General features: G+C 69.5%; 39 protein-coding genes, 1 tRNA gene and 1 pseudogene (1 of these 41 running past the window's edge). 19 read left to right on the top strand and 22 right to left on the bottom strand.

Features of this window, described 5'->3' with window-relative positions; genetic code table 11:
- Positions 1 to 537: 537 nt before the first annotated feature.
- The 4 genes from AB0H88_RS34945 (at position 538) to AB0H88_RS34930 (ending at position 2,587) form a co-directional block, all read left to right on the top strand.
- Positions 538 to 939, top strand: coding sequence for a hypothetical protein (locus AB0H88_RS34945; RefSeq protein ID WP_357652096.1), 402 nt, complete (start codon positions 538 to 540; stop codon positions 937 to 939).
- Positions 940 to 1,259: 320 nt separating this feature from the next.
- Positions 1,260 to 2,087 (top strand): putative protein N(5)-glutamine methyltransferase, encoded by an 828-nt coding sequence (locus AB0H88_RS34940; protein ID WP_357652115.1) that lies wholly within the window; start codon positions 1,260 to 1,262, stop codon positions 2,085 to 2,087.
- A 147-nt stretch (positions 2,088 to 2,234) separates the two neighbouring features.
- Positions 2,235 to 2,360, top strand: a complete 126-nt coding sequence (locus AB0H88_RS34935; RefSeq protein ID WP_357652094.1) for a hypothetical protein — start codon at positions 2,235 to 2,237, stop codon at positions 2,358 to 2,360.
- Between the two features lie 5 nt (positions 2,361 to 2,365).
- Positions 2,366 to 2,587, top strand: a complete 222-nt coding sequence (locus AB0H88_RS34930) for a hypothetical protein (RefSeq protein WP_357652092.1) — start codon at positions 2,366 to 2,368, stop codon at positions 2,585 to 2,587.
- Positions 2,588 to 2,590: 3 nt separating this feature from the next.
- Here the strand turns inward: AB0H88_RS34930 and AB0H88_RS34925 are convergent, their stop codons facing one another.
- The 4 genes from AB0H88_RS34925 to AB0H88_RS34910 all read right to left on the bottom strand — a co-directional run bounded on the left by AB0H88_RS34925 (position 2,591) and on the right by AB0H88_RS34910 (position 6,768).
- Positions 2,591 to 3,259: a response regulator gene (locus AB0H88_RS34925; RefSeq protein WP_357652113.1), complete on the bottom strand. Its 669-nt coding sequence runs from the start codon at positions 3,257 to 3,259 to the stop codon at positions 2,591 to 2,593.
- A 14-nt stretch (positions 3,260 to 3,273) separates the two neighbouring features.
- Positions 3,274 to 5,766: a DUF4118 domain-containing protein gene (locus AB0H88_RS34920; protein WP_357652090.1), complete on the bottom strand. Its 2,493-nt coding sequence runs from the start codon at positions 5,764 to 5,766 to the stop codon at positions 3,274 to 3,276.
- Positions 5,767 to 5,879: 113 nt separating this feature from the next.
- A complete protein-coding gene (locus tag AB0H88_RS34915; RefSeq protein ID WP_357652088.1) occupies positions 5,880 to 6,527 on the bottom strand; it encodes a class I SAM-dependent methyltransferase in 648 nt (215 codons plus the stop codon).
- A 40-nt stretch (positions 6,528 to 6,567) separates the two neighbouring features.
- Entirely contained in the window at positions 6,568 to 6,768 is a 201-nt protein-coding gene (locus tag AB0H88_RS34910) for a hypothetical protein (protein WP_357652086.1), read from the bottom strand.
- 252 nt (positions 6,769 to 7,020) lie between these two features.
- Between AB0H88_RS34910 and AB0H88_RS34905 the strand changes: the two genes are divergently transcribed.
- Both AB0H88_RS34905 and AB0H88_RS34900 read left to right on the top strand, forming a co-directional pair.
- Entirely contained in the window at positions 7,021 to 7,596 is a 576-nt protein-coding gene (locus AB0H88_RS34905) for an XRE family transcriptional regulator (RefSeq protein ID WP_357652085.1), read from the top strand.
- Positions 7,597 to 7,689: 93 nt separating this feature from the next.
- The gene (locus tag AB0H88_RS34900; RefSeq protein ID WP_357652083.1) at positions 7,690 to 9,147 is read left to right on the top strand and encodes an FAD-binding oxidoreductase; all 1,458 of its coding nucleotides are present in this window, start codon (positions 7,690 to 7,692) and stop codon (positions 9,145 to 9,147) included.
- A 214-nt stretch (positions 9,148 to 9,361) separates the two neighbouring features.
- Here the strand turns inward: AB0H88_RS34900 and AB0H88_RS34895 are convergent.
- The 5 genes from AB0H88_RS34895 to AB0H88_RS34875 form a co-directional block, all read right to left on the bottom strand.
- Positions 9,362 to 9,438, bottom strand: a tRNA-Met gene (locus AB0H88_RS34895).
- A 54-nt stretch (positions 9,439 to 9,492) separates the two neighbouring features.
- The gene (locus tag AB0H88_RS34890; protein ID WP_357652081.1) at positions 9,493 to 12,453 is read right to left on the bottom strand and encodes a UPF0182 family protein; all 2,961 of its coding nucleotides are present in this window, start codon (positions 12,451 to 12,453) and stop codon (positions 9,493 to 9,495) included.
- A 132-nt stretch (positions 12,454 to 12,585) separates the two neighbouring features.
- Positions 12,586 to 13,632, bottom strand: a complete 1,047-nt coding sequence (locus AB0H88_RS34885; protein WP_357652079.1) for a PDZ domain-containing protein — start codon at positions 13,630 to 13,632, stop codon at positions 12,586 to 12,588.
- Positions 13,633 to 13,642: 10 nt separating this feature from the next.
- Positions 13,643 to 14,068 carry a molybdenum cofactor biosynthesis protein MoaE gene (locus AB0H88_RS34880; RefSeq protein ID WP_357652077.1) on the bottom strand — a complete coding sequence of 142 codons (426 nt, stop codon included), beginning with the start codon at positions 14,066 to 14,068 and terminating at the stop codon, positions 13,643 to 13,645.
- A 17-nt stretch (positions 14,069 to 14,085) separates the two neighbouring features.
- Positions 14,086 to 15,159: an NAD-dependent epimerase/dehydratase family protein gene (locus AB0H88_RS34875; protein ID WP_357652111.1), complete on the bottom strand. Its 1,074-nt coding sequence runs from the start codon at positions 15,157 to 15,159 to the stop codon at positions 14,086 to 14,088.
- 79 nt (positions 15,160 to 15,238) lie between these two features.
- Here AB0H88_RS34875 and AB0H88_RS34870 point away from each other — a divergent pair, with 79 nt between their 5' ends.
- The 3 genes from AB0H88_RS34870 to AB0H88_RS34860 are packed head-to-tail and all read left to right on the top strand — an operon-like array spanning position 15,239 to position 18,074.
- Positions 15,239 to 16,492, top strand: a complete 1,254-nt coding sequence (locus AB0H88_RS34870) for a zinc-dependent metalloprotease (RefSeq protein WP_357652075.1) — start codon at positions 15,239 to 15,241, stop codon at positions 16,490 to 16,492.
- The gene (locus AB0H88_RS34865) at positions 16,489 to 17,049 is read left to right on the top strand and encodes an NUDIX domain-containing protein (RefSeq protein WP_357652073.1); all 561 of its coding nucleotides are present in this window, start codon (positions 16,489 to 16,491) and stop codon (positions 17,047 to 17,049) included. Before AB0H88_RS34870 ends, AB0H88_RS34865 begins: the two co-directional genes overlap by 4 nt.
- Before the next feature lie 35 nt (positions 17,050 to 17,084).
- Positions 17,085 to 18,074 carry an endonuclease/exonuclease/phosphatase family protein gene (locus tag AB0H88_RS34860; RefSeq protein WP_357652071.1) on the top strand — a complete coding sequence of 330 codons (990 nt, stop codon included), beginning with the start codon at positions 17,085 to 17,087 and terminating at the stop codon, positions 18,072 to 18,074.
- 86 nt (positions 18,075 to 18,160) lie between these two features.
- Here the strand turns inward: AB0H88_RS34860 and AB0H88_RS34855 are convergent, their stop codons facing one another.
- The 3 genes from AB0H88_RS34855 to AB0H88_RS34845 all read right to left on the bottom strand — a co-directional run bounded on the left by AB0H88_RS34855 (position 18,161) and on the right by AB0H88_RS34845 (position 20,123).
- Positions 18,161 to 18,745: a DUF2064 domain-containing protein gene (locus AB0H88_RS34855; RefSeq protein WP_357652069.1), complete on the bottom strand. Its 585-nt coding sequence runs from the start codon at positions 18,743 to 18,745 to the stop codon at positions 18,161 to 18,163.
- Positions 18,742 to 19,257, bottom strand: coding sequence for a M48 family metallopeptidase (locus AB0H88_RS34850; RefSeq protein ID WP_357652067.1), 516 nt, complete (start codon positions 19,255 to 19,257; stop codon positions 18,742 to 18,744). Before AB0H88_RS34850 ends, AB0H88_RS34855 begins: the two co-directional genes overlap by 4 nt.
- Positions 19,258 to 19,325: 68 nt before the next feature.
- Entirely contained in the window at positions 19,326 to 20,123 is a 798-nt protein-coding gene (locus tag AB0H88_RS34845; RefSeq protein WP_357652065.1) for an enoyl-CoA hydratase-related protein, read from the bottom strand.
- Positions 20,124 to 20,305: 182 nt separating this feature from the next.
- On the opposite strand from AB0H88_RS34845, the gene AB0H88_RS34840 reads away from it, so the two are divergent.
- From AB0H88_RS34840 to AB0H88_RS34830, 3 genes are all read left to right on the top strand, one after another.
- Entirely contained in the window at positions 20,306 to 21,802 is a 1,497-nt protein-coding gene (locus AB0H88_RS34840) for a ThiF family adenylyltransferase (RefSeq protein WP_357652063.1), read from the top strand.
- Between the two features lie 46 nt (positions 21,803 to 21,848).
- Entirely contained in the window at positions 21,849 to 23,198 is a 1,350-nt protein-coding gene (locus tag AB0H88_RS34835) for an AarF/UbiB family protein (protein ID WP_357652061.1), read from the top strand.
- 153 nt (positions 23,199 to 23,351) lie between these two features.
- On the top strand, positions 23,352 to 23,657 hold the full coding sequence (locus AB0H88_RS34830) for a hypothetical protein (RefSeq protein WP_357652059.1): 306 nt from the start codon (positions 23,352 to 23,354) through the stop codon (positions 23,655 to 23,657).
- A gap of 250 nt (positions 23,658 to 23,907) precedes the next feature.
- Here the strand turns inward: AB0H88_RS34830 and AB0H88_RS34825 are convergent, their stop codons facing one another.
- The 5 genes from AB0H88_RS34825 to AB0H88_RS34805 form a co-directional block, all read right to left on the bottom strand.
- Positions 23,908 to 24,102, bottom strand: a complete 195-nt coding sequence (locus tag AB0H88_RS34825) for a hypothetical protein (RefSeq protein ID WP_357652057.1) — start codon at positions 24,100 to 24,102, stop codon at positions 23,908 to 23,910.
- 43 nt (positions 24,103 to 24,145) lie between these two features.
- Positions 24,146 to 24,415: a WhiB family transcriptional regulator gene (locus AB0H88_RS34820; RefSeq protein WP_357652055.1), complete on the bottom strand. Its 270-nt coding sequence runs from the start codon at positions 24,413 to 24,415 to the stop codon at positions 24,146 to 24,148.
- Between the two features lie 125 nt (positions 24,416 to 24,540).
- Positions 24,541 to 24,804 (bottom strand): hypothetical protein, encoded by a 264-nt coding sequence (locus AB0H88_RS34815; protein ID WP_357652053.1) that lies wholly within the window; start codon positions 24,802 to 24,804, stop codon positions 24,541 to 24,543.
- 96 nt (positions 24,805 to 24,900) lie between these two features.
- Positions 24,901 to 25,785 carry an acyl-CoA thioesterase II gene (locus AB0H88_RS34810; RefSeq protein WP_357652051.1) on the bottom strand — a complete coding sequence of 295 codons (885 nt, stop codon included), beginning with the start codon at positions 25,783 to 25,785 and terminating at the stop codon, positions 24,901 to 24,903.
- A 329-nt stretch (positions 25,786 to 26,114) separates the two neighbouring features.
- Positions 26,115 to 28,178, bottom strand: coding sequence for an ATP-dependent DNA helicase UvrD2 (locus tag AB0H88_RS34805; protein WP_357652110.1), 2,064 nt, complete (start codon positions 28,176 to 28,178; stop codon positions 26,115 to 26,117).
- Positions 28,179 to 28,330: 152 nt separating this feature from the next.
- On the opposite strand from AB0H88_RS34805, the gene AB0H88_RS34800 reads away from it, so the two are divergent.
- Both AB0H88_RS34800 and AB0H88_RS34795 read left to right on the top strand, forming a co-directional pair.
- Positions 28,331 to 29,233, top strand: a complete 903-nt coding sequence (locus tag AB0H88_RS34800; protein WP_357652049.1) for an alpha/beta hydrolase — start codon at positions 28,331 to 28,333, stop codon at positions 29,231 to 29,233.
- Positions 29,234 to 29,298: 65 nt separating this feature from the next.
- Positions 29,299 to 29,547: a glutaredoxin domain-containing protein gene (locus AB0H88_RS34795; RefSeq protein WP_357652047.1), complete on the top strand. Its 249-nt coding sequence runs from the start codon at positions 29,299 to 29,301 to the stop codon at positions 29,545 to 29,547.
- Between the two features lie 152 nt (positions 29,548 to 29,699).
- On the opposite strand, the gene nudC is transcribed toward AB0H88_RS34795, so the two are convergent.
- A complete protein-coding gene (gene nudC / locus AB0H88_RS34790) occupies positions 29,700 to 30,674 on the bottom strand; it encodes an NAD(+) diphosphatase (RefSeq protein ID WP_357652045.1) in 975 nt (324 codons plus the stop codon).
- Between the two features lie 135 nt (positions 30,675 to 30,809).
- On the opposite strand from nudC, the gene AB0H88_RS34785 reads away from it, so the two are divergent.
- The 5 genes and pseudogenes from AB0H88_RS34785 to AB0H88_RS34765 form a co-directional block, all read left to right on the top strand.
- Positions 30,810 to 31,949 (top strand): ATP-grasp domain-containing protein, encoded by a 1,140-nt coding sequence (locus tag AB0H88_RS34785; RefSeq protein WP_357652043.1) that lies wholly within the window; start codon positions 30,810 to 30,812, stop codon positions 31,947 to 31,949.
- Positions 31,950 to 31,975: 26 nt separating this feature from the next.
- A complete protein-coding gene (locus AB0H88_RS34780) occupies positions 31,976 to 33,508 on the top strand; it encodes an IucA/IucC family protein (RefSeq protein WP_357652041.1) in 1,533 nt (510 codons plus the stop codon).
- The gene (locus tag AB0H88_RS34775) at positions 33,509 to 35,185 is read left to right on the top strand and encodes an IucA/IucC family protein (protein ID WP_357652039.1); all 1,677 of its coding nucleotides are present in this window, start codon (positions 33,509 to 33,511) and stop codon (positions 35,183 to 35,185) included.
- Complete coding sequence (locus AB0H88_RS34770; protein ID WP_357652037.1) at positions 35,182 to 36,291, top strand: type III PLP-dependent enzyme; 1,110 nt, start codon at positions 35,182 to 35,184, stop codon at positions 36,289 to 36,291. The genes AB0H88_RS34775 and AB0H88_RS34770 overlap by 4 nt, the downstream gene beginning before the upstream one ends.
- A gap of 107 nt (positions 36,292 to 36,398) precedes the next feature.
- A pseudogene (locus tag AB0H88_RS34765) lies at positions 36,399 to 36,636 on the top strand (FAD-dependent oxidoreductase); the annotation flags it as partial.
- Here AB0H88_RS34765 and AB0H88_RS34760 read toward each other — a convergent pair.
- The 4 genes from AB0H88_RS34760 to AB0H88_RS34745 all read right to left on the bottom strand — a co-directional run.
- Positions 36,593 to 37,447: a class I SAM-dependent methyltransferase gene (locus tag AB0H88_RS34760; RefSeq protein WP_357652035.1), complete on the bottom strand. Its 855-nt coding sequence runs from the start codon at positions 37,445 to 37,447 to the stop codon at positions 36,593 to 36,595. The pseudogene AB0H88_RS34765 and the gene AB0H88_RS34760 overlap by 44 nt on opposite strands.
- Positions 37,444 to 37,962, bottom strand: coding sequence for a hypothetical protein (locus AB0H88_RS34755; RefSeq protein ID WP_357652033.1), 519 nt, complete (start codon positions 37,960 to 37,962; stop codon positions 37,444 to 37,446). Before AB0H88_RS34755 ends, AB0H88_RS34760 begins: the two co-directional genes overlap by 4 nt.
- A 34-nt stretch (positions 37,963 to 37,996) precedes the next feature.
- Entirely contained in the window at positions 37,997 to 40,822 is a 2,826-nt protein-coding gene (locus tag AB0H88_RS34750; RefSeq protein WP_357652031.1) for a BTAD domain-containing putative transcriptional regulator, read from the bottom strand.
- Between the two features lie 215 nt (positions 40,823 to 41,037).
- Positions 41,038 to 42,219, bottom strand: partial view of an ATP-dependent DNA helicase gene (locus AB0H88_RS34745; RefSeq protein ID WP_357652029.1) — the 3' end only. It continues 2,073 nt past the right edge of the window; the window shows 1,182 of its 3,255 coding nt (coding positions 2,074-3,255); its start codon lies beyond the right edge, outside the window — the gene reads right to left on this strand; the stop codon is at positions 41,038 to 41,040.

Below are 42,219 nucleotides of genomic sequence, written 5' to 3'. Positions count from 1 at the left end.
CGCAGACATGACGGGGTTGTGCATCATGCACTGGCTTTTAACACACTGTTGAGTTCTCAAGAAACGGACGCGTACTCCCCAACCTGCGAGAGGCGTTCATTTCGTTTTCCGTTTTCGTTGTGTCTTTATCTTTTCAGCCGCCCGGCCCGGTGTCAAATTGACCCGACCCGCTCCGACCTGCTGAAATAAGACCGCCCCGTTTCCGGGACAACCCCTCTAACTTACCAGACCATCCGGACAGATGCGAATCAACCGGACGAACCAGGAAGAAGTGGGATGTGCCGGGCGCTGTCCGGGTTCCATGAACCCCTTGGCCGCCCTGCCTGAGCAACTCTAGCAGCCGTCCACGCCTGCTTCGTGCCGTACAGGTAATCGTGAGGTCCTTCCCTGCCCTCAAGATGCTCAAACCCGTCGAGTCGCCGACCAGGTCCGCGGCGGGCGGGTGACATGGCGGAGGCAAGCCGAAAGCAAGTCATCCGCAATCGCCGGTGTGTACGAAGTATGTACGAGCAATCTGCGCCCTCGGAGGTGTCCGGAATGACCCGCTCGGAGTTCGATGACATCCGCGCCTTCCTTGCCGACGATGCGACTCATGCTGGAGACCTCCTCCGAGTCGCCCGGACACTGATCGACGACCTTGAGCACGCGCGCATGCGCGAGGCCGTCCTGCGGACGTACTACTTGCGCCTGCTCACCGCCGCTCGGGCCACGGTGGCCGCCGAGGCGGTGGACGCGCCCGACCCGCTGGCCTTCATCAAGCACGAGCTCGCCGAACGCGGTCAGCTACCCGAGGACGGGGAGGCCGTGCAGCGCATCCTGTCGGACGCGGCCGCGGCGTCCGCCTTGCTGGCCTGTCTGGAGCAGCAGCCGGCCCAGGTCCGGCCGAGGGGAATGCGACTGCGCCGCTGTGTCGGCACCGCTCGCACGTTCCCCCGCTGAGCCCCAAAGCCGCTGAGCCGGTTCGCGGAACCCCCACGAACCCTGACGGACCCGGCCGACATGACGGACCCCACAGGCCGACAGACCTGACGGACCCCGGCAGACCTGGCAAAGCTCAAACGGCTCTCAGAACCCAGACGAAGAGGCCGCTCGCGTGCCGAACAGGACGTCAGGTAATGTTGCCGTCCCCAGCGATGGACCCGATCGAGGAGGTGAGACCCATTAACGCTGCAGCAGGCTGGGTGCTCCCCCTCGTGATCGTGCGGTCCACCTGACATAGGTGACCGAGGGAGCGCTCATTGGCTTTCCGAAAGGCGCTCATGTCGGTTTTTCCGTCACCTGTCCCCCCATCCGCCATCGTCACCAGGCTCCGCGCCGCCGGCTGTGTCTTCGCCGAGGACGAGGCGGAGTTGCTCATCTCGACGGCGAGGACGCCGGACGAGCTCACCACCATGGTCGACCAGCGGGTCGCCGGGCTTCCTCTTGAGCATGTTCTCGGCTGGGCGGAGTTCTGCGGGCTGCGGATCGCGGTGGATCCCGAGGTGTTCGTGCCGCGCCGCCGTACCGAATTCCTCATCGACCAGGCCGCGGCCGCCGCGCTGAGCGGTCCCTCCCCCACCGTCATCCTCGATCTGTGCTGTGGGACGGGCGCGATGGGCGCCGCACTGGCCGCGGCCCTCAACAAGAAGGCGGCCCTCAACAGAGAAGGGGTCGAGTTGCACGCCGCGGACCTGCACCCCGCCGCCGTACGGTGCGCGCGCCGCAACCTGGTCCCCATCGGCGGTCAGGTGTACGAGGGGGACCTCTACGAGCCGTTGCCGGCCACGCTGCGGAGTCGCGTCGACATCCTGATCGCCAGCCCTCCCTATGTGCCCACCGAGGCGATCCGATTGCTGCCATCGGAGGCCCGCGTCCACGAGCCGCTGGTGGCGCTCGACGGTGGCGCCGACGGGCTCGACGTCGTGCGGCGGATGATCGCGGAGGCGCCCTCGTGGCTGGCGCCGGGCGGTCATCTGCTGATCGAGACGAGCGAACGCCAGGCGTCGCGGACGGCCGAGGACATGGCCGCCGCCGGGCTGACCCCGCGTGTGGCCCGCTCCGAGGACCGGTACGCCACCGTCGTCATCGGCACCAGACCCACCGAATAGTCGGCACCGCGCGTGCTGCCCAGGTGACCAGAAGACGACCGCTCGCATACCCAGCCTTGGCCGATCGGCTGCAAGACTGCGCATATGTGGCAGCGATGGTTCAACTGGGCAGCAATCGCTCTAGTAGGCGGTTTCAGCCTCATATGGATGGGTGTCGTCATTTACGTTGAAGACACCCAGACCCTCTGGATGCGCCTCGTCCAGCTGATCTTCGGTGCCGCCCTGGCCGCTTGGGCCGTACGCAAGACAACTCTGATGATCACCAAGGCGTGAGTCTCATGAGCGATCAACTCTATGACATCAGTCATGACATGGGGGATGACGTACAGCTTTCCGCCACCGCCATGTACCTGGACAGGCTCCCGCAACGGCACAGGATCCTCGAGATCGATGACGAGGCCGCGCGGAGCATCTCCAGATGGGTGAACGAGGAGGACGGCCGTGAGTCCGACGCCTTCGCCGATCCGCTGGAGGACTCCTTCTTCTTCGAGCCGGAGTAGCGGTTACGGCTGGAAGCGATATCCCATTCCGGGCTCTGTCAGCAGGTGTACGGGATGCCCCGGGTCGCGTTCCAGCTTGCGGCGCAGCTGCGCCATGTACTGCCGCAGATAGTGGGTCTCCTTCACGTACGAACTCCCCCACACCTCGTTCAGCAACTGCCGCTGGCTGATCAACTTGCCGGGATTGCGGGCCAGCAGCTCCAGGAAGTGCCATTCCGTGGGCGTGAGCCGTACCCCGCCCGAGACCGTCTTCGTGGCGAGATCGATCACGTGCTCCCCCACCCGCACCGTCGCGGGCTCGTCGGCGGCGGCTCCGGTGCGGCGCGTCACCGCGCGGATCCGGGCGAGCAGCTCGTCGATCCCGAACGGCTTGGTCACGTAGTCGTCGGCCCCCGCGTCGAGGGCGTCCACCTTGTCGGGGCTGCCCGTCCGGCCCGAGAGCACGATGATCGGCACGCTCGTCCAGCCACGCAGCCCCTGGATGACGTCCACCCCGTCGAGGTCCGGCAGTCCCAGGTCCAGAATGACCAGGTCGGGATGCCAGTCGGCGGCCTGGCGCAGCGCGGCGGTGCCGTCGGGCGCGACGGCCACCTCGTAGTGCCTGGCAACCAGGTTGATGCGCAACGCCCGCAGGATCTGCGGTTCGTCGTCCACCACGAGCACGCGGGTCAAGGAGCCCTTCCCAGTCAAGACGCCCTCCGTAGCGAGACGATCATGGTCAAGCCTCCTCCGGGCGTCTCCTCCGGGGTGAGCGTGCCGCCCATGGCCTCCGTCAGTCCCCTGGACAGCGCCAACCCGAGCCCCAGCCCCACGCCCTGCCGATCGCCCAGCCGCTGGAACGGCAGGAACACCCGCTCCTGCGCCTCCGGCGGAATCCCGGGTCCCCGGTCGACGACGCGGATCTCGACATGCTCGCCGTACGCACTCGCGGAGATCACCACCTGGCCGCCGGCCGGGCTGAAGCGGACGGCGTTGGACATCAGGTTGACCAGTACCCGCTCCAGCAGCGCCGCGTCGGCCATGAACTCCGGCACCTCGCCGGTGAACCCGTCGTGGACGCGCTCGCGCAGCGGTCCGAGCTCGGCGATCGCCTGCGGGACGACGTCCTCGACGGCCAGCGGTTCCAGCGTGACGCCGAGCACGCCCGCCTGCAGGCGGCTCATGTCGAGGAGGTTCGACACCAGCCTGTCCAGCTTGATGAGCGATTCGCCCGCGGTGGCCAGCAGTTCTTCGCGGTCCTCGGGGGTCCAGTCGACCTCTGTGCCGCGCAGGCCGTCGACCGCGGCCCTGGCCGCCGCGAGCGGGTTGCGCAGGTCGTGGCTGACGGCCGCGAGCAGGGCGGTGCGCATTCTGTCGGCCTCGGCCAGCGGCCTGGCCCGGTCGGCCTCCGCACGCAGGCGTTCCTGCCGCAGCGCCACCGCCGACTCCGCCGCGAATGCCTCGAGCACCTGCCGGTCGGCCGCGTCGAGCAGCCTTCCCCGTACGGCGAGCACCAGGTCGTCGTCGATGGGCACGTCCGTGTCGGCATGCCCCGGCGAGGTGGACGGAGGTCCCCCGGCCGTGGCCACGACGTGCCATGAGTCGCCGTCGCGCTCCAGCAGCGTGACGGACTCCAGGCCGTACACCTCCTTGAGTCTGGCCAGCAAAGACGGCAGCGCCGCGTCGCCGCGCAGGACGTGGCCGGCGAGTGTGGACAGCACCTCGGCGTCGGCGCGCGAGCGGGCGGCCTCCCTGCTGCGGCGGGCCGCCTGGTCGACGACCGTGCTGACCATCGCGGCGACCAGCACGAAGATGGACAGCGCGAACAGGTTCTCCGGCGCGGAGATCGTCAGTGTGTGGAGTGGCGGCGTGAAGAACCAGTTCAGCAGCGCGAAACCGAGCACCGCCGCCGTCAGCGCCGGCCACCTGCCTCCCACCAGCGCGACGGCGACCACCAGCAGCAGGAAGAACAGGATCTCGCTCGGCAGCGTGAGCCGCTCGGCGAATGCCAGCATGACGGCTGTGAGCAGCGGAACCGCGAGCAGTGCCAGCGCCCAGCCGGCGATCCGCCGGTCCCGGTTCAGCGCGGCCGGCGAGCGGGCGGGACCGCGTACGCCCCGAACCGCCTCGTGGGGCACCAGATGGACGTCGATCGAGCCGGACAAGGCGGTCGCCGTGACGCCCACGCCGCGGGACAGGATCTGCGCGAACCGGCCCCGCCTGGACGCGCCGAGCACGAGCTGCGTCGCGTTCGCGCCGCGGGCGAACTCCAGCAGCGCGCGCGGGACGTCGTCGCCCACGACCTGGTGGTAGGTGCCGCCGAGGCTCTCGACGAGCGCGCGACGGCGTACGAGCGCCGCCGGCTCGCCGTCGGACGCCGGACCGTCGGGCCTGGTCACGTGTACGGCCAGCAGGTCGACGCTCTTGGACCTGGCGGCGATCCTGGCGGCCCGCCTGATCAGCGTGTCGCCCTCGGGGTCCCCGGTGAGCGCGACGACGACCCGCTCGCGGGCCTCCCAGGTGCCCGCTATGCCATGGTCCGCCCGGTAGCGGATGAGCTGGTCGTCCACCTTGCCGGCGACCCAGAGCAGGGCCAGCTCGCGCAGCGCGGTGAGGTTGCCGACGCGGAAGTAGTTGGACAGGGCCGCGTCGACCTTGTCGGGGGCGTAAACGTTGCCGTGGGCCATCCGGCGGCGCAGCGCCTCGGGGGACATGTCGACGAGCTCGATCCGTTCGGCCCGGCGTACCACCTCGTCGGGGACGGTCTCGCGTTGCGGGACACCGGTGATCTGGCGGACCACGTCGTTGAGCGAATCGAGGTGCTGGATGTTGACGGTGGAGACGACGTCGATGCCCGCGTCGAGGATCTCGTCGACGTCCTGCCAGCGTTTGGCGTTCTTCGATCCCGGGACGTTGGTGTGGGCCAGCTCGTCGATCAGCGCGGCCTTCGGCGCGCGTGCGATGACGGCGGCCACGTCGAGTTCGGTGAAGGTGGCGCCTCGGTGGACGAGCGTTTTACGGGGGATCGCCTCCAGCCCGTCGAGCTGGGCGGCCGTGCGGGCGCGGTCGTGGGTCTCGACGAAGCCGACGACCACGTCGCGGCCGCGTTCCCTGGCGCGGGCGGCCTCGGCGAGCATCGCGAACGTCTTGCCTACGCCGGGGGCCGCGCCGAGGTAGATGCGCAGCCGCCCGCGTGTCATGCCTCGCTCCCCGGTGGTAAGTCTGTGACCTCCAGGCTACGACCAGGGACACGACGGGTTTACGGGGCAGTGGCACGTCCCCACGTGCTCCCCCACCTGAGCGCTGACCGCCTTCAGCGAGCGGACGCCCTGATGGCCAGGATGCTGGGGATGGGCTGCTCGCCCGGTTCGTAGACCCGCTCGATGGCGAGCCCGGCGTCGATGAAGGCGTTGATCAGGTCCGGCAGCGGCACCTGGCTCATCCCGACCCGGTCCCTGATCCCGCCTTGGCGCCACCACGGCCCGCGCTGGTGCCAGCCTTTGAGGTGGTACGTGGGATGGATGATCAGCGCGCCGTCCTCGCGGTTCTCGATGTGCGGGCCGTTGAAGCACGGGTGCACCCCATAGAAGAGCAGCAGCCCACCAGGGCGGAGCACTCGGGCCGCCTCCCTCAGCAGTCCGGGGAAGTCGCCGATGTCCGTGGACACCCAGAACGCGGCGACGGTGCCGAACACCCCTGAGGCGAACGGCAGCGCCGTCCCGTCAGCCTGGAGCAGTGGCCCGGGATCCCGGCGGCGAGCAAGGCGCAACTGGTCGCCGGACCGGTCGAGCCCCACGACGGTCCTGCCGGTGGATCGGATCGCGTCGAGGTAGCGCCCGGTGCCACAGCCCAGGTCCAGGCACGTCTCGTCGCCTGGGCCCAGGAGTTCGGCCACGTCCGCGAGGTTCGGGACGATGAGCTCGTCGTACCACTCGGACAGACCGTCATAGCGTACCGTCATGATCCATTAATACCTCGGAATATGCCTGCACGGCGGGTTATCAGCCGCGCGACTGCCGCAGCTGGCGTATTCCGATGAAAGCGATAACAAGGCCGATGATGAGGACGATGGGGCCGATGATGGCCCAGAGAGTAACGCCGCTCATCACGCTGCCACCGACGACGCCCAGCCCTTGAAGCGTCCACAGGGCTCCGACCAGGGCCAGGAGAACGCCGAGGACGAGGAAGATCCATGCTTTCACTGCATTTCTCGTTTCTCTCGTGGAGGGGGAAGACAGCGAAACTATCGGGTTTATACCGGTCATTATGCTGGGCGAAGATCCACGCCGCGAGCGGCCGCGACAAGGACGTACAGACCCCCATGTTGATCTCATGCCGCCCGGGCCGGTGACCTATTCGTTATCTAACGCCCCCTTGTTGGGTCTTCGCACACTATGTACGGTCCCTTCATCGCCACTGAACAACTTGTTCAGTCCAGTCGATCAAGGGGTTCGATGACGGAGTCGGAGACCGAATACCTGGGTGTACGCATCCGGGCCTACCGGAACATGCGCCAGATGACCGTTCGTGGACTCGCCGCCGAGGCCAAGGCGAGCGCCAGCTTCATCAGCCAGTTGGAGCGGGGGCAGACCAGCGCGAGCATCGGGATGCTGCGGCGAATCGCCGGGGCTCTCGGGCTCACGGTGGCCGACCTGTTCAACGAGCAGGACGAGGTCGGACACCGGGTGTTGCGCCGCGCCGAACGTCCTGAGCTCCCCACGAAACCCGGCACCCGCAAGTACCTGATCTCCCAACGCCCCCTGCAGAACCTGGAGGTGTACGCCGGGGAACTCGACCCGGGCGCGTCCACCGGGGACGAGCCGTACACCCACGGCGACTCCCAGGAGATCTTCCTCATCGTGCGCGGCCAGGTGACCCTCTGGCTCGGCCCGGCCGACTCGGCCACCCCGCACGTCCTGGCGGCCGGCGACAGTGTGGAGTACCGCACGTCGGTGCCCCACCGCGTGGTCAATGACGGCGACGAGACAGCCGAGGTCCTCTGGACGATCAGCCCGCCCACACCCGCTTGATCAACCCCGTCGCGGTGACGAGGTCACACTCACCTGGCGCGTGTCCGACTCCGTGCTCCTGGCCGACGAAAGTGATGTGGAGGCAGTGCTCACGTGAAAGGCATCCCGCTGACCGAGGACTTCGCCAACGGCGGCGTCTCGTTCTGGTACCGGCAGATCGGCGTCCCGGACCGCCGGGCGGCGCTGTCCGGGTCCCGCTCGTACGACGTGGTGATCGTCGGTGGTGGCTACACCGGCCTGTGGACCGCGTACTACCTCAAGAAGGCCCAGCCCGACCTGCGGATCGCCATCCTGGAACGGGAGTTCGCCGGGTTCGGCGCCTCCGGACGCAACGGCGGCTGGCTGTCGGCCGAGTTCGCCGGCTCGCGCGAGCGGTACGCCAAGGCCCGGGGCCGCCAAGCGATGATCGACCTGCAGCACGCCATGTTCCGGTCGGTCGACGAGGTCATCGAGGTGACCCGCGAGGAGGGCATCGAGGCCGACATCCACAAGGGCGGCCTGGTGCACGTCGCGACCAACCCCGCCCAGCGGCGCCGCCTGCGCGAGGAGCTGTCCTCGTTGCGCACCTGGGGGTACGGGGAGGACGACCTCAGGGTGATGTCCCGGGACGAGCAGCAGGAACGGCTGCGGGTGGCGGGGACCCTGGAGGCCACGTACTCGCCGCACTGCGCCCGCATCCAGCCCGCCAAGCTGGCCGTCGGACTCGCTTCGACGGTCGCCGCGCTGGGCGTGGACATCTTCGAGAACACCACGGTGACCGAGATCCGCCCCCGCCAGGGCGGTATGGCCTCGGGCTCGGGTTCAGGGGGCACAGGTTCAGGCGGTATGGCGGCGGCGGTCACCTCGCACGGCGTCGTCTCGGCCGAGTGCGTCATCCGCGCCACCGAGGGCTTCACCGCCAGCCTCGCCGGGCAGCGCCGGCAGTGGCTGCCGATGAACAGCTCCATGATCGTCACCGAGCCGCTGCCCGGCGAGGTGTGGAAGCACATCGGCTGGTCGGGCAACGAGCTGCTCGGCGACGAGGCGCACGCCTACATCTACGCCCAGCGCACCGCGGACGACCGGATCGCGATCGGCGGGCGCGGCGTGCCGTACCGGTACGGATCGCGCACCGATTCCCAGGGCGCCACCCAAGCGCAGACGGTGGCGCTGCTCTGGCGGATGCTGGTCAAGCTGTTCCCCGCCGCGGCCGACGCCCGCGTCCAGCACTCGTGGTGCGGAGTGCTCGGCGTGCCGCGCGACTGGTGTTCCACGGTGCACCTCGACCACACGACCGGTCTCGGCTGGGCGGGCGGTTACGTGGGCAGCGGCGTCACCACCACGAACCTGGCCGGCCGTACGCTGCGCGACCTGGTGCTGCGCCGCGACACCGAGCTGACGGCACTGCCCTGGGTGGGCCGCCAGGTCAGGCAGTGGGAGCCGGAGCCGCTGCGGTGGACCGGGGTGCAGCTCATCTACGCGCTCTTCAGGGCCGCGGACCGGCACGAGAACGACCACGGCACCACGACCTCGGCCTACGCCCGCATCGCCAACCTCATCTCAGGCCGCTGACCTTGGCCGGAGGCGCTGCCCCTCAGTCACCCTCCGGCCCTCGGGTTGTCTCGTCGCGCTGCGCGGGGCCACAGCGGCAGGCGAGAACATCGCCCCGCATGGCATGGGCTCGCGCCAGGCAGGCCGCGAAATTGAACAAAAGCCGGGCTACCCACCCCTGACCCCTAGACATAAAAAATGCCTTCCGGGAGGATCTCCCGGAAGGCATTTCTCTTGGTAGCGGGGGCAGGATTTGAACCTGCGACCTCTGGGTTATGAGCCCAGCGAGCTACCGAACTGCTCCACCCCGCGTCGGTGTGTGTCTAAAGACTATAGGTGGCACGGGGTGGAAGCAAATCGAGGAGCCTACGTACCGCCTGTCGGCGTGGGTGTCGCGGTGGGCGACGGAGTGGCGGTGGCCGACGGTGACACCGTGGGTGACGCCGACGGAGAAGTCGTAGGTGAGGGCGTCGGCGTGGTGGCGGTGGACGGCAGCGCGCCCAGCCCCTCCAGCACCTTCAGCGCCTCTTCCAGCCGCTTCTGCGCCTTGCCGTACTCGTCCCAGTTGGGTGGGCTGGCCTGCAGGGCCTTCTGGGCGTCGTTGTAGGCGCTCTGCGCGGTGTCGATCGCCGACTTCAGAGCAGTGGTGTTCTGGTTGGGTTTGGCCTGCTCGTTGTTGGGCGTCGTCTGCTGCTGCTCGCCGCCGAAGACCTGTTTCAGGGCCTCATCAAGGGTGCGGCCGACACCGATCTTGCTGCCGAACGACACCAGTACGCGCTGCAGTATCGGATACGGCTCCTGCCCCCCACCGGCGGCGACCTGGATGTACACCGGCTCGATGTACACCAGCCCCCCGGCGTAGGGCAGAGTCAGCAGATTTCCGTATCTGACTGACGAGGCACCCACGCCCAACAGGTTGAGTTCGCCGGCGAATCGGCTCTGGAAGGCGTTCTGCGCCTGTCCGGGGCCCGGAATCGGGGTGTTGGATGGCATGCGCAGGATGCGCAGCTTGCCGTAGTCGGGGCCGGCCACCGAGTCGACCGCCATGAAGGCCGCCAGGTTGGGCCCCGATTTAGGGACGAACGTCGTCGTCAGCGAGAACGTCGGCGCCGGGTTCTGGTCGGGCATCGTGGTCGTCACGTAGTAGGGCGGCTGCTTGGTGTTCGTGTCGCCCTGCGACGGGTCACTCGGGACGTTCCAGAAGTCCTGGCCGCTGTAGAAGGCGGCGGGGGTGGTGATGTGATAGCGCGACAGAATGTAGCGCTGCACCTTGAAGAGGTCTTCCGGGTAGCGGACGTGCGCCTGGAGGTCGGCGCTCATCTTCGCGGCCGGCTGGATGATGCCGGGGAAGGCCTTGCTCCAGGTCTTGAGCACCGGGTCCTTGTCGTCCCAGGCGTACAGCGTGACCGTGCCGTCGTAGGCGTCGACGGTGGCCTTGACCGAGTTGCGGATGTAGTTGACCTTGTCCTGCGGCTGCTGGGCGACCACGCGGCGGTCGGTGTTGCGGTCGCGGGTCATGTCGCCCAGGCTCTCGCTCTGCGCGTACGGGTATTCGTTGGAGGTCGTGTAACCGTCGATGATCCAGGTGATCCGACCGTCGACGATCGACGGGTAGGGATTGCCGTCGAGGGTCAGGAACGGCGCGACCTTCTCGACCCGGTCGCGCGGGTTGCGCACGTAAAGGATCTTGGAGTTGTCGTTGACGTCACCCGAGAGCAGGATGTTCTTCTCGCCGTACTTGGCCGCGTAGACCAGCCGGTTGAAGAACGAGCCGACCGGGACGCCACTCTTGCCGGTGTAGGTGGTGTTCTTCTGCTCGGTGCCGCCCGTCTCCGGGTAGTCGAGCTCCTGCGGGTTGTTCGGGTTTCCGCCCGCGATGACGTATTCGTTGGAGGCCGGGCTCTCACCGAAGTAGACCCGCGGCTCCTTCAGCTTGGTCGTGTTGGCCAGCGGGCCGACGACCGGCATGTCCTTGGCGTCATAGTCGGGTAGGCCGCCTTCGGTGACCTCGTTGCCGGGCGCCGCCACGATGCCGTAGCCATGGGTGTAGATGAGGGCGTTGTTGATCCAGTTGTTCTGGCCCTCGGGCGCCCCGAGCAGCTCGCGTACGCCGACGACGTGGTCGACCTGCTTGCCGGTGGCATCGGGGTAGCGGTCCACGTCGAGCTGGGCGGAGAAGCCGTAGAAACCGCGGATGCGCTGGGTCTGCTCATACGTCGCGGAGACCAGCGCGGGGTCGAGCAGCCGGACGCCGGACACAGAGGCGTCGCCGCCGGTCTGGACCTTGGTCGGGTCGGCCTCCGCCGTGTAGGGCAGGATCTCCGTCTTGTCGACGTTGTACGACGCCCGTGTGGCGTCGATGTTGCGCTGGATGTAAGCCGACTCCTTGAGCTGCTGGTTGGGCTTGACCTGGAACTGCTCGACCAGCGCCGGGTAGACGCCGCCGATCAGGATGGCCGAGAGCACGAGCAGGCCGAAGGAGACGCCGGGCAGCATGCCGCCGGGCCGAATGACACCCGCGAAGAACAGAGCGGCGCAGATCAGCGCGATGATGGCCAGGATGGTCTTGGCCGGGAGCACCGCGTTGACGTCCGTGTAGGAGGCGCCGTGGACGAAGCCGCGGTCGGAGAAGACGAGCCCGAAGCGGTCGATCCAGTAGGCGACGGCCTTGAGCAGCACGAACACGCCGAGCAGCACCGACAGGTGGGCACGCGCCGCGCGGGAGGCGTGCACGCCGGGTGACTGCAGCCGGAAGCCGCCATAGAGGTAGTGCGTGATCCCCGCCAGGATGATCGAGATGATCACGGCGGTGAACAGGAAGTTGAGGATCATCCGAATGAACGGATAGTCGAACATGAAGAACGAGACGTCCATCCCGAACAGGGGGTCCTTCGTGCCGAAGGGCACCCCGTTGATGAACTGCAGCCAGGTCTTCCATTCCCCGGCGAATGACGAGCCCGCGAAGAGCGCGAGCAGGCCCATGCCGACGATGAAGATCAGCTTGCGGTGGGGGTCGAGCGCCATCCGATAACGGTCGGCCCCGCTGCCACCACCGAACATGGCCGGGCCGAACATCGGCCGCATCCGGAAGGCCAGCAGCATGTTGCCGCCGGCGATGCCGACCATGACCACCGCTCCGACCAGGAACAGCACGATCTCGGTCAGCACCACGCCGGAGAAGACCGAGGTGTAGTCGACTCCAGGGTCTACCGTGTCGAACCACAAATAATCGGTATAAATACCGGAAAACAGGAAAAATAGCGCCACAATCGCCACGAGCGCGATCGCAACTGGAAGAAGCAGTCGCGGTCGGCGGGGCAAACGCATTGCCCTGCCGCCGGCTCCTGGGGTCCGGAAGCTCAAGGCCAACCCCTCGTCGTGATGAACAAACGGTCCGTGTCTGGCAACCTACACCGCTGTGCCAGCCGTACGACTAACGGATGGCATTCGCCAGAAGTTTCATCCAGCAGCGCAAGCGGGCACATCGCCTTTGCCGGTGCGCAGCGCCTCAAGCGCGCCGACCGCGGCGTGCAGCGTCTCGGCCTTCACCAGGCGCAGCCCGTCGGGGACGGCCTTCATGGCCTCGGCGCAGTTGTCCGGCGGGGTGAGGAACACCGTCGCGCCGGACTTGCGGGCGCCGACCATCTTCTGGGCGATGCCGCCGATGGGTCCGACCTCGCCCGACGCCTGGATGGTGCCGGTGCCGGCGATGTCCTTGCCGCCGGTGATCTCGCCGGGGGTCAGCTTGTCGAGGATGCCGAGCGAGAACATCAGCCCGGCGCTCGGCCCGCCGACGTCACCCACGTTGATGTCGACCTTGAACGGGAACTTGTAGCTCTCCTGCATGATCACGCCCACGACGGCCTGACCATCCTTTTCCGCCACGGTAGGCACGCTGACCTGGCTCTTGTCCTTGCCCCTGGTGACCGTGAAGGCCACGGCTTCGCCCGGCTTGTGCGCCTTCACGGCGTCGCTGACGGTCTTGACGTTCGCCACCGGCTTGCCGTCGACCTCGCTGATCTCGTCGCCCGGCTTCAGCTTGCCGTCGGCCGGCTTGCCCTTCTGCGTGGACGCGACCGAGACCTTCATGCCAAAGGGGATCTTGAGCTCGGTCAGCGCGGCCGCGGTGGCGAAGTCCTGGGAGTTGGTCATCTCGACCGTGTTCTCCTCCTCGACCTCTTTGGGCGAGCGGGACTTGGGGAAGATGGTCTCCTCGGGGACGACCGCGACCGTCGGATCCACCCAGCCGCGCAACGCGGTCAGCAGATCGATCCTGCTGCTCGGCCCACCCTGATAAGCCACCGTGACCAGGCGCAGCGCGCCCTTCGTGGGGAAGGTCTGATGCCCGCTGATCGTGATCACGGGCTTCTTGTCGACCTCGCCGATGGTGTTCTCGGTCGGCCCGGGACTCAGTACGACGTACGGCACGGGCAGGAAAGCCCCTGCGACACCGAGCGCTAGCACGAGGAAACCCGCAACCAGCAGGGTCAAGGCGCGTCGCGACATGAAGACGAGCTTATTGGCAGGCGCCGACCCACTCGGCCGACCCGTCGGCGAAGATCTGGTGTTTCCAGATCGGTACCTGGGACTTGAGGTCGTCGATCAGCCTGCGTGACGCCTCGAAAGCCGCGCCCCGGTGCGGGCAGGCGACCGCGACGATCACCGCGATGTCGCCGAGCTTCAGATCGCCGACCCGGTGCACGGCGGCCAGAGCGGTGACCGGGAAGTCGGCGGCCACCTTCTCCGCCACCTGCCGCAGCGAGCCGAGGGCCGAGGGGTGCGCCGAGTAGGAGAGCCCGGTCACGGGCTTGCCGTGGTCCTGCTCGCGTACGGTGCCGACGAAGAGCGTGGTGCCCCCTGCCGCATGGTCCCCCACAGCGGCCAGCACCTCGTCCACCGAGAGCGAGGTCTCGCGAATCCCGAGCAACCGGATGACGTCCACGAACAGAGCCTACATAGTCACTGGCGGCGCTTCTTGCGCACTTGGCGGACGATGGCGGCGGTGCCGATGACCGCCACCGTGGCGCCCGCGGCGGTGAGCGTGGCCTCCTTGACCGGCAGCCGCCTGCCGACCACGGTGGTCCTGTTCTCGCGCAGCTCCAGGAGCTGCGCGAACACGGTCTCATTGGTCCAGGAGGGCTTCCAGCCGGCCTCACGCAGCGCCGTGCAGTCGACGACCCACGGGTAGACGACGTAGTGCAGGTCCGTCGCGGGGGCCGGGGTGATGCCCAGCCGGTGCAGACGCTGCGCTGTCCCGAAGGTGAGGCCGGCCGGCAGCTCGAAGCGCCGCAATCCGGACATCTCCTCGACCTGCTCCTGCTCCAGCCAGCCGTCGCAGCCGACCGCGGCCACGCCGGTCACCACGCCGCGCGCGGCCAGCTCCAGCGCCGTGATCAGGTCGTCGACGTGGCAGAACTGCCAGCGCGGTGAACAGCCCTTGATGGTGAGCAGCCTCGGCGACTCGAAGTGGCGGGTGATGACCGTGTCGATGCCGGGGCCGACCACGGCCGCGGGCCTCAGCACGGTCACCTCCAGGCCGGGATGGCTCCGCGACGACCTGCGTACGAGCGCCTCGATCTCCAGATAGTCGCCCACGACCCCCGTGTCGGGCTCGGCCGCGACCGGGGACTCCTCGGGCAGGGGCACGTCGTTCTCGGGCGCGGCGCCGTACACCATCGCGCTCGTGACCAGCACGACGCGCCGGACGCGCGCGGCGGCGCTGGCGGTGAGCACCGTCTGCGCAGCTCGCAGATTGTACGCGCGCCGCTCCGCTGGATCGGAGTCGACGGCGTAGTCACCGGCCAGGTGGACCAGGACGTCGATGTCGGAGATGCGGTTCGCCAAGAGCGGATCTCGTACGTCGATCACTCTCCACGTGGCTTCCTGGACGTCCCCGCGCTCCTCGTCAATGGCCACCACCCTGCGGAAATCCGCGGTGGATACGAGCTTTGCGAGTAGCTCGCGGCCGATGCCAGAGGCGGCACCGGTGACGGCGACGACGGGGTGGCGCGGGCGTTTCGAGGTAGGCACCAGGTCCTCACTTTGCACTGATCCGCCGTAGGACGACTAACGTGGCGGATGTGGACTCCTCCATCCTGCACGAGGTAGAGCGGTGACTGACCTGCCAGGTCGCGAAAACGACCCCAACGAGAACCCGTTCGCCATGTTCGGCAACCCTGAGCAGATGGCTCAGGCGATGCGCCAGTTCGCCGACATGCTGTCGGCGCCCCAGGGCTCCGGCCCTGTCAACTGGGACATGGCCAAGAACATCGCCCGCCACGCCGTGGTCGCCGAGAGCGATCCGAGCGTCATGGAAGGCGAGCGCCGCCAGATCGTGGAGGCGCTGCGCCTGGCCGATCTGTGGCTCAACGAGGCGACGACGCTGCCCAGCGGCGTGTCCAACCCGCAGGCCTGGAGCCGGTCCGAGTGGATCGAGAACACCGTCCCCGTGTGGCGCACGCTCTGTGAGCCGATCGCCGCGCGCATGGTCGAGACCATGGGCGGTGCGCTCGGCGGCGCGGGCCTGCCTCCGGAGGCCCAGCAGATGGCCGGGCCGCTGATGGGCATGCTCAAGCAGATGGGCGGCATGATGGTCGGCCAGCAGATCGGCCAGGCCCTCGGCTCGCTCGCCCGCGAGGTGATCGGCACCACCGACATCGGCCTGCCGCTGTCGGACACGGCCGCGCTGCTGCCCGGCGGCATCTCGTCGTTCAGCCAGGGACTCGACAATCCCGCCGACGAGATCCGGCTCTATCTGGCGCTGCGCGAGGCCGCGCACCACCGGTTGTTCCAGCACGTACCGTGGCTGCGGGCCAACCTGCTCGGCGCCGTCGAGGAATACGCCAGGGGCATCACGGTCGACACCTCGGCGCTCGAAGAGCAGATCCGCGGGCTCGACATCAACAACCCTGAGGCCATCCAGGAGGCATTGAGCGGCGGCGCGCTGCTCAAGCCCGAGGAGACCGAGCGGCAGAAGGCCGCACTGGCCCGCCTGGAGACGATGCTCGCCCTGGTCGAGGGCTGGGTGGCGACCGTGGTGGACGACGCCGCGGAGGGCAAGCTGCCCTCGGCCGTCGCGCTGGCCGAGACCGTACGCCGGCGCCGCGCGACAGGCGGTCCGGCCGAGCTGACCTTCGGCACGCTCGTCGGGCTGGAGCTGCGGCCCAGGCGGTTGCGCGAGGCGGCGGCGCTGTGGCGGGCGCTGAAGGAGGCGCGCGGCCTCGACGGGCGCGACGCGCTGTGGGGTCACCCCGACCTGCTGCCGCACGCCGAAGACCTCGACGACCCCGAGGCGTTCGTCCGCGGCGAGGCCGCCTGGGACATCTCCAAGCTGGAGGCCAAGCCCGACGAGGACGACCAGAGTTGAGCCTGCGCCAGGACGCGGTGGCCGTGCTATCCGGCTGGACCGCGCCGACGCCCGGCGAGGAGTCGCTGCGCGCCGAGTTCCTCGATCACCTGCGCACGCACGACGACGCGATGCTGCGCGAGTGTGTGCCGGGTCATCTCACGGCGACGACCGCGGTGCTGTCGCACGACGGCGCGCGGGTGCTGCTGACGCTGCACCCGAAGGCGGGCATGTGGCTGCCGATGGGCGGACATTGTGAGATCTCCGACACCTCCCTCGCGGGCGTCGCGTTGCGCGAGGCGGTGGAGGAGTCGGGCATTCCCGGCCTGGAGTTGTTGCCCGGGCCGCTGGCCCTCGACAAACACCAGGTCTGGTGCCATCCCCCGCACAGCTGGCATCTCGACGTGGAGTACGCGGCCGTGGCCCCGGCGGACGCCGAGGCGGTGATCAGCGAGGAGTCTCTCGACCTGCGTTGGTTCCCGATCAACGAGATCCCGGAGCTCTCCGACGAGGCGACGCGTCGGTTGGCCGCACGTGGCCGCGTGGCGCTGACGGTGGACTCACGCGCTCTTGGTTAGAGTCCGCCTGGGCCGTCCCGTCCCAAGGGGGTTATGTGCACACCGAGAGTGAAGTCGGCGGCACGATCGTCACACCCGCCCGCAAACGGCGCAGGTTCACCGGCACCACGCTGACCTGGCTGGCCGTGACACCGTTCGCGGCCTGGGCGCTGACCAGAGTGGCGGGACTCGAACGCGGCTCGCTGGCCACCCAGCTCATGACCGCCACGCCGTACGCCGCCGCGGGCTCGATCGTCCCGCTGCTGATCGCCGCGATCAGCCGCAAACGCGCCGCGACCGCGGTGGCGCTGCTCACGACGACCGCTTTCGGCTTCGCGGTCCTGCCGAGGGCCCTGGGTACGGCCGACACCACGGCGGGCCGGCCGTTCCGGGTGCTCACCATCAACATGCTGTTCGGCAGGGCCGACCCGCAGACGGTCCTCGACCTGGTGCGCCGGTACGAGCCTGACGTGCTGAGCACCCAGGAGCTCACGCCCGAGGGTGTCGAGGCGCTCGACACGGCCGGGCTGTCCGGGTTGATGCCCTACCGAGTACTGCAGGATGCGTGGTCCGCGAGCGGCAGCGGCCTCTACTCCAGGCATCCGCTCAAGCCGATCTACAACCTGGTGCCGCCGGTCGGGCACAACATGCCCGCGGCGATGGTCGCGCTGCCCGGCGGCAAGCCGGTGGAGTTCGTGGACGTACATCCCTTTCCGCCACTCGGCCCCCAGGCGACGAAATGGATCGAGGCGCTGGACGGGCTCCCCGCGGCGTCGGGTGACACCGTGCGAGTCCTGGCGGGAGACTTCAACGCCACGCTCGACCACACGCCCATGCGGCGGCTGCTGTCTCGCGGCTACAAGGATGCCGCCGCCCAGGTCGGGGCGGGGCTGATCCCCACCTGGCCGGCCAACAAGCGGGTGCCGCCGATCATCACGATCGACCATGTGCTGGTGGACCAGCGGGTGGGCGTGAAGGAGGTCAGCGTGCACACCGTGCCGCGCACCGATCATCGGGCGGTGTTCGCGGAGCTCAGCGTGCCTTGAGTTCGCGAAGCTCAGCGTGCCTTGAGTTCGCGAAGCTCAGCGTGCCTTGAGTTCGCGAAGCTCAGCGTGCCTTGAGTTCGCGAAGCTCAGCGTGCCTTGAGCAGTGCCCTGAGGTTGTCCCAGCCCTCCAGGCCGGGGTCGAGCCGGGTGAGGGCTTCGGGGGTGCGCAGGCGGTGCCAGCCGGGGCCGGTGGCCACCATGCGGCGGCCGGGCGCCTGGGCGCGCAGGGTCGCCACCGGGTCGGGGTCGTCGAGGTCGGCGTCGGCCCATTCGGGCATGGGCAGGCCGCAGGCCAGCGCCACGGCTCCGCCGTCCTCGGCCGGACAGAGCGTGATCTGGGCGCGGCCGAGCTCGCGGAAGAGCTTGCCGACCAGCAGGGGCGGCAGGTCGGGCGCGTCGGCGCCGATCACCACCGCCTGGTCACCGTCGAACCGGCTCATGATGGCCTTGAGCGGCTCGTCCTCGTCGATCGTGAGCACTTCGGTGCCGGGCCAGACGATCGCGTCGAGGCCCGGGACGCTGGTGACCAGGACGGGCGTGACGAGTTGAAGGCCGGCGACCATCTCGTAGGTGTCCTCGGCCATGGCCTCCAGGAACTCGCCGGGATCCATGCCCTCGGGGGCGGCCTGCGCCATGCTCTGCCGTACGAGGACCGCGGCTATGCGCGTCAACACTCCTCCGGTGCCGTGGGGGCGGCGGCGGAGAATCCTTCGAGGAACCCGCGCGCCCGCTCCGCCTTGGGATATTGTTCGACCAGCGCCCAGAACCTGGCGCCGTGGCTGGGGACGAGCAGATGGACGAGCTCGTGGATGATCACGTAGTTGATGACCCACTCAGGGAGACCCTTGAGGCGGGTCGAGATCCGGATCGTGCCGTTCTCCGGGGTGCATGATCCCCATCGATGCTGCTGATTGTCCACCCAGCGCACGCTGGCCGGCATGGCCCTGCCGTGGAGATACTTCGCCGACAGCTCTTTGGCCCGCTCCAGGAGAGCCTCGTCGGTCGGTCTTCGCCGGTTCTCCTTGGCCGCAAGCCGATCGAGCATCCGGCTCACCCATTCATCAGCGTCTTCGCCGCTCAGCCAGGCGGGCAGGAGCACGATCGTCTTGTCGCCGTCGCGGTAGGCGGAGACCGTACGCCGGCGACGAGAACTGCGACGGACCTCGACTGTCTCGGGGGGCACATATGCACGTTAGCCGAGACTGGCGAAATTCCACAGAGGGGCAGAGGTTGTTTCTGCTGGTCAGATGATTAAGACCCGGTGAATTTGGGCATGCGCCTTTCCCGATGCGCGGTCAGTCCCTCGATCATGTCGGCAGATGCCATGGTCACCGGCTGGGCGAGGGACTCCCAGCGCAGAGCGGCCTCCAGGTGTGGATGGTCCTGGTTCAGAGCGACCTTGGTGAGTCTGGTGGCAATCGGGGCGTTCTGCGCGATGGTCTGGGCGATGGCCTCTACTTCCGACATAAGGTCATTTTTCGGGAAAGATTGATTTATAAGACCTTTAGTAGCGGCTTCCGGTCCCATGACCGTGCGGCCGGTCAGCAGCATCTCCCTGCCGAGGGCGCCCGCCCTCCTCGGCAGCAGGTACGTGGCCGCCATCCCGGGATGCAGACCGAGCTTCGTGAACGGGACCAGCAGCTTGGCGTCGTCGGCGGCGTACACGAGATCACAGGCCAGCGCCACGCACAGGCCCGCCCCCACCGCCGGGCCGTTGACGGCGGCGATGGTCGGCACCTCCAGCTCGGTGATGGCCAGCCACGTGCGGTAGAAGGCGAGCATCCGGTCGCGCAGCCTCGGCACCGTCTCCACCCCGCGTTCGCCCAGCCAGGACAGGTCGCCACCGGAGGAGAACGCGGTGCCGGCCCCCGTGACGATCACGCAGCGGACGCCGGGGTCGACGGCCAGCGCGGCCATGGTCTCGCACCACTCGTCGGTCATGCCGTCCGTCATGGCGTTGCGCCTGTCGGGGCGGTTGAGGGTGATCAGTACGGTTCCGTCGTCCCTGCGGTCCACCAGGAGCTCGTTCGTGGGGTTTGTGGGGTTCATGGGCTGAGCGTAACGGGGGGGGAGTCGCCCACAGGAGGTGCAACGTCAGGCGCTCCTTGGTGCGGAGGTTATCCACAGGTGGATCAACTGTTCGGCGCTCAGGACCCTGATGACGGAGAGTTATCCACAGGCGGTTCGTTAGGCGCTCGGGATCTTGGTTCGAGGTGGCAGTCTTGCCCGCCATGAGGCCACGTGTGAAGCCCGCCCTCCGGCGGATCGTCCGCGACGAGCAGACCTTGCAGCTGGGGGCACATCCGCTGCGGGCCGTCCTGGTGACGGGTTCGGTCCATCAGTGGGTGTCCGGGCTCGACGGCACCCGCGACCTGGGCCAGGCGCTGCGTGACGGCGCCGCCGCGGGTCTGGCCGAGGCGGACTGCCGAGCGATGCTGGATCAGCTCGCCGCGCAGGGAGTGCTGGAGGACGCGGCGGTCCCGCCCGTTCGCCTGTCTCTCGGTGAGCGTGATCGCCTGGCACCCGATCTCGATGCCCTCGACCTGGCCGGTGGCTCTTTCTCGCGGCGGCGGCGGGCGCGGGTGCGGGTCTATGGGGCCGGACGGGTGGGGGCGCAGGTGGTGGCGCTGCTGGCGGCGTGCGGGGTAGGGGCGATCCGCGTCTTCGACGAAGGGCAGACCCGGCCTCGCGACCTCACGCCGGGTGGGCTGACCTGGTCGGAGCTGGGCATGAGCCGCCAGGATGGCGCGGTGGCGGTCGCCCGCCGCCTCACCTCCGGCGGCCCGCTGCCTCCGGACTCGGCGCTTCCGGGTCCGGCGGCCCTGGGCCCGATGGCTCCAGGTCCGGCTGCCCGAGGTCTGCCGGCCCGAGGCCCCGCGGCTCCAGGCCCGACTGCCCGAGGGACAGCGGCTCCAGGCCCGACGTCCCGAGGCTCGATCGCCCGAGGTCCGGCGGCTGCGGGCGATGTGGCCGAGCGACAGGCGGGCAGGCCGGGTGGGACGGGTAGGACAGGTAGGGCGGGTGGGACCAGCGGAACCTCTGGCATCGCTGGCGATGGGACCGACGGGACCAATGGAATCGCTGGGAGCGATGGGACCGTTGAAATCGGTGGGACCGGTAAGACCGGTGGGACCGGTGGGAGAAGTCGGCAGCGTTCCCGTGCGGCGGCTCGGCCGGCGGACGGCTCCGCGCTCCCCGGCACGCCCTCGATGCCGTCGACCGACGCGCGGGCCGGCGGCCCTCATCTGGGTGATGGCTCCGACCTTCCCGATCTGGTGATCCTGGCCTCGGTCACCCCGCTGGACGGCGTACTGGTCAACGAGTTGACCGCCCTGTCCATCCCCCACCTGCTCGTGTCCGCCTTCGAGGGCCACGGCTCCGTGGGGCCACTCGTCCTGCCCGGCGAGACCGCCTGCCTGCACTGCCTCGATCTGGCGCGCCGCGACGCCGACCCCGCGTGGCCCATCGTCACCGCGCGGCTGGGCGGCTACCCACCCGGCGAGATCGCCTGCGACGCGACCCTGGCCACGCTGGTGGCGGCCGCCGCGACGGGCCACGCGCTCGCTTACATCGATGGTCGCGACCCCGTTGTGACCAACGGCACATTGGACGTCATGCCTGATTGGCAGTGGAAAACCAGGTCATGGACCCGGCATCCGCAATGTCGTTGTATGCGAAACCATCCTTATCGCCCAGAATGGTCATGTCAGTCGCAAGCGATGGGCTGACGCAGTACGGGGAACCTCGAAGGGGGGAAGCGGTGTCTCAGCCACGATGCCGCGCTTCAGTGTGAGCGATCTGCCGCGCCGCGCCGTAACGCGTTCCGCCAAGCTGGCCACTCTTCCACTCGGCTACGCCGGCCGTGCCGCACTGGGGCTCGGCAAACGGATCGGCGGCAAGCCAGCCGAGATCGTCGCCCAGGAGATCCAGCAGCGCACCGCCGAGCAGATCTTCAAGGTCCTTGGCGAGCTCAAGGGCGGGGCGATGAAGGTCGGGCAGGCGCTGTCCATCTTCGAGGCGGCCCTGCCTCAGGAGATCGTCGGGCCCTATCGCGCCACCCTCACCAAGCTGCAGGAATCGGCCCCGCCGTTGCCCGTGGCCACGGTTCACAAGGTGCTCACCGAGCAGCTCGGTGACGGCTGGCGAGACTACTTCGAGTCGTTCGACGACCGGCCGACCGCCGCCGCCTCGATCGGCCAGGTGCATCGGGCGGTCTGGCATGACGGCCGCGACGTGGCGGTGAAGATCCAGTATCCGGGTGCGGGCAAGGCCCTGCTCGGCGACTTCACCCAGCTGTCACGGCTCGGCAAGCTCTTCGGCGTGCTGATGCCCGGCCTCGACATCAAGGCGGTGCTGGCCGAGCTGCGCGAGCGCATCGCCGAGGAGCTCGACTACCTGCGCGAGGCCGAGGCCCAGCACGCCTTCGCCCTCGCCTTCATGGACGACCCCGACTTCCACGTTCCCGACGTGGTCGCGGCCAACGAGATGGTGCTGGTCACGGAGTGGATGGACGGCACTCCCCTGTCTCACGTCATCGCCGACGGCACCAAGGAGCAGCGTGACCACGCGGGGCTGCTCTTCGTCCGCTTCCTGTTCTGCTCACCCGCCCGGGTCGGCATGCTGCACGCCGACCCGCACCCCGGTAACTTCCGCATACTCGACAACGGCAAGCTGGGCGTCCTCGACTTCGGCGCCGTCAACCGCCTGCCCGACGGCTATCCCAGGTCCTTCGGCCAGCTGACCCGCATCTTCAACCAGGGCGACATGGACAGCGTGGTCGCGGGCCTGCGCGCCGAAGGCTTCATCCGCCCTGAGATCGAGGTGGACGGCGACGCCCTGCGCTCCTTCCTCTCCCCCTACGTCGAGCCGACGGCGGTCGAGGAGTTCACCTTCAGTCGCGAATGGTTCCAGGCCCAGGCGGCCAGCGTCACCGACTTCCGCCCCACCAACGTGGTCCGCCAGCTCAACCTGCCGGTCTCCTACGTGCTCATCCACCGGGTGCACGCGGCGGGCGTCGGCGTCCTCTGCCAGCTGGGCACCACGGCCCGCTTTCGAGACGAGGTGATCCGCTGGGTCCCAGGCTTCGCCGACGACCCCGACGACGAGGCGCTGCCGATCAGCTGAGCCCGGATGTGACCGCTCGCCGTACATGACGGCGAGCGGTTCGTCACACGTAGCCGGTCGAGCCGTCGGGTCGGATGGGCAGGACGCGCTCCCAGCGGACGTACTCGTCGTACCGGGGCCAGCGCGTTCCCGAGGTGGATCGCCTGGCGTGGCTTGAAGATCCGAGCGTGCGCGTCGAAGGCGTACTCCCACTCGGGCGGGCTGATCGAGCGGATCTCGGCGAAGTGGTCCGCCGCTTCCCGGCAGACATTCCCCCAGCGTCCGGCGCGCAGGTCGCGGCGGTACGGGCTGAGTACGCGGCCGGACGGTTTGAAGGCGGTGAAACCGTACTGCTCGTTCAGCGATAACGTGCTGCCGCTCCCGCTCTACCTGATCGGCCTGTCGGCGGCGGCCGCGGGCATCGCCTGGATGTCAGGCCGCCTCTCGAAGCCGAGCCAAGCTAATTGGCCTGCCCTGTGAGGTTGGCGGCCTGGTCCGGCAGCCGACCCGTCGCGGACGATCCGGCCTCGAACATGAAGAGCGGCCGGGCGCTGGATGCGCCCGGCCGCTCACTCGATCCGTGTGGATCAACCGCCTGGAACAACTGGGTAGATCAACTGGCTAGATCAACTGCTTGGAAAAACCGTGAGTAACAACTGCGTGGAATAGCCGCTGGCTCAACTAAGAGGCCGCAACGGGAGATCCTGCGCCGGCGGCAGGATCTCCCGTGTCAGACCCCCTGGCCAAGAGCCCGGCTGAGGCGCTCGTTCGCTCGCTCGACATCGCGGCGTGCGCGCTGCACACGACGGATGCGCGCGGCGAGACGCTGCTCCTCAGCCTCGCGGTGGAGGGTTTGTATTCGGTCGTTTACCAGTTCATGGTAGAGATACGGCACCTTGAGGCTCCTTGTGGAGAACGAGTTCATCTGTCTGTCTGCTTTCTGCTCGAAGGGGACGGGGAATCGTTGGTCAGGCAGCGACCGGGTGCTTCCGCGGACGACCGCGGGGCCGCTTGCGGGGAACGACGGTTCCCCGGAGGATCAGTTCGCCGCCCCAGACGCCCCACGGCTCCTCGCGCTCGAGCGCGCGAGCCAGGCAGGCCCTCTGGATCGGGCAGCCGCCGCAGAGCGCCTTCGCGAACTCCACGTCCTCCGGCGACTCTGCGAACCACAGGTCAGGGTCGGTACGACAGGGGATCTTGGCTTCGTCGATCAGGTCCATGATCGTCTTCGCCCCCATCACGTTCTCCTTCTGGTCGATCTTTTTGATCTTGGTCGGGCACCTCGTGGGTGGTGGGGGTTCGCGGACAAACAAAAAGGCCGCGGATCCGTCTGCGGATCCGCGGCCTGGAGGCTTGTTGCCGGTCAGGTTATGACCGGCACATCCCTCCAGGGATGCGGACCACGCAGTCCACCCTTGGTGATCTGCTGGGTCGGCAATTCACTGGCTGCCACGTACACGAGAGCGCTCGGCGCGACCGCGGCACAGCGGGCATGTGCGAACACGGCGGGCTTCTGGCGACGGGCAGACTTGTCCTGCCGCAGCTTGGCCGGCCCATCGACGAGCCTCACCAGGTCACGGCATGCGAAGGCGAGCCACTGCGTGGCCGACATGTTGATGCTGATCACTGGGACTCACCTCCACTCTGGGATCGTCGGGCAGGACCGCCCGACTCGCTTGACCATGACCCTAAACCGGGAACCCGAGACCCGGCAACATATTTTCTACCTGCGATTTTGTGACTTTGTCACGCGGATCATGGCCTCCTGCACGACGGAGACGACGAGGTCACCGGACGCAGTGAACATCTCACCCCGTGCAAGCCCCCTCGCTCCCCCGGACCAGGGGGACTCATGTGCGTAGAGCAACCAGTCGTCCGCCCTGAACGGCCGGTGGAACCACATCGCGTGGTCCAGCGAGGCCCCCATGACATCGGACGCGCCCCACGCCATGCCGTGCGCGAGCAGGATCGTGTCGACCAGCGTGAAGTCGGAGGCGTAGGCGGCCAGCACCACGTGCAGCAGCGGATCGTCGGGGAGATCCGCGTCGTAGCGGAACCACACGTTGGTCTCGGCGCTGCGCAACTCGGGGTTGCGGTGTGCCTCCCACGTCAAGGGCGAGGCATAACGCGCGTCGACCGGCCGCGGCCGAGACAGCCACTCCTTGTAATCGGAGTTGTCGCCGACGATCTCCGCCATCCGCTCCTGAAAGGTCGGAAGCGTCGCAGGATCGGGTACGACCGGCATCACGGACGCCTGATGCTCGACGCCCTCCTCGAAGATGTGGAACGACGCGGACATGGTGAAAATAGCCTTGCCATGCTGGACCGCTTGGACCCTGCGCGTGGTGAACGACCGCCCGTCACGCAACCGCTCGACGTTGTAGACGATCGGGATGGACGGGTCGCCGGGGCGGATGAAGTAGGCGTGCAGCGAGTGCACGTTCCGGTCGGACGGCACGGTACGGCCGGCGGCGACGAGCGCCTGCGCGGCCACCTGCCCACCGAAGACACGCTGAATACGCTCCTCCGGGCTACGCCCGCGGAAGATGTCGAGCTCGATCTGCTCCAGGTCGAGCAGGTCGAGCAATTCCTTCAACGCCTCATTCACAAATCCCCCTACCAACCACCATTGGCCCTAAGTTTGGCGTGCCCTCACACCTCGCACCAACCCGGCACCCCTTTCCCAGGGGAAGAGACCCGCGGCTTCCCAAGTGGAGAGAGCCTCCGGGCAGCGAATCCGCCTGCGCGAACGGGCAGAGGGCTGGCACGCGACACGAAGCGGCCCAGCGGAGGACCCACGGACACGGCCAAGCGACGCGACGTAACGGCGGGCCGCCGGGGAAGCTGGTAACCGTATCCCTGGAAGGTCCTCAGCCACGCACGGCGGTTGGTGCCTTCCCGTGCCAGCCGTACAAAAAGCCGTATAGAACAGGACGCTCACGCGCGGCACAGCGCGAGCACGGCATCTCCGTAGCGGTCGAGTTTGACGCGGCCGATGCCCGTGATGGAGAGAAGGTCCTGCTCGGTGACTGGCGCGCGTTCGGCGATGGCCTGCAGTGTCACGTCGGTGAACACCACGTACGGCGGCAGCTTGGCCTCCTTGGCGGTCGCGGCGCGCCACGCCTTGAGCCGCTCCAGCAGCGCTTCGTCGTAATCGGCCGGGCAGGTGGCGCACCGCCCCAGCTTCTGCTCCGTGGCCGCCACCAGCGTCTTGGCGCACACCCGGCAGCTGACGGTGACGGCGACCGACCGACGCTCACGTGAAACCGAACCGGAAGCGAGGCCGGAGCCAACGCCGACACCGACGCCGGCGGCGCGCGCGGGTCGGCCGGTGAGGCCGTCGAGGAAGCGGGACGGGCGGCGCCCCTTGCGTCCGCCGGGCGCACGTGCCAGGGCCCAGGAGATCGACAGGTGCTCGCGCGCACGCGTCACCCCCACATAGAGCAGGCGCCGCTCCTCCTCTATCTGCTCCGGCGTCTCCGCGTAGACGATGGGCAGCATCCCGTCCGTGACGCCGACCAGGAAGACCGCGTCCCACTCCAGTCCCTTGGCGGCGTGCAGGGAGGCCAGGGTGACGCCCTCCACGGGCGGGGCGTGCTGTTCGGAGGCGCGCCGCTCCAGCTCCGCGACGTAGCCGGCGAGGTCGGCGCCCTCGGCGGCCATGTCCTCGGCGAGGTCGGCCAGCGCCTTGAGTGACTCCCACTTCTCGCGTGCCTTGCCGCCGCCCGGCGCCACGGGCGTCAGGCCGACGCCCGCCAGGATGTGGTGGACCTCCGTGGCCAGCGGCTCCTCGGAGGCGGATCTGGCGGCGCCGCGCATCAGTACGACGGCGTGCCGTACTTCCGGGCGTTCGAAGAAGCGCTCGGCGCCGCGCAGGACGTAGGGGATCTCGGCCTTGGACAGGGCCTCCTCGTACGCCGCCGACTGGGAGTTGACGCGGAACAGAACGGCGATCTCGCGGGACTGGACCCCCTGGTCGAGCAGCTTCCTGATCGCCCTGGCGACTCCGGCGGCCTCGGCGGGCTCGTCGTCGTAGTCGGCGAAGACCGGCCGGGGGCCGTCGGGCCGCTGGGCGAGGAGTTCGAGGCGGTGCGGGGAGCGGCCCTTGGCGATGACCAGGTTGGCCAGGTTCACCACCTGGGGGGTGGAACGGTAGTCGCGGACCAGCTTGATCACGGCGGCCTTCGGGTGCTCGACGGCGAAGCCCGTGAGGTAGCGCGGCGAGGCCCCGGTGAAGGAGTAGATGGTCTGGTTGGGATCGCCGACCACGCACAGGTCGTCGCGACCGCCGAGCCAGGTGTCGAGCAGGAGCTTCTGCAGAGGGTTGACGTCCTGGTATTCGTCGACGACGAAATAGCGGTATTGCTGGCGGATCTGCGTCGCGACCTCCTGGTGCTCGGTCATCACCGCGGCGGTCAGCTCCAGGATGGTCTCGAAGTCGACCAGGTGCCGCTCGCGCCTGATCCGCTCGTACCCCTCATAGAGCCGGGCCACCTCTTCGGCGGGCACCGGAGGCGTCCTGGAGGACTTGGCGGCGGCCGCGGCGTAGTCTTCGGGGCCGACCTGGGTGACCTTGGCCCACTCGACCTCCGCCGCGATGTCCCGCAGCTCGGACCGATCCGGACTTTTCCGGATCTGGCGGCAGGCTTCGATCAGGATCGGCAGCTTGGATTCGATCACCGAGGGCGCTTCGCCGCCGATGACCCGTGGCCAGAAGTAGGTGAGCTGCCGCAACGCCGCGGCATGGAACGTCCGCGCCTGCACCCCCGGCGCCCCCAGCGCCCGCAGCCGCTGCCGGAGCTCTCCCGCCGCCCGTGTGGTGAACGTCACTGCCAGCACACTGGGCGCGTCGACGACCCCGCTGCGTACGGCATGGGCGATTCTGTGGGTGATCGCCCTGGTCTTGCCCGTGCCCGCACCTGCCAGAACGCACACGGGACCACGCACGGCCTCGGCCACCTCGCGCTGCTCCGGGTCGAGGCCGGACAGGACGTCGTCCACATTGGTCACCTGTCAATCCTCCCAGCCAGTGGCGGTGAAGGGCTCCATTCTGGCAACATGCCGCCCGTCATCCGAATCGTGCCAAGATGCAAAGAACCGGTCTCTTCCCCCACAATGGGGCCCGACCATCTGCATGGGGGAAAGGGCAGGCCGTGCGAACTGCGGTGCTCGTGAGCGTTCTCGCGCTCGCTGCCGTCACGTTGACACCGGTGTCGGCGCAGGCGACGAAGGACCCGACACCGAGCCCCGTGTCGACCACATCTCCCGACCCGTACGGGCTCAGCGGTTTATCCACCGAGACCGTCTCGTACGGCACGCGGCGCCACCAGGACCTGGACGTCTGGTGGACCTCGGACGGCAACAAGCGACCCGGCGTCTTCCTGATTCACGGCGGCTGGTGGTCCAGCGGCGACAAGAAACAGATGACCGAGATCGCCCGTAGTTACGCTGATCTCGGCTACACGGTCTTCAACATCAACTACCGGCTCTCCGGCGAGGCGGCGTGGCCCGCCCAGCGGATCGACGCGCTGGCCTCGATCGCCCTGGCGCGCAAGCACGCCGAGCGCTGGGCGTTCGACCCGAACAACTACGTCGTGGTGGGCTTCTCGGCGGGCGGGCACATCGCCGCGGCGGTCGGCACGTACGGCGACGGGCAGCGAGGGCTCAAGGGCGTGGTCGGGCTCTCGCCGATCATCTCGCCGCTGCGCGCGTACTCCGACGGCGCGACCTCCACGGACCCGTACAAGCGCAAGCTGCGCGCCTCGGCGATCAAACTGGCCGGTGGCTGCCTGCCCAGGGGCAAGTGCTCGCGCGTCTGGGCCAGCATGGAGGTGGCCTGGCACGCCAGCCACAACGACGCGCCGGTGCTGACCGTGCACTCGACGGACGAGTTCGTGCCGCCGGCGCAGAGCCAGCTGCTCAAGGAGATGCTGGGCCAGGTCGGGGTGCCTGTGACCATCTTCACCGCGCCCGGCGTCGCGCACAGCGCGCCCCTCTACCGCGAGATGGGCGTGGCCGAGCGGGTGCAGGAGTGGATCGCCGATCGCATCGGCTAGGGATTACCGGAGGCGTCCAGGTTGTTGCACCGACCGCCTGCATTACGCCTCGAAGGGATGTCCACATGGCGCTCACGGTCTACAGCACGACCTGGTGCGGTCCCTGCAAGCGACTCAAGTCGCAGCTCGCCCGTGAGGGGATCAGTTTCGACGAGATCGACATCGAGCGGAACCCCGATGCCGCCGAGTTCGTGATGAGCGTCAACAACGGCAACCAAGTGGTGCCCACCGTGGTGATCGAGACGCCCGCGGGACGGGTGGTCCGCACCAACCCGTCGGCCCGCGAGGTGAAGGCGCTTCTCGAAGCGGCCTGAGGTTTTAGCTAACGAGCTCGGGCCCCAGCGAGAAGCTGGAGCCCGAGAAGAGTGGCCTAGCATGGCTACGAGGGCCTGGGCGGTTGGTGCGCCCAGGCCTCCTAGTTCTGGTGACTGTCGAGCTTGTGCTTTTCAAGTTCACGCTAAGTGACTTACCAGTCCCCCGAAAGCGGTCCCCCGTACCAGGTCTCGATGAGGCGGCGGGCGATCGAGACCGGTGGAGGCAGGCGGATCTCGCCTGACTGCAGCGACTCCACCAGTTCCTCGCGGGAGAACCAGCGGGCCTCGGCGATCTCCTCGGCGTCGGGGGTGAGGGTCGTGGTGGTGGCGTCGGCGAAGAAGCCGAGCATCAGGCTGCGCGGGAACGGCCACGGCTGGCTGCCGAGATAGCGGGGGTCGACGACGGTGACGCCCACCTCCTCAGCCACCTCGCGGATCACGGCGTGCTCCAGCGACTCCCCCGGCTCCACGAACCCGGCCAGGATCGACAGCCGCCCCTCCGGCCACTGCGGGCCGCGGGCCAGCAGACAGCGGTCGTCCTCGTCGCGGACGAGCATGATCACCGCCGGGTCCACGCGCGGGAAGTGCTGGCTGGAGTCACGCGGGCAGACCCGGATGTGGCCGCCCGCCTGCACGTCGGTACGGCTGCCGCAGCGCGGGCAGAACTCGTGCGTCGAGTGCCAGGCCTCCAGCGCCACCGCGTAGACCAGCATCCCCGCGTCGCGGTCGCCCAGCAGGCCGCCCACCTGGCGCAGGCCCGCGACGACCAGTTCGCCCTCGGCCGTGTCGCGCAGGCTCATCGGCATCGTGACGCGGCCGTTGACGTCGCCGGCCCGCGAGCCGGGCAGCGGTGCGGCGACCGCGAAGTAGGCGGTCCCGTCCTCGACTCCCAGCAGGTAGCGCTCGCCCTGCGGCGCCTCCGATGTGGAGTAGAGGACCGCGTGCACCTCGTCGCCGGCCCGCTTGACCAGCGTCCGGCCGTCGTCGATCACCAGCACCTTGGTCGCCGGATCCGCCCAGGCGCGCTGCAGCCAACCGGCGTTCGCCCGCAGCGCGGACGACCTGTCGATGGTGCCGCGCGCTAGGAGCAGCGGTCCGATGAGTTGCTCTTCCGCCCTCGTGTGCACGGGCCCCACCCTTCCCAAATCCCATGTCATCCTATGACCGCCAGCGAATGTGGGTCTTGTATCCGGGATGATCTCCCAGCGGCTAGGATCAGCGAATTAGGTTAGGCTTACCTGATTCTCCGGGGGTATCTCGCGTTGCGGCTCTACCTGACCGCGCTCAAACCCACCGATTCGGTGACCGATGGGCTCCTGCCCGCCGCTGAGGCTCTGGGCTGTCGTGTGACTATTCTCACCGACCAGCCGGAGCGGCATCCTGGTGCCGTCGCATGTGACGTACGGGACCCGCAGGCGGTGATCGACGCGATCGAGCAGCTCGGCCGGCCGGACGCGATCTTCTCCAACTCCGACCATCTGCAGGCGGAGACCGCGCTGGCGGCGGCCTATTTCGGGCTGCCCGGCAAGGACTGGCGGGCCTGCCTGGCGGCCAAGAACAAGTTCCTGATGCGCCGCCGGCTCGCCGAGGCGGGGGTCGAGCGGGTCTCGTCCGTACGGCTGGCGCCCGGCGACCCCGTGCCCGACGACCTGCCGTACCCGCTGGTCGTCAAGCCGCGCGAAGGGGTCGCGAGCGAGGACGTGCTGCTGGTCGAGCGGGACCTGGCCGCAGCGGTGGCGACGGTCAGGAAGCGGCGGCCCGGCGAGGCGCTGGTCGTGGAGGAGTATCTGGAGGGGCCGCTGCACACCCTGGAGACCCTCGGGGATGCCGAGGGGGTGCGGGTGCTCGGCGGTTTCCGTACGACGCTCGGGCCGTTGCCGCACTTCATCGAGGAGCGGCTGGACTGGACGCCGCCCGATGGAGCACGTGAGCACGTTCTGGGCGCGCTGGCGGCGCTCGGGGTGGGGTTCGGCGCCTGCCACACCGAATACATCATCACCCCGGCCGGGCCGCGCATCGTCGAGGTGAACTATCGGGTGATCGGCGACCACTGCGACTTCCTGCTGGCCGACGTGCTCGGGGTGCCGGTGTTCGAGTGGATCCTGCGGGTGCACCTGGGTGAGGCCGTGCCTGCCGTATCGGATACGTCCAGGTTCGGCAGCGCGGTCAGCCTGGTCGCGGACCGGTCGGGGACGATCACGGCGGCGCCGGGGGCGGAGGAGTCGGTCTCCCAAGGGGTGCGGCTGTGGCATCGGCCGCTTCGGGAGGTGGGTGACGTCGTCGAACAGACCCATACGAACCGCGACTATCTCGGCGTCATCCGGGCTGTCGGTCCGGACCGGGCGCGGGTGGACGCGGCCATCCAGGACTTCCGGGCGGCCAGGCCGTGGATCGTGGGATGAGCCTGCCCGGGGCCGTGGATCGTGGGATGAGCTCGCGGGAGGCGTACCTGGCCGCGCGGGTGCTGGACGCGCTGCTGCGCGAGGACTACGGCGGGCTGTCGGCGCGGGTGGCCAGGAGCCGTGACGGCGTGGAGCTGGAGCTGGCCGGCGGGCGCCGGGTACGGCTGGTGCCCGGGGTACTGTTCCAGGACTTCGTGGTCGGTCCCGACGAGCGGCTGGGGCTGGCGGAGGTGCTCGGCACGCTAGCCGAGGTGGCCGATCCGGCCGACGCCCCGGGGGTGGCGGCGTTCGCCGAGGAGTGCGCGCAGGCGCTGGCGGCGCTGGAGCTGCACGACGTACACAGAGCAGAGGTGCTCGCCCGGCGGCCGTCCTACGAGTCGCTGGCGGCCTTCGTCGACCATCCGGTCTATCCGACCTCCCGGGCGCGGCTGGGCGTGCCCGCGGCCGCGCTGCCCGCGTACGCGCCCGAGTTCGCGCCGTCGTTCGAGCTGCGCTGGGCGGCCGTGCCGCGCCGCCTGCTGACGCCGGGCTCCACCACTGTGCGGACGCCGTTTCAGGCCCGTCCGGGCAGGATCCACGAGGCTCGGCTTCCGGCCCATCCGTACGCGACCCACGGGGTACGGGCCGACGAGGTGCTGTTTCCCGTTCATCCGCTCACCGTCGACGAGGTACGGAAGATCGACGGGGTGCGGCTGCTCGGCGAGCCGTGGCTGACCGTGCGGCCCACGCTGTCGATGCGGACCGTGGAACTCGACGAGCGCACGCACCTCAAGCTGCCCCTGCCCACCAGCACTCTGGGGGCGCGGAACCTGCGGTCGATCAAGCCCGGCACCCTGTCCGACGGCGCCAGGGCCGAGCTGCTGCTGCGGCGCCTGGCCGACCCTGACGTGCTGGTCGCCGACGAACAGACCTACGCGCACGCCGGGCACGAGTATCTCGCCTGGATGGTCCGGCGGCTGCCGGAGGGGCGGGTGGTGCCGGTCGCCGCGCTCAACGCCCCCGGCGTGCTCCAGGAGGTGGGCGACGTGCTGCCCGGCTATCTGCGCCTCCTGCTGCGGTGGAACGTACGGCTGTTCGTACGCTACGGCGTCGCGCTGGAGGCCCACCAGCAGAACCTGTCGCTGGTGTTCCAGGACGGGCGGATGAAGCTGCTGGTCAAGGACAACGACGGGCTGCTGGCGTCCCCTTCCAGGCTCGCCGCGGCGGGCGTCGAGGTGCCGGCGTTCGCCGACGAACGGATGCTCACGGACGACCCGCACGCTCTGGCCGACGTGTTCGTGACCATCACGCTGCACCTGGCGGCGGCGGCCGTCGTGTTCGGGGCCCTGCCGCCCGACCGGGCCGCCGCCCTGCTGCGCGACACGCTGGCCGAGGCGCTCGACGAGTACGGCGACGACCCGATGGCCCGGTTGCTGCGGGCCAGGACGCTCGACGCGGCCAGGCTGACCGGCAAGTCGATGATCACTGCGGGGACTCTAGTGGCCAAGGAACGCTCCGGGGCCCGGGACATCAACAAGTTCTACGGCACCAGCGGGCCCAACTATCTGAGGAGAGCTTGAATGCACGGTCTGGTCCTCGACTCGCCGGCCAACCAGGTCTCGGCGGCTCCGCCGGCCTCAGCGACCTCACTGGCCTCACCGGCCTCGCTGGCGGAGGAGGCGACTCTGGGCGCCTTGCTGCGGTGCTGCGTGCGGGAGGTGGCCGGGCCGCGTGGCCTGGTGTGGCCCGCGCCGCCGTACCTGCTGCTGCGGGTCGGGGGCACGCTGCTGCGGGTCCGTACGCACGGCGGGGCCGCGCTGCGCTTCGACGGCCGGCCTGAGCGCTTGGACCGCGGTGCCTGGCGGCCTCTCGCGACCGACGAGCTGATACGGCTGACGGAGGCCGACCTGACCGGGCAGGCGGCGCCGGACTTCGATCGCCCGGACTTCAATGGCCCGGCAGACAACGAGTCGGCGTCCAATGGGCCGGCAGTCAACGGGTCGGCGGCCAACGGCGAGTTCGCCGGGCAGGTGGCCGCGAGCCGAGACGCGGTCGCCGCGATCCTGGCGGCCAGGGCCGAGGCTGTGGCGCCCGCCGATCCGTGGCTGGCCTCCGAGCAGGCGCTGGTCTACGGGCACCGATTCCACCCGAGCCCCAAGGCGCGAGGTGGCGCCGACTGGCTGCGGTTCGCGCCCGAGGCGCACGCCGAGTTCCCCGTACGGCTGCTCGGCGTCCGCGCGGACGTACTCGCCGAGGAAGGCGACGCCTCGGCCCTCGACCTGCTGGGCGAGGCGCCGTCCGGCTACCGGCTGCTGCCCGCCCACCCGTGGCAGCTGGACCTGCTGCGCCCGGCGTTCGGCGCTGAGCTGATCGACCTGGGTCCCGGCCCGGTGGCCGTGCCGACCTCGTCGGTGCGGACCGTCTACGCGCCCGCGGCGGAGTCGTGCCTGAAGTTCAGCCTCGACGTCCGCATCACCAACTGCGTACGCAAGAACGCCTGGTACGAGCTCGCCGGAGCGGTGGAGCTGACCTCGCGCCTGACGCCGGTGTTCGAGGCGGTCTCGGCCGCGCATCCGGGCACCCGGTGGCTGCCCGAGCCGGGCTACCGCTCCGCCGCGCTCGGCACCCGCCTGCTCGAAGGGCTCGGCGTGATCGTCCGGGCCAGCCCCTGGTCCGTGTGCTCCCCCGGGGTCACTCCGGTCCTGTCCGGGGCCCTCGCGCTCGAGGCGCCGGCCGGCGATCCGCTCGCGTGGTGGACGGCCTATGTCTCGGTGGTGGCGCCGCCGGTGCTGGAGCTGTACTTCACGCACGGGGTGATACTCGAACCGCACCTGCAGAACGTCCTCGTCGGCCTGGACCCCTCAGGGCTGCCCGTCGAGACGGTCTTCCGTGACCTGGAGGGCACCAAGCTGGTCACCGGCCGTCACTCGCTCGACGGCGTACCCGCGAAGGTGGCCGAGGCCCTGAGCTATGACGCCGAGCGCGGCTGGGCCCGCGTCGTCTACTGCCTGCTGGTCAACCATCTCACCGAGATCGCCGCCACGCTGGCGGGCGATGACGACGAGCTGCTGCGCGAGCTGTGGCGGATCGCCCGCGATGTGCTCGCCCGCCACGCCGGGGCGCTCGGCCGGCCGCTCCCGCTGTCCGATCTGCTGGCCGGCGCGCCGCTCCCGGCCAAGGCGAACCTGACGGTCCGCTGGTCCAGGGCCGCCGACCGGACCGCCGGATACGTCCCGATCGCGAACCCGCTCGCATGATCACGACGAGAGTCCGCGAAGCCGCCCTGCGGCTTCGTGACGCGCCCGCCTACCTCTACGACCTGCCCGCGCTGCACGACCACGCCTCGGCGGTACGGCGGGCGCTGCCCGGCGTCGAGCTGTACTACGCCGTCAAGGCCAATCCCGACACCGAGCTGCTCAAGACGCTGGCCGAGCACGTGGACGGCTTCGAGGTGTCGTCCGGCGGCGAACACGCCCACGTGTCGGCCCTCTTCCCCGGCGAACCCGGCCTCCCCGGCACGCCTGGCGCGACCGGCAAGCCGCTGGCCCTCGGCGGCCCTGGCAAGACCGACGCCGAGCTGCGCCTGCCCTGCCATCGCCTGCACGTCGAGTCGCCCAACGAGCTGCGCCGCCTGCTCGCCACCGGCCGCGAGGCCGACGTCCTGCTCCGGCTCAACCCGGACCTGCCGGTCGAGGGCGCGGCGCTGACGATGAGCGGGCCGTTCGGCATGGACGAGGCGGGTGTACGCGAGTGCCTGCCGCTCTTCACCGACCGCGTACGACTGCGCGGCCTGCACACCCACCTGGCCAGCGGCCTGGACGCGCCGGGGCTCCTGCGGCTGGCCGAGACGCTGCTGGACACCGAGTACGACGAGGTCAACCTGGGCGGCGGCATGGCGGTCTCCTACGCCGCGCCGGAGTCCCGGTTCGACTGGGCGGCCTACGGCGCCGGACTGGCGGCGCTGCGCCGGCCCGGGCAGCGGGTGCGGATCGAGCCGGGGCGGGCGCTGACCGCGTACTGCGGCTACTACGTCACCAAGGTCGTGGACGTGAAGCGGGTACGCGGGGAGGCGTACGCGATCGTGCTGGGCGGCACGCACCATCTGCGTACGCCGGTCACCAAGGGGCACGACCAGCCCTTCACGGTGCTGCCTACAGGCTCCGGTCCTGCTCTGGCGGATGAGCCGGTGACGGTGGTCGGCCAGCTGTGCACCCCGAAAGACGTTTTCGCCCGAAAAATCGGGGCTTCGCTGCGGGTGGGGGACACGGTGGTGTTCGAGATGGCCGGGGCCTATGCGTGGAACATCTCCCACCACGACTTCCTGATGCACCCCAAGCCGGGCTTCCACTACTTGCGGGACTAGGCCCGTCACACGACGGTCTCGATCCCGTGACAGTCCGTGGTGGCGGGTGTCCTTTTTGGGGCCCCCTTCGGGGGAGCGGAAGAAGACGGGCCCTCTAGTGATCTTTGGTCGCGCAGCCGGCCGTGCCGTCGTGGAGCCGCGGCCGCGTGGTACTGCTCGGCGACGCCTGCTATGCGGTCTCCCTGGTCGCCGGGCAGGGCGCCTCGCTGCGCGGCGTGCGCTGGTTCCTCCCCGTTCGCCCTCGAACTGACCATCCGCCGGCTCGCCCTGCGCGCCTTCGGCCTGCCCGGCATGGGTAGGCTCATCGCGATCCAGCTGTCCGGGAAGATCGCTCCTCTCCCTTGACTGCGGTGACGATCCATCCGGCCGCGGGCAGTCGTACGGCTCCGCCATCGGCAAGCGACGCAAGGAGGCCGACGGCGGCTTCGCGGGCGCGGTAGATCGCCGCAGGATCGGCACCAGCGGTGAAAGGCCGCAGTTGTGCATCAAACAGGAAGTCCGCGCCCGCGACGGGATCGGGGCCGAGGTCGCTGCGATAGTCAACGGGGTCGATGGACACCTCGGCAAATCCCGTGCTGGTCAGCAGAGTCCGGATATACGCCGGATCCTGAAAGGCGGCCACTCCCAGAGGGATCGCGCCATCCGGTGCCGGGAGGTGCGCGGTGACCGCGGCCATCAGATCGCGCGTTGCGGCGGGTGGTTCCCGGTGGCAGTAGAAGACGAACCGTCCTCGGGTCGCCCCGGCGATGTTGGTGAAGGCCGTCAGGGGATCGTCGAAGAACATCACTCCTGCTCGGCTGATCACCCGGTCGAACCCGCCAGGCTCGAACGGATGGGTTTGGGCGTCGCCTCGGATGAACGTCACGTTCGTGATCCCGGCGGCCGCCGAGGTAATGCTTGCGCGCTCCAGCATCGGGGCCGACAGGTCGATCCCGGTGGCATGCCCGTCGCGGGACATGCTCGCGGCGAGCCGGGTCGTCTCCCCGGTGCCACAGCCGACGTCGAGAACCTGATCGCCGGTCCGGATGCCGGCCGCGGCGAACAGGTGATCGTTGATGGGGGCGGCCATCTTGTCGTATCGGTCGTGATGGTCGGCCCGGTGCCGCCCGTTCTGCCCGTTCCACCAACGGTCTTGCAGCGTGTTGGGGGCGGTCATGACGCGCGGGCCTTCGCGAAGTGACCGCGGCAGTGTGTGCAGCAGAACCCGTAGACGACCCCGTCTCGCTCCAGCGTGATCGCCTGTTCGGCCGGAATCTTCGCGCCGCAGGTCGGATCGATGAATGTGCCCGGTTCGGCGTCCGCCTCGCTGCGACGCTTCGCCTTGTTGATCTCATCGGTGAGGTCCATGGACGTGCGTGCGCGTGCGCTGAAACCGTAGCCCCCGTCGGGGACGCCCATCACGTAGACCTCGGCCCCGGGAACGATCGCGCCGATCCGCTCGATCAGATGTGCGGCCATCTCCTTGGCCCACGCTCCGACCACGACCGTCACGACGGACCGCGAAACACCACCCTCGCGGACGATCACGTTGGTGTGAGACTCGAAAAATTCGATCACCCCTGGGTCGGCCGCCACCTCCGCGTCGTTCAGCAGTGCCGCCGCGGTGAGCCGCGACCCCAGCTCCGCCGCATCCGGCCTGCCCTCCGGGATGTATACCTCGATCAGTAGCATGGCTCGATGCTGCCCGGCATCGCTGTCAAACCGCTCACACGATGCTCACCGCGGCCAGCGCCTCCTCGCGGGTAAGCGCGGGAAGCTGCCGGTTCAGGGCGCGCGTGAGCCGTACGACATCGGGATGCCGGGGACAGGGCCCGCCGCGCAAGACGGCTGCGGCACCGAGCAGTTCGGCCGCCTTATCCACGGCGCCGCGGCGATGCAGCAGGTCGGCCAGGCCCACCGCCACGTGCGCAAGCATGGGCGGGTCGGGCATCGCCACGGCAGAGTCCCGAGCGGCGCTGAACCAGGCAGCGGCCGCATCGTGGTCACCGTTCTCCAGGGCGAGGAAGCCGGCCGACGCCTGCCGCAGCAACCGGACCGGCAGGCCCCCGTCGCCATGGTCCAGCAGTCGCGCCGCCTCCGCCCGGTCCCCCGCCCATCGGGCCAGTTCGGCCCGGCAGACCCGGGCCATGGCGGTGTCGGCCAGCCCGTCCAGGTGCCGCCCGGCGCCGGGCAGGTCCCCGGCATACATTCGCACCATCGCCAGCCAGACCCGCTGATCGTCGTGGGCGCCCAGGTCCCGACCGCACTCGTCGGCCTCCTCAACCATCGCGAGCGCCGCTTCGGTGTCCCCGTTGACTGCCCGGTCGAAAGCGAGTGACAGCAGTGACACCATCAAGCCCCAACGCTCCCCGGCCTCCCGGAACGCCACCGCGGCCGCCTCGATATCCCGGTGTGCCGCATCGCCCACGGCCTCGTGCAGGAAGGAACGCGCCAGCCGGAGCATCGCCCGCGTCCAGGCGTCCTCGACGTCCCAATAAGGCTCCAGGGCGGCGACTCCTCGCTCGGTCTCGCCAGAGGCCAGTGCCACGAGCGCGGCGACGAACGCCGCCACCGGACCGGCCGGCGCAGCGGCGGGGACCTCCACGGCCTCGGCCAACCGCCCTGCCAACACCGCGTTAAGCAGGTACGCCGCCTCCGCCTGCAGCCGAATGTCCGCGGAACCAGGTGTCCGCAGCGCCTCTCCCAGCCGGTCGACCGCCTCGCCGTGGTCGCCGTGGATCGCCCAGAACATCCCCAGCGCGGCGCCGAACCGCAGTGGCGCCTGCCCGAAGGCGGCGGCGAAATGCTCGCGCTCGGCCTCCAGCCGGGGCAGCCAGGACAGCTGGCCTGGGCCGCGCAACTCCGGCTCCGCCCGCTCGGCCAGAGCCAGATAGTAGGCGGCGTGCGCGGCTTGTGCCGCATCCAGCAGGCCGGTCGCGGCGAGCCGGTCCCGGCCGAAGGACCGGATCGTCTCCAGCATCCGGTACCGGTTGCCCAAGAGCTGCAGCAGCGACTTGTCTGCCAGTCCAGCCAGGATGTGCCCCGGCACCCCGGCGTGCTCGGCCGCCTCCACCGTGAACGACGCCGGGAAGACCGCCAGCCGCATCGCCGCCACCTGTTCGTCGCCGGTGAGCAGGTCCCAGCTCCAGGCCACCACCGCGCGCAGGCTGCGGTGCCGGGCCGATGCGCTACGGCCGGCGATCAGATCCAGCTCAGAGGCGAGCGTCTCCAGCGGCATCGACCGCAGGCGAGCGGCGGCCAGCTCGATCGCCAGTGGCAGCCCGTCCAGCCTTCGGCAGATCTCCGCCACCTGGCCGGAAGGCGCGAAATCCGGCCGGGCCGCCCGCGCGCGCTCAGTGAACAACCACACCGCCGCAACTTCGTCCAGCGGCGCGACCGTATACACCGCCTCCCCGGGGAGGCCGAGCGCCTCCCGGCTCGTGGCCAATACCCGCAACCCGGCGCAGCGGCCCAGCAGCCGTTCGGCGAGTGCGGCGGCGGCTTCGAGCACATGCTCGCAGTTGTCCAGAATCACCACAGCGTCCCGCAGCACTTCGACGATGCGGTCCATCGCGTCCGGTGACGCAGGCAGCCCCAGCGACGCAGCCACCGCATGCGGCACGTCCCGGGGATCCCGCACCGACGCCAGCTCCACCAGCCATGCCGGCTCCGCGAGGTGCCCGACGACCGCCGTGGCAAGCCGGGTCTTGCCGACCCCGCCCGGCCCGACCAACGTCACCAGCCGCGCCCGATCGAGCCTTTCGGCCACCCTGCCTCGGTCGTCATCACGGCCCACCAGCCCGGTGAGCGCGACCGGGAGGTTCCCCCGGCGCCTCGCGGGCTCGTCGCGGAGCAGCCGCAGGTGCAACTCGCGCAGCTCTGGCCCTGGATCGGCGCCCAGCTCGTCGACGATCAGCCGCCGGTAGTCCGCGAACGCCGCCAGCGCCTCCGCTGTCCGCCCCTTCGCCGCCAGCGTGCCGACCAGCAGAATCCGCAGCCGCTCCCGCAACGGATGACGGGCGATCAATGCGCGGATCTCCTCCATCACTGGCGGCTCCCCGATAGCCAGTCCCGCCTCGGCACGGTCCTCGACCGCGCCCAGCCTCAGCTCTTCCAGACATACGGCTGCCGCCCTCGCAAACGGCAGATCGGCCACATCGGCCAGTGGCTCCCCTCGCCACAACGCCAGCGCCTCATCCAGGACACCGACGGCGTCGTGCGGCCGGCCCGCGTGCAGAACCGCCCGTCCCTCGCGCGCCAGCCTCTCGAACGCGATGGCGTCGACCTCGGCCTCCAGGCGGTAACCGGCGGGTTCGGTGCACAGCACCGCCGGCAGAACCCGCCGCAGCCGCGACACCAGCGACTGGAGCGCATGCCGCGGCTCGTCCACATCGCCGTCCGGCCACAACGCCTCGGTCAGGGCCTGGACGCTCACCGTCCGGTCCGGCTCCAAGGCCAGCCGGATCAACAGCGCGCGCAGCCGTACCCCACCCGGCCGCACCGGCCGCCCCTCCGCGACCACCTCCAACGCCCCCAGCACATTGACCCGCATACCCCCAGCCTGCCAGGGACTGTACGGTTTTCGGCTCTGTCGCCGGGGGCGGGTTGACGGTGGCCCAGCAGACCCTGTCGCTGGGGTGCCGTCTGGGGCCGGCGCACCCCCACCGTGCCAGGCGGCGGCGTAGCAGGCGAGGACGGACGCACGGGCACGTCCGGGCGCGGCTGTGGCGCTTGCGGCCGTCCGCCGAGAGCCGCTTGGGCCTGTTCCTAGGAGATGGGAACCGCCTCTATGAGCGCGACCAGGCCGTCGGCGTCGAGCAGGTTCACCGGGCGGACGGTCTGGTTCATCCGGACATAGTGAAAGGCCGCCCCCACCCGCTCCAGCGGCACCCCCGCCAGGTGCGACCAGGCCAGCCGGTAGGCGGCCAGCTGCACCGAGGCGGCGCGGGCGGCCTTGCCGCGCGGCGGCGCGCCGGTCTTCCAGTCGACCACCTCGTAGCGGCCGTCGGGCAGCTCGAAGACCGCGTCCATCCGGCCACGCACCAGCCGATCGGCGATCATGGTCTCGAACGGCACCTCCAGGTCGAGCGGCCGGCGTCCGGCCCATTCGCTCTCCTCGAAGCGTTCCTGCAGCTCCGCCAGCCGTACGTCGGCCTCTTCCGGCTCGTCCACCAGGTCCAGGTCGAAGTCGTCGAGCAGGCGCTGCTGGTCCCAGCGCGTCTCCAGCCACTTGTGGAACGACGTGCCGCGGCGGGCCAGCGGCGCGGGCTTGACCGGGACCGGACGGCGGATCCTGCGAGCCAGCTCACGGGCGTCCTCCGCCAGCGTGACCAGCGACGACACGGTCAGTTTCGAGGGCAGCTCGACGGTGGTGGAGCCGCGCCGCCAGTGCAGCTCGCGCTCGCGCAGGAGCAGGTCGGTGTCGCGCTCCCAGGCGCGGACGCGTTCCTCTTCGAAGGCGCGCAGCGGCTCGTCCTCGGCGGGGGCGAGCGTGCCCGTCAGCGCGTCCTCGACCAGCCGAGCGCCGTCCAGCACCGACTCGTAGCGCAGGCCCTCCGGCGTGACCGGCCACACGGCCTCGGCGGGCTCGGCCAGCAGCGGGTTGGTCGTGCCGGCGGCGAGCTCCGGCGCCCAGAACGCGACCCGGTCGCTGGTGTCGCGGATCTCCAGCAGGAAGTCCGACGGCTCCAGCGGCTTGGAGGCGCTCCCCCAGCGGTAACCGGAGGCGATCAGGTGGTAGTGGGCCCGGGTGACGGCCACATAGGCCAGCCGCCGCTCCTCCATCAGGTCGCGGTCACGGCAGCCCTCGTCGAACGCGGCCAGCTCCTCCTTGGTGAGCCCGGTCAGGCGCGGCAGGTCGGCGACGTCGCCGCGGAGCGGGAAGGGCAGTTTGCGCGGGTTGTCGGTCCAGCGGCTGTTCATGACCGGCGTCGCGGGGAACATGCTGCC

The organism is Nonomuraea sp. NPDC050680 (assembly GCF_040654555.1).
In the GTDB taxonomy this organism is placed as follows: Bacteria; Actinomycetota; Actinomycetes; order Streptosporangiales; family Streptosporangiaceae; genus Nonomuraea.
Note: the sequence above shows the minus strand (reverse complement) of the source record. Positions and strands in the feature narration are given on the sequence as shown.

What these genes read in the sequence shown, in the direction of transcription:
- AB0H88_RS34945 (WP_357652096.1), top strand. Translation starts at nt 538, where the DNA reads ATGACCCGCTCGGAGTTCGATGACATCCGCGCCTTCCTTGCCGACGAT.
- AB0H88_RS34940 (WP_357652115.1), top strand. Translation starts at nt 1,260, where the DNA reads ATGTCGGTTTTTCCGTCACCTGTCCCCCCATCCGCCATCGTCACCAGG.
- AB0H88_RS34935 (WP_357652094.1), top strand. Translation starts at nt 2,235, where the DNA reads ATGGGTGTCGTCATTTACGTTGAAGACACCCAGACCCTCTGGATGCGC.
- AB0H88_RS34930 (WP_357652092.1), top strand. Translation starts at nt 2,366, where the DNA reads ATGAGCGATCAACTCTATGACATCAGTCATGACATGGGGGATGACGTA.
- AB0H88_RS34920 (WP_357652090.1), bottom strand. Translation starts at nt 5,766, where the DNA reads ATGACACGCGGGCGGCTGCGCATCTACCTCGGCGCGGCCCCCGGCGTA.
- AB0H88_RS34915 (WP_357652088.1), bottom strand. Translation starts at nt 6,527, where the DNA reads ATGACGGTACGCTATGACGGTCTGTCCGAGTGGTACGACGAGCTCATC.
- AB0H88_RS34905 (WP_357652085.1), top strand. Translation starts at nt 7,021, where the DNA reads ATGACGGAGTCGGAGACCGAATACCTGGGTGTACGCATCCGGGCCTAC.
- AB0H88_RS34890 (WP_357652081.1), bottom strand. Translation starts at nt 12,453, where the DNA reads ATGCGTTTGCCCCGCCGACCGCGACTGCTTCTTCCAGTTGCGATCGCG.
- AB0H88_RS34885 (WP_357652079.1), bottom strand. Translation starts at nt 13,632, where the DNA reads ATGTCGCGACGCGCCTTGACCCTGCTGGTTGCGGGTTTCCTCGTGCTA.
- AB0H88_RS34845 (WP_357652065.1), bottom strand. Translation starts at nt 20,123, where the DNA reads ATGAACCCCACAAACCCCACGAACGAGCTCCTGGTGGACCGCAGGGAC.
- AB0H88_RS34840 (WP_357652063.1), top strand. Translation starts at nt 20,306, where the DNA reads ATGAGGCCACGTGTGAAGCCCGCCCTCCGGCGGATCGTCCGCGACGAG.
- AB0H88_RS34835 (WP_357652061.1), top strand. Translation starts at nt 21,849, where the DNA reads ATGCCGCGCTTCAGTGTGAGCGATCTGCCGCGCCGCGCCGTAACGCGT.
- AB0H88_RS34825 (WP_357652057.1), bottom strand. Translation starts at nt 24,102, where the DNA reads ATGAACTCGTTCTCCACAAGGAGCCTCAAGGTGCCGTATCTCTACCAT.
- AB0H88_RS34820 (WP_357652055.1), bottom strand. Translation starts at nt 24,415, where the DNA reads ATGGGGGCGAAGACGATCATGGACCTGATCGACGAAGCCAAGATCCCC.
- AB0H88_RS34795 (WP_357652047.1), top strand. Translation starts at nt 29,299, where the DNA reads ATGGCGCTCACGGTCTACAGCACGACCTGGTGCGGTCCCTGCAAGCGA.
- AB0H88_RS34780 (WP_357652041.1), top strand. Translation starts at nt 31,976, where the DNA reads ATGAGCTCGCGGGAGGCGTACCTGGCCGCGCGGGTGCTGGACGCGCTG.
- AB0H88_RS34775 (WP_357652039.1), top strand. Translation starts at nt 33,509, where the DNA reads ATGCACGGTCTGGTCCTCGACTCGCCGGCCAACCAGGTCTCGGCGGCT.
- AB0H88_RS34770 (WP_357652037.1), top strand. Translation starts at nt 35,182, where the DNA reads ATGATCACGACGAGAGTCCGCGAAGCCGCCCTGCGGCTTCGTGACGCG.
- AB0H88_RS34760 (WP_357652035.1), bottom strand. Translation starts at nt 37,447, where the DNA reads ATGACCGCCCCCAACACGCTGCAAGACCGTTGGTGGAACGGGCAGAAC.
- AB0H88_RS34755 (WP_357652033.1), bottom strand. Translation starts at nt 37,962, where the DNA reads ATGCTACTGATCGAGGTATACATCCCGGAGGGCAGGCCGGATGCGGCG.
- AB0H88_RS34750 (WP_357652031.1), bottom strand. Translation starts at nt 40,822, where the DNA reads ATGCGGGTCAATGTGCTGGGGGCGTTGGAGGTGGTCGCGGAGGGGCGG.